Here is a 56,893-nt window from a genome sequence, read left to right on the forward strand (position 1 = left end):
CTCCGGACGCGCGGCCGGCACACCCGCGCGGGCGGCGAGGGTGAGGGAGAGCCGGGCGGCGACGGCCGAGACCACCGCGGCCAGCGCGCCCCGGGCCCAGGAGCCGTCGTAGAGCTGAGCGAGCGCGGCGGTCTGGGCGAACAGCACGAGGACCAGCGTGATGACGCCGAACGGCCCGACGTCCGACTGCTTCATGATCCGCAGGGCGTCCTCGGCAGGCTTGCCGCTGCCGAGTCCGTCCGCGGTGTCGGCGAGCCCGTCGAGATGGAGTCCGCGGGTGAGCACGGCGCCCGCGGCGGTGCCCGCGACGGCCGCGAGCAGCGAACCGGCGCCCAGGAACAGCAGCGTCAGCGAGACGGCGGCGGCGGCGCAGCCCAGCACCAGCCCCACCAGCGGGGCGCACAGCATCCCGCCGCGCGCCGCCTCCCGGTCCCAGCGGCTCACCCCGACGGGCAGCACGCTCAGGGTCCCGAAGGCGAAGCGCAGACCGTGCGGGGACGGCGAGGTCGTGGACACGCCCGCACCCTAGCCCGGACGCGGGTCCCGCCGGGCAGCCCGCCCCGCTCCCGGACACACTGGGAACATGGGTGACTGGTGGCAGCGCAACATCATCGAACCGGGCAAACTGCCCCTGCTGCTCGCCCTGACCGCCTTCGTCGTCACCTTCGTGGTGACCCGGGTCATCACCCGTCTCATCCGCGCGGGCAAGGGCCCGTTCCGCAACATCGAGACCGGCTCGGTCCACATCCACCACGTCGTCCCCGGCGTCGTCCTCACCGTCGTCGGCGGCTTCTGCGCGGTAGCCGGCGGGCTGCACGGCTTCGGTTCGTACGCGGCCGCCGTGGTCTTCGGGATCGGCGCGGGACTGGTGATGGACGAGTTCGCGCTGATCCTGCACCTGGACGACGTGTACTGGACCGAGGACGGCCGCAAGAGCGTCGAGGTGGTCGTGCTGACCGTGGCCCTGGCCGGTCTGCTCCTCCTCGGCTTCGCGCCCTTCGGCGTCAACGGCCTGGACTCCCAGGAGGCGCAGAACCGCGGCACGGTGACCAGTACCATCGCGGGGAACCTCGTGCTGGTCCTGATCGCCCTGTTCAAGGGCAAGGCGCGGATCGCGCTGTTCGGGGTGATCGTGCCGTTCGTCGCCCTGTTCGGCGCGGTCCGGCTGGCCCGCCCGGCGTCGCCCTGGGCCAAGCGCTTCTACCGCCGCCGCCCGCGCGCCCGCGCCAGGGCGGCCCTGCGCGCCTACCACCACGACCGGCGCTGGGCGGGCCCCGGCCGGAAGTTTCAGGACTGGATCGGCGGCGCCCCCGACGCCGGACCGGAACGGGCCCTGGAACGCCGCTGACGCACCGCCGCCACCGCGCACAGCGCCACCGCCGCCGCGACGGCCGCCACGTGCTCCCGGCCCGCCAGGTCGTCCTCCAGCGCGACCTCGGGCCGTCGCCGCGATCACCGTGCCCGCCGTGGCGTACGCCCCGTAGCGCCGGCCGACGAACACGGCGAGGCCCACGACCGCCGTTCAGGGCGGGCACGAACAGCGACAGGGCGTGCGCGGGGCCGCTCGCGCGGCGGCGGCTGCGGGCCGTGCCGATGATCAGCAGGTCCGGGTCCGTGCGGGTTCGCGCCGGCGGGTGAGGCGTCCGCCGCGCGCGGGGCCGGGCCGCCCCGCTACCCGGCCGCGGGAGCGTCCGGCTCCTGCGCCCCCTGCGCCCCCTGCGCGTCCTGCGGCTCCCCGGGCTCGGCGGGGTGCTCCGGCAGCTCCGCCGACAGGGCCGCCGCCGCCCGCACCAGCGGCAGGGCCAGCAGGCCGCCCAGGCCCTCGCCCACCCGGACACCCTGGTCGAGCAGGGGTTCCATGGCCATCCGGTCCAGGGCCTTGGCCTGACCGGGCTCCCCGCTGTCGTGCGCGGCCAGCCACCAGTCCGGCGCCCGGAACGCGATCCGCTGGCCCACCAGCGCACAGGCGGCGGCCACCACACCGTCGAGCACGACCGGCATCTTGCGCACCGCGCTCTGCAGCAGGAACCCGGTCATCGCCGCGAGGTCCGCCCCGCCCACCGCCGCCAGCAGCTGCACCTGGTCCCCGAGCACCGGCCGGGCCCGGCGCAGCGCGTCCCGGATCGCCGCGCACTTGCGCATCCACGTCAGGTCGTCGACGGCGAGCCCGCCGCGCCCCGTCACCACGGACGCGTCCGTTCCGCACAGCGCGGCGACCAGCACCCCGGCCGCCGTGGTCCCGCCGACGCTCACGTCGCCCAGCACCACCAGATCCGTCCCGGAGTCGGCCTCCTCGTCGGCCACCGCCACCCCGGCCAGGAAGGCCGCCTCGGCCTCCTGCCGGGTCAGGGCGTCCTCGACGTCGATACGGCCGCTGCCGCGCCGCACCCGGTGGCGGACCACGTCCGCGGGCAGTGTCCCGGGGTCGCAGTCCAGCGCCATGTCGACGACGCGCACCGGCACCCCGAGCCGGCGCGCCAGCACCGACACCGGTCGGCCGCCCGCCAGGACCTCGCGCACCAGCTCCGCGGCGCTGCCCGCCGGCCGCGCCGACACGCCCAGCGCGGCGACCCCGTGGTCCCCGGCGAACAGCACGACCCGCGGCTGTTCGACCGGCCGCACCGGTACCGCGGCCTGCGCCGCCGCCAGCCACTCACCCAGTTCGTCGAGGCGCCCCAGCGCCCCCGGCGGCACGATCTGCCGTTCCCGGCGGGTCTCGGCGTCCCGCCGCACCCCTCCGTCGGGGCGCTCGATCAGATCGGAGAAGTCGTCGACATCAAGCGAGCTCATTCGCCGAACAGTACTCACCGGCACCGGTCCGGCGGCACGCGCCCCGGCGCCGCCCCCGGCCCGCCACGTCCCCTCGGTACCGACGTGCCGTCGTTGCACCCGGCACCCTCATCCCATACGTTCCGTTTTGCAGTGGATTGTCAGGGCATGCTCGCACCGTTCCCCGTCCGTTCCCGCACCCCGCCCACCCCCGCCGCCGTACGACCCCGCCGTACGACCCCCACGCACGGGAGCCGCCATGACCGCGACCGCACCGCCCGAACCCCCGGACACCGGCTGCGCGTTCACCCTCGCCGCCTGCCGCGAGCACACCTACGTCCCCCTGCATCTGCGGCTCACCCGGCGCGGCCCGCGCCGCCTGAGAGCCGCGGCCCGCGCCGCGCTCTCCATCCCGGAAACCCCAGGACTCCCAGGACTCCCAGGACTCCCCGAACCGGAGAGCTGGCTGGACGTCGGGACCGGCTACGGCCGCTTCCCCGAGTCCGCCAAGGACGTCTTCCCGTACACCTCCTTCGACGGGCTGGACCTCACCCACCGGGTGCTGCACGCGCGCGTGGCCGAGCGGGTGGAGGAGGCCCACGTCGGCCCCCTCACCGACCCGCGCGTCGGCGCGCGGCTGCGCGGCCGGTACGACGTCGTCAGCATGTTCCGGCATCTGGAGCACACCCCCGACCCGCGCGGGGAACTGCGGGCCGCCCTCGCGGCACTGCGGCCCGGCGGCCACCTCGTCCTCGAACTGCCCAACCCGCGCTGCGTGTTCGCCGCCCTGCTCGGCGGACTGTGGGTGCCGCACAGCCGGCCGGGCCATCTGCACCTGCTGCCCGTGGACGTCCTGTGCGCCGAACTCGCCGCCCTGGGCTGCACGGTCCTCTCCACCGACCACCGCGCCGCGCACATCCCCTACGACCTCGCCGCCGCGGTGTCCCTGACGCTCACCCGGCTGCTGCCCGCCCCGCTGGCCCGCGCCGGCGCCCCCCTGGTGGCCGCGGCCTGGGCGCTGGACCACCTGCTGGCCCCCCTCCTCGGCCGCACCCCCTTCTCCAACGCCTACCGCGTCGTCGCCCGCAAGGAGCCGGCCGGCCCGCCCTCAGCCGCGTAGCACCAGCGCCTGCCCCGCCACCAGCAGCAGCACGTGCTCGCACTGCTCGGCGAACGCGGCGTTCAGCCGCCCCAGTTCGTCGCGGTAGCGCCGCCCCGACGCCGTCGCCGGCACGATCCCCGACCCCACCTCGTTGGAGACGGCGACCACGGTCCGCCGGGTCTCGCGCACCGCCCGCGTCAGCTCCGCCACCCGCGTGCGCAGCGCCCGCTCCCCGCCGTCCGCCCACACCGCGTCGTCCCACGCGCCGACCGCGTCCATGGCGTCCGTCAGCCACAGCGACAGACAGTCGACGAGCAGCGGCGCCCCCTCGCCGGCCAGCAGCGGCACCAGGTCGCAGCTCTCCGTGGTGCGCCACGAACCGGGCCGCCGGTCCCGGTGCGCGGCGACCCGCGCCGCCCACTCGGTGTCCCCGCCGCGGGTACCGCCCGTCGCCACGTACAGCACGTCCGGGAAGGACTCCAGGCGCCGCTCCGCCTCCACCGACTTCCCCGACCGGGCGCCGCCCAGCACCAGGGTCCGCCGCGGCACGTCCGGCACGTCCTCGTACGCGCCGACCTCCAGGGTGCTCCCGTCGGGCACCGCCCGCGCGCCCGCCGCGGCCAGCCGCCGCCGCAACTCCGGTCCGGGCGGGGCGTCATGGTCCAGATGGACGGCGATCACCTCGGTCGCCGGACCGGCGGCCCCCACCGCCCGCAGCCTGGCCACGGCGTCCGGCCGCCCCACGACGTCGGCGACCACCATGTCGTACATCCCGGCGGTCCCCTCCGCCAGCCCGGCCGGCGCCCCGCCCGGCGGCAGGTACAGCAGCCGCTGCCCGTCCGGGCCGGTCACCGCGTACCCGGTGCCCGGCGCGTCCATCGCCACCGCCCGCACCCGGTGCCCCGTCAGCAGCGCCAACTCCCGCCCGTCCGGCACCCGGCCGGGCTGCGGCACACCCGCCGGCACCTCCACGGCCGGGCCGTTGTGCGGATGGGTCAGCAGCACCTGGCGCACGCCCCCCAGCGAACGGCCCGCGCGGGCCGCCGCGAACGCCGCCCCCGGGGTCAGGTCGAGCAGCAGCGCGCCGTCCACGAGCAACGAGGTCGCGGCGCGCGCCCCGTCCCCGAGCGCGCCGGCGCACACCGCGCAGGGACAGGCGGGGCGGGGAAGTCCCGCGGGGGCACCGGTGCCGAGCAGAGTCAGTTCCACGGAACCGATTTTCCCGTGTCCGCGCAGCTCTCGCCCTCCCCCACCCCCCACTTCGCTCATGCGGGGGCACCCGTCGGCACTAGGCTCAGGTCGGGAGCCGGACCTTGATCCGGACCTTGCTCTGCACGTGCTGACATCTGGGAGGCGTACATGGCGGCATGGACGTGGCGGTTCGAGAAGGCCGACGGGGCGGAGACCCCGCCCGCGGTGCAGCCCGAGGAGTTCACCACCCAGGGGGACGCCGAGTCCTGGATCGGGGAGCACTGGAAGGCCCTTCAGGAGGGCGGCGCGGACCAGGTGCGGCTCTTCGAGGACGCCACCGAGATCTACGGCCCGATGAGCCTGCACGCCGAGGGCTGAGCCGCGCGGGGGGCGAGGGCACCGCGCCCTCGCCCCGCCTCACTGCTCGCCGAGCGTCACATCGGCCTTCTTCTCGTCGCCGCCGCGGGTGTACGTCACCGTCGTGCGGTCGCCCGGCTGCTCACCGGCCAGCGCCTCGGCCAGCGAGGTGACGGTGGTGACGTCCGCGTCGCCCAGCCGGGTGATGATGTCGCCGGGCCGCAGTCCGCCCCTGTCGGCGGCCCCGCCGGCCTCCACCTTGACGACCGCCACGCCCACGGGCCGGGAAGCGTCGTCCACGACGGTCCGGCCGGTGATGCCGAGCGCCGCCCGGCCCGAGTCGGTGACCCGGCCGTCCCGCACGATCTGGTCGGCGATCCTGCGCACCGTCGACGCCGGGATCGCGAACCCGATGCCCGGCGCCGCCCCGCCGCCCACCTGCGGATCGACCGCGGCGAGCGTCGGGATGCCGATCACCGTGCCCTCCAGGTTCACCAGGGCGCCGCCGCTGTTGCCCGGGTTGATGGCCGCCGAGGTCTGCACCATGTTGGCGATCGTCGCGCCCGTGCCGCCGTCGCCCTCGGTGACGGTCCGTCCGGTCGCCGAGACGATGCCCTGCGTCACGCTGGAGGACAGCCCGAGCGGCGACCCCATCGCCAGCACGATCTGCCCGACCTCGACCTTCGGCGAGTCCCCGAAGTCCGCCGGCTTCAGCCCGTCCGGCACGTCGTCCAGCCTGACCACCGCGAGGTCCTGCTGCGGGTACGACGAGACGAGCCGCGCGGTGAGCTCCTTCTCGCTGTTCGCCGTCGTCACCCGGAAGGTCCGCTGCTCACCGACCACGTGCGCGTTCGTGACGATGTGTCCCCCGTCGTCGTAGACCACACCTGAGCCGAGGTCGCGCGCGCCCTGGATCTGCACCACCGACGGCAGGACGTCCTTGATCACCTTCAGGTAGTCGGACTGGAGGTCGTCGGCCGCCCGGACCGCCCGCGGCACACCGGCCTGCCGGGTCGCGTCCTGCTCCCCGCGCGCGGAGGAGCCTGCCGAACAGGCCGCCAGCGGTGCGGCGCACACGAGGGCGGCGAGAGCCGGGAGAACGGCGGAACGGCGAGCATCCATGCCCCGAGTCTCACCGCGGCGCGCGCCCGCGGCGCGCGCTGTTCACCCGAACGTAGTCGTCGCGCGCCCCGGCGGGCTCAGCCGCGCACACCGCACAGATGCAGCAGGGCGGCCACGCCGCGGTAGGGGTCCGCCTTCCCGGCGCGCTCCTCGGCGGCCAGCAGCGGCTCCGGATCGGCCGGGACCTCCGCGTCGTCGGCCGCGGTGTCGGTGAACACCCGCACCCCGTACCAGGCGTGCAGCGGCGCCCCGATCCCGGCGAGCGTCGCGGTCAGGTCCGCGAGCCGGTCCGCGCGGACGTCGAGCCCCAGCCGGTTGCGGTACGCGGTGGAGTCGAAGGCGGCCAGCGCCCCCGCCCAGTCACCGCCCAGCCCCGGCCGCAGCGCCAGCGCGTCGGCGTTGCGCACGAGCAGGGAGAGCAGCCCGCCCGGCGCGATCATCCGGGCCAGCCCGGCCAGCAGCGGATCGGGCTCCTCGACGTACATCAGCACACCGTGGCACAGCACCACGTCGAAGCTGCCCGGCAGGAAGTGCACGCCGGTGTCGCGGCCGTCGCTCTCGACGAGCCGCACCCGCTCGCGGATGCCCTCCGGCTCACCGGCCAGCCGCTCACGCGCCGCGGCGATCATCGTCGCGTCCTGCTCGACACCGGTGACCTGGTGTCCGGCCCGAGCCAGGCGCAGCGCCTGGGTGCCCTGGCCCATCCCCACGTCGAGCACGCGAAGCCGCCGCCCGACCGGGAACCGCCCGGCTATCTGCTCGTCGAGCTGCCGGGCCACCAGCTCCTGCCGTACGACCTCACGCAGCCCGCCCAGCCTGTTCAGCCAGACCTCGGCCGCGCCCCCGGAGAACGCGGCTGCGCTCAGGGCCGCTCTCCGCGCTTGACCTGCGGCTTGGGCAGCCGGAGCCGGCGCATCTGGAGCGAGCGCATCAGGGAGTACGCGACGGCACCGCGGCGGTTGTCGTCGGGGAAGCGCTCGGCGAGCCGCTTCTTCAGCCGGAAGGCCGTGACGAACGAGTCCAGCACGATCAGCACGATCACGACCAGCCACAGCAGCAGAGCGATGTTCTGCAGGGCGGGGACCTGCACCATGCTCAGCACGAGGATGACCACGGCCATCGGCAGGAAGAACTCCGCGATGTTGAAGCGCGAGTCGATGAAGTCGCGCGCGAACCTGCGGACCGGGCCCTTGTCGCGGGCGGGCAGGTAGCGCTCGTCGCCGCTGGCCAGCGCCTGGCGCTGCCGCTCCATGGCGGCGCGGCGGTCCGCGCGCTGCCGCTTGGCGGCGTCCTTGCGCGTCATCGTGGTGTTGGCCACACTGCGGCGCTGCGACTGGGCCGCACTGCGCTTGGGCGTGGGGCGGCCCTTCGGGGCCTCGGGATGGCGGGTCTGAGTGGAGTCGGTCACCGGCGCCTTGTCGGCGTCCTGGGCCTTCTCGTCCTTGGCACGGCTACGGAACACAAAACCCAAGGGTACGGGGTGCCGGGGGTTGGACCCCAGCCCCATGGGGAACGATCCGGCAACGCCAGTCGTCAGAGGGGGACAGAGGGGACGTCACGGACGTCCGCTCCGGCGGCCACGGGGGAGTCATGGGGGCGGCAGCGGGTGGACACCCGGGGGTCACCTACTCCTCACGCCGGAGCGGAAGCGTGCGCAGTCGTCCTTGGGGATGACCGCATCCGTCCCCGAACAGTGCGGTAATGGATGCAGGGCCCGTACTGTGGGTTCTGTCGCAGCAGCTGGAGCTGGAGTCCGTCAGAAGGGGGCGCGCGAAGCCCATGAGCGGTGTCATGAAGCGTATGGGGATGATCTTCCGCGCGAAGGCGAACAAGGCCCTTGACCGGGCCGAGGACCCGCGCGAGACCCTCGACTACTCGTATCAGAAGCAGCTTGAGCTGCTGCAGAAGGTGCGCCGCGGGGTGGCCGACGTGGCCACGTCCCGCAAGCGCCTGGAACTCCAGCTCAACCAGCTCCAGCAGCAGTCCTCGAAGCTGGAGGACCAGGGCCGCAAGGCGCTCGCGCTGGGCCGCGAGGACCTGGCCCGCGAGGCGCTCTCGCGCCGCGCCGCCCTCCAGCAGCAGGTGACGGACCTGGAGACACAGCACGCGACGCTCCAGGGTGAGGAGGAGAAGCTCACCCTCGCGGCCCAGCGCCTGCAGGCCAAGGTCGACGCCTTCCGCACCAAGAAGGAGACGATCAAGGCCACGTACACCGCGGCCCAGGCCCAGACCCGCATCGGCGAGGCGTTCTCCGGCATCTCCGAGGAGATGGGCGACGTCGGCCTCGCGATCCAGCGGGCCGAGGACAAGACCGCCCAGCTCCAGGCCCGCGCGGGAGCCATCGACGAACTGCTCGCCTCCGGCGCCCTGGACGACCAGTCCGGTATGCACAAGGACGACATCCAGGCCGAGCTGGACCGGCTCTCCGGTGGTACGGATGTAGAGCTGGAACTGCAGCGCATGAAGGCGGAGCTGGCGGGCGGCCCGTCGGCCGGCCAGCAGGCCATCGAGGGCGGTGAGCCCTCGCAGCAGCAGTCCCGGCAGCAGCCGCAGGACACCCCGCGCTTCGACAAGCAGTAGCCGAGGGCCGGGGCCCACGCCGAGGAGGCCGAGATGGGCGACATGATCGTCCGGATCATGGGTGAGGGGCAGGTGAAGCTGTCCGACAGCCACCTGCCCGTGCTGAACAGGCTCGACGACGAACTCCTCGCGGAGATGGAGAACGGCGACGGCCCCGGCTTCCGCGGCACCCTCGCCGCCCTCCTCGCCAAGGTGCGCGAGCTGGGCGCCCCGCTGCCCGACGACTCCCTGGAACCGTCCGAGCTGATCCTGCCGTCCCCGGACGCGACCCTGGAGGAGGTCCGGGAACTGCTCAGCGACGACGGGCTGATCCCGGGCTGAACGCGACGCCCCGGCCGCGGGACGGCACCGCCCCGGCCACGGACGCGAGTCCCTCCGGCCGCGGCACGGCAGGCGCCGTCCGCTGTTCGCAGGTGCCCGCCCGTGGGTGCGCCGGCCGTCGTACGGCGTCGGCGGCCCCGGCCGCGGGGCGGCGCGCGTTCCCGGCCCCGCGCCGACGCCGTACCGTACTCAGACGTGAGCACCACCCTGCAACGCGCCCGGCACCACCTCAAGGCGCACCCCCTGGCACTGGACACGGCGCTGGCCGTCGGCGTCCTCGTCTGCATGGTCGCCGGCTCGTTCGTGGACCCGCACGGCGAGGACGGCGTGACGTGGGGGCTGCGCACCCCGGACGCCCTCAGCCTGGTGCTGATGACGCTCGGCGCCGCCGCCCTGGCCTTCCGCCGGCTCGCCCCCCTGAAGGTGCTGGCCCTCACCGGCACCGTCTCCCTGGCCGAGTTCGTCACCGGCGAACCGCGCGCCCCCGTCGCGATGTCGGCGGTCATCGCCCTGTACACCGTCGCCGCCACCACCGACCGCACCACCACCCTGCGCGTCGGGCTGCTCACCGTCACCGTGCTGACCGGCGCCGCGATGCTCGCCGGCCCCCTGCCCTGGTACGCCCAGGAGAACCTGGCCGTCCTCGCCTGGACCGGCATCGGCGCCACGGCCGGCGACGCGGTCCGCAGCAGGCGCGCCTTCGTCGCCGCCATCCGCGAGCGCGCCGACCGCGCGGAGCGCACCCACGAGCAGGAGGCCCGCCGCCGCGTCGCCGAGGAGCGCCTGCGGATCGCCCGGGACCTGCACGACGTCGTCGCCCACCACATCGCCCTGGTCAACGTGCAGGCCGGCGTCGCCGCCCATGTCATGGACAAGCGCCCCGACCAGGCCAAGGAGGCCCTCGCCCACGTACGCGAGGCGGGCCGTTCGGCGCTGAACGAACTGCGCGCCACCGTCGGCCTGCTCCGCCAGTCCGGCGACCCCGAGGCGCCCACCGAACCCGCCCCCGGCCTCCACCGCCTCGACGAACTCGTCGGCACCTTCCACAGCGCCGGCCTGCCGGTCGAGGTCGCCCGCGCCGACCAGGACACCCCGCTCCCCGCCGCCGTGGACCTCGCCGCCTACCGGATCGTCCAGGAGGCCCTGACCAATGTGCGCAAGCACGCGGGCACCGCGGCAAGGGCCGAGGTCAGCGTCGTGCGGGTGGGCCCGAACATCGAGATCACCGTCCTGGACGACGGCTCCGGGGAGGACGCGGCGCTCGACGGCGGCGGCCACGGACTGGTCGGCATGCGCGAGCGGGTCACCGCGCTGAGCGGCACCCTCACCACCGGCCCCCGCTACGGCGGCGGCTTCCGCGTCCATGCGATCCTGCCGCTCAAGAGCGTTCCCCGCGCCGCCGGGGACGCCGTATGACCACGCCGGGGAACCCGGGCGGCCCCCGCGGCCGTTCCCACCTCACCGAGCCGTCCGCCCCGCGCTCCACCGAGGACCCCTCATGACCATCCGCGTCCTGCTCGCCGACGACCAGGCCCTGCTGCGCAGCGCGTTCCGCGTGCTGGTCGACTCCGAGCCCGACATGGAGGTCGTGGGCGAGGCGTCCGACGGCGCCGAGGCGGTCCGCCTCGCCCGCCAGGAGCGCGCCGACGTCGTCCTCATGGACATCCGCATGCCCGGCACCGACGGCCTCGCCGCCACCCGCATGATCAGCGCCGACCCCGCCCTCGCCCATGTGCGCGTGGTCATCCTGACCACCTTCGAGGTCGACGACTACGTGGTGCGCTCGCTGCACGCCGGGGCCTGCGGCTTCCTCGGCAAGGGCTCCGAACCCGACGAACTGCTCCACGCCATCAGGATCGCGGCCGGCGGCGAGGCCCTGCTGTCCCCGGCCGCCACCAAGGGTCTCATCGCCCGCTTCCTCGCCCAGGGCGGCAGCGGGGAGGACGCCGACCCGGCCCGCCCCGACCGGCTCGACGCCCTCACCGTCCGCGAACGCGAGGTCCTGGTGCAGGTCGCCCGCGGGTATTCCAACGACGAGATCGCCGAGCGGCTGGAGGTCAGCCCGCTCACCGTGAAGACCCACGTCAACCGGGCCATGTCCAAGCTCGGCGCCCGCGACCGCGCCCAACTCGTGGTCATCGCGTACGAGTCCGGGGTGGTACGTCCGAGGGTGGAGTGAGACCGCGGCGCGTACTGCGGCCGGAGTATGCGACGGATAAGGAAATGGACCTGGGGCCTAGGAAACGGGCCTCCGCCATGGCCCAAGGTGTAAGGGCGGACGCCGACCCGGTTGCCACACGGGCCCTGCCCCGTCCGCCGCCCATTTCTGCCGCTCAGGGAGAGACCCTCACCCATGTCCTGGCTGTCCAGATTCAGCCTCGCCCAGCGTGCCTTGATCGGCCTTGTCTCGATCATCGCGCTGGTCTTCGGGGCGATCGCGATACCCCAGCTCAAGCAGCAACTGCTGCCCACCATCGAACTGCCCATGGTGTCCGTGCTCGCCCCCTACCCGGGCGCCGCGCCCGACGTGGTGGAGAAGCAGGTCGTCCAGCCCATCGAGGACAACCTCCGGGCCGTCGACGCGATCACCGGCGTCACCTCCACGGCCAGCGAGGGCAACGCCCTGATCATGGCGTCCTTCGACTTCGGCACGGACTCCCAGCAGCTCGTCGCCGACGTCCAGCAGGCCGTCAACCGGGCGCGCGTGCAGCTCCCGGAAACCGTCGAACCGCAGGTCGTCGCCGGTTCCACGGACGACATCCCGACCGTCGTCCTCGCCGTCACCTCCGGCCAGGACCAGCAGGCCCTCTCCGCCCGGATCGACCGGACGCTGGTGCCGTCCCTCAAGGAGATCGACGGCGTCGGCCAGGTCACCGTCAGCGGCGTGCGCGACCTCCAGGTCACCGTCACGCCCGACGACACCGCGCTGGCCAAGGCCGGTCTGACCGCGGCCGACCTGTCCCGGGCCCTCCAGGCGGGCGGCGCCACCGTCCCGGCCGGCTCCTTCGACGAGGGCGGCAGCAACCGCACGGTCCAGGTCGGCGGCGGCTACACCTCGCTGCGGCAGATCCAGGACCTGATGGTCGCCGGACAGACACCCGGCAAGAAGGCGGCCCGCCTCGGGGACGTCGCCGAGGTCCGGCAGGAGCAGGCCGCGGCCGACTCCCTGACCCGCACCGGCGGCAAGCCGTCCCTCGCGGTCGAGGTCACCATGGACCGCGAGGGCAGCGCGGTCACCATCTCCGACGCCGTGCAGGACAAGCTCAGCGGGCTGCGCGAGGACCTCGGCTCCGGCGCGACGCTCACCGTGGTCAGCGACCAGGGCCCGGCGGTCAAGCAGTCCATCGACGGCCTCACCACCGAGGGCGCGCTCGGCCTGGTCTTCGCGGTCCTGGTCATCCTCGTGTTCCTCGCGTCGATCCGCTCGACGCTGGTCACCGCGGTCTCCATCCCGCTGTCGGTCGTCCTCGCCCTGATCGTCCTGTGGACGCGCGACCTCTCCCTCAACATGCTGACGCTCGGCGCGCTCACCATCGCCATCGGCCGGGTCGTCGACGACTCGATCGTGGTCCTGGAGAACATCAAGCGCCATCTCGGCTACGGCGAGGAGCGCCACGACGCGATCCTCAAGGCGGTCCGCGAGGTCGCCGGGGCGGTGACGTCGTCCACACTCACCACGGTCGCCGTCTTCCTGCCGATCGGCCTGGTCGGCGGCATGGTGGGCCAGCTGTTCGGCTCCTTCAGCCTGACGGTGACGGCGGCGCTGCTCGCCTCGCTCATCGTCTCGCTGACGGTCGTGCCGGTGCTGTCCTTCTGGTTCCTGCGCCCCCCGAAGGGCACCCCCGAGGACGCCGAGGAGGCCCGCCGCGCCGCCGAGGAGAAGGAGGCGAAGAGCAGGCTCCAGCGCCTCTACGTGCCCGTTCTGCGGTTCGCCACGCGGCGCAGGCTGACCAGCGTGCTGCTGGCCGCCGTGATCCTGCTCGGCACGTTCGGCATGGCCCCGCTGCTGAAGACGAACTTCTTCGACCAGGGCGAGCAGAAGGTCCTCAGCGTCAAGCAGGAGCTGGCACCCGGCACCAGCCTGACGGCCACGGACGAACAGGCCCGGCGCGTCGAGCGGCTGCTCGCCGGCACCGACGGTGTCAAGGACTACCAGGTCACCATCGGCTCGTCCGGCTTCATGGCGGCCTTCGGCGGCGGCACCGACACCAACCAGGCGTCGTACCAGGTGATGCTGGAGGACTCCGCGTCCTTCACGGACGTGCAGGACCGCATCAAGGCCGGGCTGAAGAAGCTCGACGGCATCGGCACCACCACGATCGCCGGCGGCGACGGATTCGGCTCCCAGGACCTCAGCGTCGTCGTGAAGGCGGCCGACAGCGAGGTGCTGCGCACCGCCGCCGAGCAGGTCCGCGGCGCGGTGGCGGGTCTGAACGACGTCTCCGACGTCACCAGCGACCTCGCGCAGAGCGTGCCGCGGATCTCGGTGAAGGCCAACGACAAGGCGGCCGCGGCCGGCTTCGACCAGCAGACGCTCGGCATGGCGGTGGCCCAGGCCGTCCGCGGCAACACCGCGGCCAAGGCGATCCTCGGCGACACCGAGCGGGACGTCGTCATCAAGGCGGCCGAGCCGGCGAAGACCCTCAAGCAGCTGCGCGACCTGGCCTTCGGCCCGGTGAAGCTCGGTGACATCGCCGACGTGAAGCTGGTGGACGGCCCGGTCTCCATGACCCGTATCGACGGCCAGCGCGCCGCCACGATCACGGCGAAGCCGACCGGTGACAACACCGGCGCGGTCAGCGCCGACCTCCAGTCCAAGATCGACGCGCTGAAGCTCCCGGCGGGTGCGACGGCCGAGATCGGCGGAGTCTCGCAGGACCAGGACGACGCGTTCGCCAGCCTGGGACTCGCGATGCTCGCGGCGATCGCGATCGTCTTCATGCTGCTGGTCGCGACCTTCCGCTCGCTGGTCCAGCCGCTGATCCTGCTCGTGTCGATCCCGTTCGCGGCGACCGGCGCGATCGGCCTCCTGCTGGCCACCGGCACCCCGATGGGCGTCCCGGCGATGATCGGCATGCTGATGCTGATCGGCATCGTGGTGACCAACGCGATCGTGCTGATCGACCTGATCAACCAGTACCGCTCGCAGGGGTACGGCGTCGTGGAGGCCGTCATCGAGGGCGGCCGGCACCGGCTGCGCCCGATCCTCATGACGGCACTGGCGACGATCTTCGCCCTGCTCCCGATGGCGCTCGGCGTCACCGGCGAGGGCGGCTTCATCGCCCAGCCGCTGGCCGTGGTCGTGATCGGCGGTCTGATCACCTCGACGCTGCTCACCCTGCTCCTGGTGCCGACGCTCTACTCGATGCTGGAACTCCGCAAGGAGCGCCGGGCCGAGAAGCGCGCGGCGAAGCGGGACGCGAAGGAGGGGCCGGCCGGGGAGTCCTCGGACACCTCGGCGGACGAGACGCACCCCGCCTCCGTCTGACCGCACACCCCGGCCCGGCCGGTTCCCGCACCGCGCCCAGCGGTGCGGGAACCGGCCGGGCCCGTTGCGTCGTCAGCTGTCCTGGAGCCGCCGAGGGCTCGCGGGGAAAGGACACGGGGCGGGCCGCCGAGCAAGGCACCCCGCAGCCGGCCGGCGGGAACGGACCGCTCGACCGTCCCGGAGCCGGCGGCACGGGCGCCGTCCACCGGGGCGGAGCGCGCTCCGGGCGCGAGGCCGCCGTCAAGGGACCCGTTCACCCTCGACCCCGCCCGCCCCGACCGGAAGCCCGTGCCGGGGTGAGCGAAGGGGGTGAGTGAGCGCGGGCGCGGGCGCGCGCCGTGCCCTACGCAGTGGCCGCGCGCCGTGCCCTACGGCAGCGCCAGCATCCGCTCCAGCGCGAGCTTCGCGAACGCCTCGGTCTCCTTGTCGACCTCGATCCGGTTGACCAGGGTGCCCTCGGCCAGGGACTCCAGGGTCCACACCAGGTGGGGCAGGTCGATGCGGTTCATGGTTGAGCAGAAGCAGACCGTCTTGTCGAGGAAGACGATCTCCTTGCCCTCCGGCGCGAAACGGTTCGCCAGCCGGCGGACCAGGTTCAGCTCGGTGCCGACGGCCCACTTGGAGCCGGCCGGGGCGGCCTCCAGGGCCTTGATGATGTACTCCGTCGAGCCGACCTGGTCGGCGGCGGCCACGACCTCGTGCCGGCACTCCGGGTGGACCAGGACGTTGACCCCCGGGATGCGCGCGCGCACGTCGTTCACCGAGTCCAGGCTGAAGCGGCCGTGCACGGAGCAGTGGCCGCGCCACAGGATCATCTTCGCCGCGCGCAGCTCGTCGGCGCTCAGCCCGCCGTTCGGCTTGTGCGGGTTGTAGACGACGCAGTCGTCGAGGGACATCCCCATGTCCCGGACCGCGGTGTTGCGCCCGAGGTGCTGGTCGGGCAGGAACAGCACCTTCTCGCCCTGTTCGAAGGCCCAGTCCAGGGCTCGCCGGGCGTTGGACGAGGTGCAGATGGTGCCGCCGTGCCTGCCGGTGAACGCCTTGATGTCGGCCGACGAGTTCATGTACGAGACGGGCACGACCTGCTCGGCCACCCCGGCCTCGGTCAGCACGTCCCAGCACTCGGCGACCTGCTCGGCCGTCGCCATGTCCGCCATCGAGCAGCCGGCGGCGAGGTCGGGCAGGACGACCTTCTGGTCGTCGGAGGTCAGGATGTCCGCGGACTCGGCCATGAAGTGCACACCGCAGAACACGATGTACTCGGCCTCCGGGCGCGCGGCCGCGTCGCGGGCGAGCTTGAAGGAGTCACCGGTCACGTCCGCGAACTGGATGACCTCGTCGCGCTGGTAGTGGTGGCCGAGCACGAAGACCCTGCTGCCCAGCTTCTCCTTGGCCGCGCGGGCGCGCTCGACCAGGTCCGGGTCGGACGGCGAGGGCAGGTCGCCGGGGCACTCGACGCCGCGCTCGCTCCTCGGGTCGGCCTCACGGCCGAGGAGCAGCAGGGCGAGGGGCGTCGGCTGTACGTCGAGCTCCTGGGTCTGGGCGGTGGTCACGACACGCACCCTTTCTGTTCTGCGGCTCGCCGGTCCCGGGGCACCGGGTCCGGCGGGTCAAGCGGGACACCTTCACCGACTTCTCGTCGGATTGACGTTATCTATCATAACCGGTTCACGTCACTTTGACGACGGCCATCGTGTCCATGTGACGTGAATCCCGTGGCGCCGGTCCGTCCACAGGGCGCTGTCCGCTCCGCCGGGCATGTGCGAGCATGAAGAGGACGAGCACGAGATGAGGACAGCGCGCCCGGTCCGGAATGAATCCGCGGCCTCGCCGGTTGCACTCGTCGGCAAGCAGTCTCCGTACAACCCGGGAGAGATGTAGATGTCCGTATCGGACGAGACCAGCACGGCCACCGACGGCATCGTCCTCAGTGAAGCCGCCGCGGCCAAGGTCAAGGCCCTGCTCGACCAGGAAGGCCGCGACGACCTGGCTCTTCGTGTGGCCGTTCAGCCCGGTGGCTGCTCCGGCCTGCGCTACCAGCTCTTCTTCGACGAGCGCTCGCTCGACGGCGACGTCGTGAAGGACTTCGGCGGCGTCAAGGTCGTCACCGACCGCATGAGCGCCCCGTACCTGGGCGGCGCGTCCATCGACTTCGTGGACACGATCGAGAAGCAGGGCTTCACGATCGACAACCCGAACGCGACGGGTTCCTGCGCCTGCGGCGACTCCTTCAACTGAGCTGCGGCGGAGCGCGCCGCCCGGCGCGGCCGGCACACCCGAAGGCGGCGGCCCCCTCCGACGGGGGCCGCCGCCTTCGCACGCGTACGGCGCCGACCGCGCCTACCGCGCCCCGGACGTCTGCGGTCCGTCCGGGAGCTTCACCCCGGGCCTGAGCAGCGGAAGGGTCCGGCCGTCGGTGCCCACGACCTTCCGGTCCCCGAGCGGCTCCTCCAGCCGCACGGTCTTGCGGAACACCTTGGCGATCATGATGCAGACCTTCTCCGGTCGCGTGGTCTCCGTCACCCGCACCGTCACCCGGCCGCCGTCCTCGGCCGCCGTGACCTTGTAGTCCGCGCAGACGCCGCCCGTGAAGGCGACCGTCAGCTCCGAGCCGTCGACCGTGTAGCCGTCCACCGTCACGTTCCGGGTGACCGGTGCCGGCTCGTCCTTCGGCCCCGACGGACGCGGGGCCGGCTCCTCGCCCGGCGCCGCCGGAGCCAGGAACGCGGGATCGACCGCCGGGTGGGTCACCGTGACGGCGGACGCGTCCGCGCCCCGCACCGCGAACAGCCAGGACGGCACCAGCGCCTGGCGTCCGTCCACGGTCCGCGCGGCCAGTCCGAACACCGCCTTCTCCACCGTCACGGTGTCCTTGCCGGTGCCCCGCGCCGACGGCCGCGCGCTCCCCGGCGCCCCCGTGCCGCACTCCGTCCCCGGGCTCCGGTCCAGCGGGACCGCGCTCGCGCAGCCGCCGACGCCGGTCCGCCCGGTGGCCTCCGGCGCCCGGTTCAGCAGGGCGAGCGTCTTGCGCGCGCTCAGCACCGGGTAGCCGTCGCCCTTCACCGGTGCCTTCAGCCGGCCGCTGCCGGCCACCACGTCACCCCGCCCGTCCACCGTCACGCCGGTGCTCCAGCCGTAGGTGGGCAGCCCGCCCACCACCGGGTCGGCGTTGACGACCCGCCGGGCGCCCACGACCTGGCTCGCGTCCAGCCGCGCATCGCCCTGGCCCACCGCCCTCAGCACCGGCCCGGCCGCCTTCTTCGCGGCCTCCTCGCTCACCGGCTCGCCCGAGGGACCGCCCGGCCCCTTCGCGCACACGGTCGTGCCGCGGCAGTCGTCGGCCCCGGGGGCGTACCGGGAGAACGTCCAGTCCGCGGGCGCCGTCCGGGTCACCTGGAGGGTGGGTCCCGCGCCGTCCTTCGCCCCCACCCGCCAGCTCTGCCCCCGCGCCACCGGTGTGCCGTCCACCCCGAGCGCCTCCGCGAGGCGCGCCACCTCGGCCGCGCCCACCTCACCGGAGGCCCGGTACACCGGCGCCGATCCGGGGCCCTCCGGCAGCTTCCCGGCGGCCCGGTAGAGCACGCCGTACGGGTTCGGCTCCCCGGGCGCGACGCCCCGCGTGCCGCCGCCGTCCGCGCCGGAGCCGTCGAGCCGCAGCGGCGGGGGAGTGCCGTCCCCGCGCGCCCCCGCGGACGTACCGGCGTCCGGGCCTCCCGTCAGGTCCGCGGCGAGGTAGGCCCCGCCGCCCCCGGCGAGCAGCACGGCGGCGGCGACCGAGGCGATGAGCACGGGTGAACGGCGCCGCGACGGAACGGCGTCGCCGCCCTCACCGGGCCCGGCTGGCTCCCCTGGGGCGACCGGCCCGGCGGACTCCCCGGAGCCGGCCCCGGCGGTGTCGGGCCCCCCGGGCCCGGCCGTGTCCGGCCCTCCGGCCCCGGCGGTGTCCTGCTGCTCGCGGGCGTCCCGCTCCTCGGCGGAGCCGTCGGCGCCCGTGTCGTCGTTCTCGGGTCGCTCGGTGTTCACCGCATCGCTCCTTCGGCTGCGCATGTCCCGCGACCCTGACCCGGCCCTGTCAAAAGGCCGTCGTACGGGGTCGTGTCCCGCGTCCCCTGCACGGGGGACAGCGATGGGACGCGGCGGGAGAGCGCACGGTTCCCCACGACGCGCCGACCGCGCCGAACGACGCGCCGACCGCGCGCCGCGGAACCCGGGCGGCCCCGAACCCGGTCGGCCCGGAACCCGGCCGGTCGGGCGCGTCAGTCGCCGTAGTCCGGCATGGCGTCCACGAGCCGCGCCGACGTCGGCGGGACCGTCACGCCGTGGATGCGCGAGGGGGAGACCGGACGGGAGTGCGCCCGGTCGGGGACGGACCAGTGCGGCACCATCCGCGCGCAGTCGCCGAGCAGCGACGCCAGGTCGGCCTCCGGATCGGCCGGGGCGGGCGCGCGGACCTCGAATTTCGTCATAGCGGCACCGTAGGCACGCTCGGCCTCGCGAAGAAAGATCTACTATCGGGTAGTTTCCACTGCTTCAGAGTCCCGGTCGCGAACGGTAGCGTGGACTGTCAATCCCACCTCCCCGCAGGAGACCTCAGCCGTGCGCATCGCAGTCACCGGCTCCATCGCCACCGACCACCTCATGACCTTCCCCGGCCGTTTCGCCGACCAGTTCGTCGCGGACCAGCTGCACACGGTCTCGCTGTCGTTCCTGGTCGACAACCTCGACGTACGCCGGGGCGGAGTGGGCGCGAACATCGCCTTCGGCATGGGCCAGCTGGGCACGAACCCGGTCCTCGTCGGCGCCGCGGGCTTCGACTTCGACGAGTACCGGGCCTGGCTGGACCGGCACGGCGTCGACACCGAGTCCGTCCGCATCTCCGAGACCCTGCACACCGCCCGCTTCGTCTGCACCACCGACGCCGACCACAACCAGATCGGCTCCTTCTACACCGGTGCGATGAGCGAGGCCCGCCTGATCGAGCTGAAGACCGTCGCGGACCGCGTCGGCGGCCTCGACCTGGTCCTCATCGGCGCCGACGACCCCGAGGGGATGCTCCGCCACACCGAGGAGTGCCGCACGCGCGCCATCCCCTTCGCCGCCGACTTCTCCCAGCAGATCGCCCGCATGGACGGCGACGAGATCCGCACCCTGCTGGACGGCGCGACGTACCTCTTCTCCAACGAGTACGAGAAGGGCCTCATCGAGTCCAAGACCGGCTGGACGGACGAGGAGATCCTCGCCCGGGTCGGCCACCGCGTCACGACCCTCGGCGCCCGCGGCGTGCGCATCGAGCGCACCGGCGCCGACCCGATCGAGGTCGGCTGCGCCGAGGAGGAGCGCAAGGCCGACCCCACCGGCGTCGGCGACGCCTTCCGGGCCGGCTTCCTGTCCGGACTGGTCTGGGGCGTCTCCCTGGAGCGCGCCGCCCAGGTCGGCTGCATGCTCGCGACCCTCGTCATCGAGACCGTCGGCACCCAGGAGTACCAGCTGCGCCGGGCCCACTTCATGGACCGCTTCACCAAGGCGTACGGCCATGACGCCGCCGCCGAGGTCCGCGTCCACCTCGGCTGAGCGGGCGCCCCGCGCGCGGGGCGTCAGCCGAGCCGGCGGACCAGGTGGGCCGTCCCCCGTTCCGCCGGCTCCTCGCCCACGTACTCCTGGCCCCGCATCTCGCACCACGCCGGGATGTCCAGCCGGGCCGCCTCGTCGTCCGACAGCACCCGCACCAGACCGCCCACCGGTACGTCCCCGATGACCCTGGCCAGCTCGATGACGGGGATCGGGCACCGCTTGCCGAGCGAGTCCACCACCAGCACGTCGTCCCGGACGGCCGCCCGCGGCTCCGGCGCCCCGAGCGTGCGCCGCACCGCCGCCACCGCGCCCGGCAGGGCCCCGAGGAACCGCTCGACATCCTCCTCGGCCGCCCCGAACGGCAGCGACACCCGCACGTTCCCCTCGCTCAGCACGCCCATCGCCTTCAGCACATGGCTGGGCGTCAGCGTGCTGCTCGTGCACGAGGACCCCGAGGAGACCGAGAACCCGGCCCGGTCCAGCTCGTGCAGCAGGCTCTCCCCGTCGACATAGAGACAGGAGAAGGTGACGATCCCCGGCAGCCGCCGCCGCGGATCCCCGACCACTTCCACGTCCGCCACCTCCCGCGGCACCCGCGCCCGGATCCGCTCCGTCAACTCCCGCAGCCGTACGGCCTCTTGGGCCGCCTCCGCGCGCACGGCCCGCAGCGAGGCCGCGGCCGCGACGATCGCCGGGACGTTCTCGAAGCCGGCCGCCCGCCCCGACTCCCGCTCGTCCGCGGGCCCTTGGGCCGCGAACCGCACCCCCTTGCGCACCACCAGCAGACCGACCCCCGGGGGCCCGCCCCACTTGTGGGCGCTGCCGGTCAGCACCGACCAGCCGCCCTCGACGCGGCCCCACCCGAGCGACTGGGCCGCGTCCACCAGCAGCGGCACCCCGGCCGCCCGGCACACGTCGGCCACCTCGGCCACCGGCTGCTCCGTGCCCACCTCGTGGTTGGCCGACTGCAGACAGGCGAGCGCGGTGTCCGGCCGCAGGGCGTCCCCGTACCCGGCCGCGTCCACCGACCCCCCGCGGTCCACCGTCACCTGAGTGACCGTCCCGCCCGCCGCCTCGTGCGCATCAGCCGAATGGAGCACAGAGGAGTGTTCGACGGCGGACACGATCAGGTGACGTCCGACCCGGCGGCGACCCGCCAACACGCCCGCGGCACCCGCGTGCACGGCCCGGGTCCCCGACGAGGTGAAGACCAGCTCGTCCGCCCGGCATCCCACGGCCTCGGCGGCCGCCTCCCGCGCCGCGTCCAGCAGCATCCGGGCACGCCGCCCCTCCCGGTACAGCCGGGCGGGATCGGCCCAGCCCTCGTCGAGGGAGGCCAGCAGCGCCTGCCGGGCGACGGGATGCAGCGGAGCACTGGATGCAGCGTCGAAGTAGCCCACACGGCAACGCTAATCGCCCCCGCGCCGCCATGCCGCCGAAGGGGTGCGCTCCGGGGCGCGACGGGCCCGAACGAGGCCCCCGCCGCCAAACAAGCGAACCACCCCGCCCGCTAGGCACCCCTCCCCGCGAACCCCCGGAAGGCGTCGGCTAGGGTTTGGTCCGCATAAACATCCAAACCCCTGCCCGACGAGGGGCGGCGACCGACCAGCGAGAAGGCCAGGCCGCAGCCGACCCGCGCGGGCGAGACTCTCGGGAAGGCGCTACGTGAGTCCCAACGGCTCCGACCGCTCGCCGCGGCGCCCGATGCGGCGGAAGCTGCTGCAGGCAATGACCGCGGGCCTGGTCCTGGCGACAGCCACCGGTTGCTCGTACAACTGGGAAGACTTCCCCCGCCTTGGTATGCCCACCCCGACCACGGAAGAGGCTCCGATCATCCTCTCCCTGTGGCAGGGGTCGTGGGCGGCTGCGCTCGCCGTCGGCGTGCTGGTGTGGGGTCTGATCCTGTGGAGCACCATGTTCCACCGGCGCAGCCGCACCAAGGTCGAAGTCCCCCCGCAGACCCGGTACAACATGCCCATCGAGGCGCTGTACACCGTGGTCCCGCTCATCATCGTCTCGGTGCTGTTCTACTTCACGGCCCGTGACGAGTCCAAGCTCCTCAGCCTCAAGGACAAGCCCGACGTCACCGTCAACGTCGTCGGCTTCCAGTGGAGCTGGTGCTTCAACATGGTGGCCGACGTCGAAGGTTCGACCGGCGACGCGAAGACCGCCAAGGAACTGGACGCCGTACCGGACAAGTACCGCAAGGACTTCCCGGCCAACGCCGGAGGCGTCTACGACTGCGGTACGCCGGGAACGCGCAACCCGCAGAACGGCAACCCGGGACCGACCCTGTGGCTGCCCGAGGGCAAGACGGTCCGCTTCGTCCTCACCTCACGCGACGTCATCCACTCCTTCTGGGTGGTGCCGTTCCTGATGAAGCAGGACGTGATCCCGGGCAAGACCAACGCCTTCGAGGTGACCCCCAACCGGCAGGGCACCTTCATGGGCAAGTGCGCCGAGCTGTGCGGCGTCGACCACTCCCGGATGCTTTTCAACGTGAAGGTCGTCTCCCCCGAGCGCTACGCCCAGCACCTCAAGGACCTCGCGAAGAAGGGGCAGACCGGTTACGTTCCCGCCGGCATCGCGCAGACGAGCCACGAGAAGAACCGGGAGACGAACAACCTGTGAGCATCCTCAATGAACCCCAGGGTGCCGCGGCAGCCGAGGACTCGTACGAGAACGAGCTGCCGGTCCGGCGCAGGAAACCCGGCAATGTCGTGGTCAAGTGGCTCACCACCACCGACCACAAGACGATCGGGACGCTGTACCTCGTCACGTCGTTCGCGTTCTTCGTGATCGGTGGTGTGCTGGCGCTGTTCATGCGTGCCGAGCTCGCCCGGCCGGGCACGCAGATCATGTCGAACGAGCAGTTCAACCAGGCGTTCACGATGCACGGCACGATCATGCTGCTGATGTTCGCGACGCCGCTGTTCGCGGGCTTCGCGAACTGGATCATGCCGCTCCAGATCGGCGCGCCCGACGTGGCGTTCCCGCGGCTGAACATGTTCGCCTACTGGCTGTACCTGTTCGGCTCGCTCATCGCCGTTGGCGGCTTCCTCACCCCCAACGGCGCGGCCGACTTCGGCTGGTTCGCCTACTCCCCGCTCTCGGACGCCGTCCGCAGTCCGGGCGTCGGCGCCGACATGTGGATCATGGGCCTGGCCTTCTCCGGCTTCGGCACCATTCTCGGCTCCGTCAACTTCATCACCACCATCATCTGCATGCGCGCCCCCGGCATGACCATGTTCCGCATGCCGATCTTCGTGTGGAACGTGCTGCTGACCGCCGTCCTGGTCCTGCTCGCCTTCCCGGTCCTCGCGGCAGCGCTGTTCGCCCTGGAGGCGGACCGCAAGTTCGGCGCGCAGATCTTCAACCCCGCCAACGGCGGCGCACTGCTCTGGCAACACCTCTTCTGGTTCTTCGGCCATCCAGAGGTGTACATCATCGCCCTGCCGTTCTTCGGCATCATCTCCGAGGTCATCCCGGTCTTCTCCCGCAAGCCGATGTTCGGCTACATGGGCCTGATCGCCGCGACCATCGCCATCGCCGGCCTCTCCGTGACCGTGTGGGCCCACCACATGTACGTCACCGGCGGAGTCCTCCTGCCGTTCTTCTCCTTCATGACGTTCCTCATCGCCGTCCCCACCGGCGTGAAGTTCTTCAACTGGATCGGCACGATGTGGAAGGGCTCGCTGTCCTTCGAGACACCGATGCTGTGGGCCACCGGCTTCCTGATCACCTTCACCTTCGGTGGTCTGACGGGCGTCATCCTCGCGTCGCCGCCGATGGACTTCCAGGTCTCCGACTCGTACTTCGTGGTCGCGCACTTCCACTACGTCGTCTTCGGCACGGTGGTGTTCGCGATGTTCTCCGGCTTCCACTTCTGGTGGCCGAAGTTCACCGGAAAGATGCTCGACGAGCGCCTGGGCAAGATGACGTTCTGGACGCTGTTCATCGGCTTCCACGGCACCTTCCTGGTCCAGCACTGGCTGGGCGCGGAGGGCATGCCGCGCCGGTACGCCGACTATCTGGCGGCCGACGGCTTCACCGCCCTGAACACGATCTCGACGATCAGCTCGTTCGTGCTCGGCGCCTCGCTGCTGCCGTTCTTCTACAACGTCTGGAAGACGGCGAAGTACGGCAAGAAGGTCGAGGTCGACGACCCGTGGGGCTACGGCCGCTCGCTGGAGTGGGCGACCTCCTGCCCGCCCCCGCGGCACAACTTCCTCACCCTGCCGCGTATCCGCTCCGAATCCCCGGCCTTCGACCTGCACCACCCTGAGATCGCCGCGATCGACCAGCTTGAGAACGCCCCTCACGGTGACAAGGCCGTCGCTGGTGCCAAGGAGGCCGGCAAGTGAAGATCCAGGGCAGGATGTTCATGTGGCTGGGAGTCTTCATCCTGGTCATGGCGATCGTCTACGGCGTGTGGTCCAAGGAGCCGGTCGGCACGACCGCCCTCTTCCTGGCCTTCGGGCTGTCCGTGATGATCGGCTTCTACCTGGGCTTCACCGCCCGCCGGCTCGACGCGGGCGCCCAGGACGACAAGGACGCCGACGTCGCGGACGAGGCCGGCGAGGTCGGGTTCTTCAGCCCGCACAGCTGGCAGCCGCTCTCCCTGGCGATCGGCGGCGCGCTCGCCTTCCTGTCGATCGCGATCGGCTGGTGGCTGCTGTACTTCTCCATGCCGGTGATCCTGATCGGCATCTGGGGCTGGGTCTTCGAGTACTACCGCGGTGAGAACCGCACCCAGTAGCACGAGCCGAGCCCACGGGAGCCCGGACACTCCGTCAGGAGGGTCCGGGCTCCCGCGTTTGCCGCAACGAACTTCACCCGTACGAGTCACCCGACGCGCCGCCGCCGACCCGGCTTCCTAGCGTGAGGCCATGAGCCAAACACCGCGCACGCGCACCGTCATAGGCTGCACGCTCCTGCTGGCCGCGCTCGGCGCGACCGCCTCCGGGTGCAGCAGCGACGGCAACCCGCTGTCCTCCGACCCGTACGACGCGGCGGACCAGATCGCCTTCAACGGCCCCAGGGACGAGGGCACGAAGGCGGACCCGGACAAGCCGCTGGTGATCACCGCGGAGAAGTCGGACGGCCGGATCACGGACGTCACCGCCAAGGACGCCACAGGACGCTTCGTGGCGGGCGAACTCTCCGCCGACGGCACCCGTTGGCACAGCACCTCCCCGCTCGCCGCCAACGCCCGCTACACGGTGCGCGTGAGCACGGAGGACGAGGACGGCGCCCCCGGCCGCAAGGTCCTCGCCTTCGACACCAGCAGGCCCACCTCCAAGAAGCCGCTCACGGTGACCTTCGGCCCCAAGGCGGGCAAGTACGGCGTGGGCCAGCCCGTCACGGCGGAACTCAGCCGTCCGGTCAAGGACAAGAAGCAGCGCGCGATCGTCGAACGGGGCCTCAGGGTCACCTCGACCCCCGCCGTCCAGGGCACCTGGTACTGGGTGGACGACAAGCAGCTGCACTTCCGCCCCAAGGAGTACTGGCCGACGGGCGCCACCATCCGGGTCCGCAGCGACCTGGAGGGCGTACGGATCAGCGACCGCATGCGGGGTGGCAGGGCCAAGCCGCTCACCCTCACCACCGGCGACAAGGTCGTCGCGGTCACCGACGCCTCCGCCCACCAGCTGACGCTCTACCGCAACGGCGAGGAGGTCAGGTCCGTGCCGGTCACCACCGGCAAGACCGGCTTCGAGACCCGCAACGGCGTCAAGGTCGTGCTGGGCAAGGAGTACTTCGTACGTATGCGCAGTACCAGCATCGGGATAGCCGCGGGCTCCTCGGAGTCCTACGACCTGCCCGTCTACTACGCCACCCGGGTGACCTGGAGCGGTGAATACGTCCACGCCGCCCCCTGGTCGGTGGGCTCGCAGGGCGCCGCCAACGTCAGCCACGGCTGCGTCGGGATGAGCACCGCCAACGCCCAGTGGTTCTTCGACACCGTCCGGGAGGGCGACGTCGTCAAGGTCGTCAACTCCGAGGGCGACACGATGGATCCGTTCGGCAACGGCTTCGGCGACTGGAACCTGTCCTGGAAGAAGTGGCGCGAGGGCAGCGCCCTGGTGGCCGGCACCCCGGACGGCCCCGGCCCGGCGGAACGCGCGAGGCTGCGGCCGCAGAACGTGTGAAAGCCCCCGGGACGGTGTCCCGGGGGCGAGGAGCAGCTCCGGTGCTCAGTGCCGCACTACGCGCTCTGGAGCCGCTTCGTGCGCAACAGGGACGCCAGGGCCTGGGCGAACTCCACCGGCTCCACAGGCAGCGTCACGGCCGCCTCGGCCCGGCTCCAGGTCGCGAGCCACGCGTCCTGCGGACGCCCGATCAGCAGCAGTACGGGCGGGCAGTCGAACACCTCGTCCTTGATCTGCCGGCAGACGCCCATGCCGCCCACGGGCACGGCCTCGCCGTCCAGGACGCAGACGTCGATCCCGCCCTTGTCCAGCTCGCGCACCACCGCGGCCGGGGTCGCGCACTCGACGAACTCCACCACGGGCACGTCCGGTGCGGGCCGCCGGCCCGTCGCCAGGCGTACCTGCTCGCGGGTGTGGGAGTCGTCGCTGTAGACCAGCACGGTGGCGGTCGGCTGCATGCTTCCTCCGAGACGTCAGCGTCGTACGAAAGACCCGATGCGGCGGATGCTACTCCCTTGAACACCACGTCAACACCGGTACGGACGAGCGAGACACTCCGAACGGCACCCCCCGGAGTGAGGGCGGGATAAGCGACCGACATAATGTCGGTCGTGGCGACAGCAACGACAGTAGAAACCGGGCACGCGCACCCGTCGGTCAACCGGCCGAACCTCACCAGCGTCGGAACCATCATCTGGTTGAGTTCCGAGCTGATGTTCTTCGCGGCCCTCTTCGCGATGTACTTCACCCTGCGATCGGTGACCGGTCCCGAGTTCTGGAGCGAAAAGGCCTCGGCCTTGAACTTCCCGTTCGCGGCGACGAACACCACGATCCTGGTGCTCTCCTCCCTCACCTGCCAGCTCGGCGTGTTCGCCGCCGAGCGCGGTGACGTGAAGAAGCTCCGGATGTGGTTCATCGTCACCTTCGTGATGGGTGCGATCTTCATCGGCGGTCAGGTGTACGAGTACACCGAGCTGGTCAAGAAGGACGGGCTCTCGCTCTCCTCCGACCCGTACGGCTCGGTCTTCTACCTGACCACCGGCTTCCACGGCCTGCACGTGCTGGGCGGTCTCATCGCCTTCCTCTTCGTCCTCGGCCGTACGTACGCGGCCAAGAGGTTCACCCACGAGCAGGCGACGGCCGCCATCGTCGTGTCCTACTACTGGCACTTCGTCGACGTCGTCTGGATCGGCCTGTTCGCGACGATCTACCTGATCAAGTAGCAGGACCCGATCACGCGCGCGTTCGCACGAACGCACCTACCAGAAGCACCGACGCCGAAGATCCTGACACCGGGGTAATCCGTGAAAAAGCTCTCCGCACGACGACGCCATCCGCTGGCGGCGCTCGTCGTCCTACTCCTCGCGCTGGCGTGCACGGGGGGGCTGTACGCCGTGTTCGCCCCCGCGGACAAGGCGAAGGCCGAGGCAACCGCCCAGTCCCTCACCATCGACGAGGGCAAGAAGCTCTACACCGTCGGCTGCGCCAGCTGCCACGGAACCGGCGGTCAGGGCACCTCCGACGGCCCCAGCCTGGTGGGCGTGGGTGCCGCAGCCGTCGACTTCCAGGTGGCCACGGGCCGTATGCCGGCCGCCACTTCGCAGGGTGCCCAGCTCCCGCGGAAGAAGGCCATCTACTCGCAGGCCGAGGTCGACCAGCTCGCGGCGTACATCGCCTCGCTGGGCGCAGGCCCGTCCATCCCGACCGCGGACCAGTACGGTCCCGAGGGCGCGGACATCGGCAAGGGCGGCGACCTCTTCCGCAACAACTGCGCGCAATGCCACAACTTCACCGGCAAGGGCGGCGCACTGACCGGGGGCAAGTACGCGCCACCCCTGAACGACGTCGCCCCGAAGCACATCTACGAGGCCATGCAGACCGGCCCGCAGAACATGCCGTCCTTCCCCGACACCACCATGTCGGAGCAGAACAAGCGGGACATCATCGCGTACCTGGGCGCGGTCAACACCGGTAAGACGGTCAACCCGGGTGGTACGTCGCTGGGCGGCCTCGGCCCGGTCAGCGAGGGCCTCTTCGCCTGGATCTTCGGCCTCGGCGCACTGATCGCGGTCGCCGTCTGGGTCGCCGCTCGGACCGCAAAGGCCAGGAAGTCATGAGTAGCCAAGACATCCCAGAAGAGAACCTGCCCGCCACGCACGGCACCGCCGTCGCGGTGGCGGACGAGAAGAACCCCTTCGCGGACCCCGGACTGCCGCCGCACGAGCACCGGATCCAGGACATCGACGAGCGGGCCGCCAAGCGGTCCGAGCGCACGGTCGCCCTGCTGTTCACGGTGTCGATGCTGGCGACCGTGGCGTTCATCGCGGCCTACGTCGCGATCCCGAAGGAAAAGCCGATCTACGTGTTCCCGCTCGGACACGTCAACGCGCTGAACTTCACGCTCGGCCTCACCCTCGGCACGGCCCTGTTCTGCATCGGCGCGGGCGCGGTCCACTGGGCCCGCACCCTGATGTCCGACGAGGAGGTCGCCGACGACCGCCACCCGATCGCGGCCGAGCCCGAGGTCAGGGCGAAGGTCATGGCCGACTTCCGGCAGGGCGCCAAGGAGTCCGCGCTCGGCCGCCGCAAGCTGATCCGCAACACGATGTTCGGCGCGCTGGCCCTGGTGCCGCTCTCCGGCGTCGTGCTGCTGCGCGACCTCGGCCCGCTGCCCGGCACCAAGCTGCGCAGCACGCTCTGGGCCAAGGGCAAGCTGCTCGTCAACATGAACACCAACGAGCCGCTGCGTCCCTCGGACGTCGCGGTCGGCTCCCTCACCTTCGCCAAGCCGGAGGGCCTGGAGGAGGGCGAGGAGGGGTTCCAGAACGAGATCGCCAAGGCCGCCCTGATGATCGTCCGGCTCCAGCCCGACGACATCAAGGACAAGCGCGAGCTCGAGTGGTCGCACGAGGGCATCGTCGCGTACTCGAAGATCTGCACCCACGTCGGTTGCCCGATCTCCCTGTACGAGCAGCAGACGCACCACGTGCTCTGCCCCTGTCACCAGTCCACCTTCGACCTGTCCGACGGTGCCCGAGTGATCTTCGGCCCGGCCGGTCACGCCCTGCCGCAGTTGCGCATCGGCGTGAACGACGAGGGTTACCTCGAGGCGCTCAGCGACTTCGAGGAGCCCGTCGGTCCTGCATTCTGGGAGCGCGGATGAGCACCACAGAGACCACCGAGTCCCGCTCGCGCGGGAAGGCACCGGCCGGCGAGCGCGTCGCCGACTGGGCGGACGGCCGGCTGGGGATCTACTCCCTGGCCAAGGCCAACATGCGCAAGATCTTCCCCGACCACTGGTCGTTCATGCTGGGTGAGGTCTGCCTCTACAGCTTCATCATCATCATCCTCACCGGTGTGTACCTGACGCTGTTCTTCCAGCCGTCGATGGCCGAGGTCGAGTACCACGGCTCGTACATCCCGCTCCAGGGCCAGATGATGAGCCAGGCCTTCAGCTCGACGATGGAGATCTCCTTCGACGTGCGCGGCGGTCTGCTCGTCCGGCAGATCCACCACTGGGCCGCGCTGATCTTCCTCGCCGCCATGTTCGTGCACATGATGCGCGTGTTCTTCACGGGCGCGTTCCGCAAGCCGCGTGAGATCAACTGGCTGTTCGGCTTCCTGCTGTTCGTCCTCGGCATGTTCACCGGCTTCACCGGCTACTCGCTACCGGACGACCTGTTGTCAGGAACAGGTGTGCGCTTCACCGAGGGCGCGATCCTGTCCATGCCGATCGTCGGCACGTACATCTCGTTCTTCCTCTTCGGCGGGGAGTTCCCGGGCACCGACTTCGTGGCCCGGTTCTACTCGATCCACATCCTGCTGCTGCCGGGCATCATGCTCGGTCTGGTCGTCGCCCACCTGATCCTGGTCTTCTACCACAAGCACACGCAGTTCGCGGGCCCCGGAAAGACCAACAAGAACGTCGTCGGCATGCCGCTGCTGCCGGTCTACATGGCCAAGGCCGGAGGCTTCTTCTTCCTGGTCTTCGGTGTCATCGCGGCCGTCGCGGCGATCGCGCAGATCAACCCGATCTGGGCCATCGGCCCCTACCGGCCGGACCAGGTGTCCACCGGCGCCCAGCCCGACTGGTACATGGGCTTCGCCGAGGGACTGGTCCGGTACTTCCCGGGCTGGGAGGTCAACTTCTGGGGTCACACGCTGGTCCTCGGCGTGTTCATCCCGCTGGTCCTCTTCGGTGTGGTCCTGGGCGCGATCGCGCTCTACCCGTTCATCGAGTCCTGGGTCACCGGCGACAAGCGCGAGCACCACATCCTGGACCGCCCGCGCAACGCCCCGACCCGCACCGGCTTCGGCGTCGCCTGGATCACGGTCTACATGATCGGTCTGGTCGGCGGTGGCAACGACCTGTGGGCCACCCACTTCAACCTGTCGATCAACGCGGTCACCTGGTTCGTCCGGATCGGCTTCTTCGTCGGCCCGGTCGTCGCGTTCATCGTCACCAAGCGCATCTGCCTGGGGCTCCAGCGCCGGGACAAGGACAAGGTGCTGCACGGCCGCGAGTCGGGCATCATCAAGCGCCTGCCGCACGGTGAGTTCATCGAGGTGCACGAGCCGCTCAGCCAGGACGCGCTGTACACGCTCACCGCGCACGAGCAGTACAAGCCGGCCGAGATCGGCCCCGCGGTCGACGAGAACGGCGTCGAGCGCAAGGTGAAGGGCGTCCAGAAGCTGCGCGCCAAGCTCAGCAAGTCCTACTACGGCGAGGACGGCCAGATCCCCAAGCCGTCCGTCGAGGAGTACAAGGAGATCACCAGCGGCCACGGCCAGCACTGATCACCGCGCACGCCACGGCAGAGGGGCCCCGTCCGAAGACCGGACGGGGCCCCTCTCCGTGTCCCGCGGCTGGATAGGGTGGACCTCGTCGAGACGCGTGTCCCGAAGTGCGGGACACCTGACCCTGGAGCGGCTTATGAGCGCTGTGACCCCCGCAGGAGGCGACACCGCGGCGGCCCGCTCCTGGCCCGGGGTGCTGAGCGCCCTGCTCGCCGGGCAGGACCTGAGCGCCGGGGACACCGCCTGGGCGATGGACCGCTTCATGAGCGGCGAGGCGTCGGACGCCCAGATCGCCGGGTTCATGGTGGCCCTGCGCGCCAAGGGCGAGACCGTCGAGGAGATCAACGGCCTGGTCGAGGCCATGTACGCGCACGCCGAGCCGCTGGACATCCCCGGCCCGGCCGTGGACATCGTCGGCACGGGGGGCGACCGGGCCAGGACGGTCAACATCTCCACCATGTCCGCCGTCGTGATCGCCGGGACCGGCGCGAAGGTCGTCAAGCACGGCAACCGGGCCTCGTCCTCCGCGAGCGGCTCCTCCGACGTGCTGGAGAAGCTCGGGATCAACCTGGACCTCTCGCCGCGGCGGGTGGCCGAGGTGGTGGACGCCGCCGGGATCACCTTCTGCTTCGCCGCCAAGTTCCACCCGTCGATGCGCTTCGTCGGCGGGGTGCGGCGCGACCTCGGCATCCCCACCTCGTTCAACCTCCTCGGTCCGCTGACCAACCCGGCCCGCGTCACCGCCTCGGCCGTCGGCTGCTTCGACACCCGTATGGCGGGGCTCATCGCCGGGGTGCTCGCCGAGCGGGGCTCCTCCGCGCTGGTCTTCCGCGGTGACGACGGCCTGGACGAGCTGACGACGACCGCGACCTCGCGGGTCTGGACCGTCCGGGACGGCAAGGTGGCCGAGGAGCCCTTCGACCCGCGGGACGTCGGCATCGAGCTGGTGCCGGTGGAGGCGCTGCGCGGCGCGGACGCCTCCTACAACGCCGAGGTCGCGCGGCGCCTGCTGGAGGGCGAGCCGGGCCCGGTGCGCGACGCCGTCCTGCTCAACTCGGCCGCGGCGCTGGTGGCGCTGCGGCCCTCGGACGCGCCCCTCACCGAGCAGCTGCGGCTCGGCATGGCGAAGGCGGCGGAGTCGATCGACTCGGGCGCGGCCAAGCGGACCCTGGAGCTCTGGGTGGCCGCGAGCAACGCCTGAGGGACGTCTGAGGCACGTCTGAGGGACGCCCCCTCGCGCGCGGACACCGTTCCGAGGACCGTGTGAAGCCCGTCCTCGGCGTCCACGCTCTCGCGCGCGGACGCCGTCCCGCGATCCGGACACGGGTTGCGGGACGGCGATCTCTTCCCGTACGTTCCCGTACCAGGTCATGAGTGACAGTCATGAGGCCCCGGCCGACTGTCCGGCAACCCTCCGTCCGTGGCGGGGTGCCCCGGGTGAAGACCAGGCCGTGGTCATCGAGGTCCACGGCAAGCGCGGACCCCTCGCGAAACCAGGGGTCCTGGTCGTCGAGGAGTCTTCCGTGAGCCAGCGAATGCGATAGGGCCGCCGAGCCCCGCCTCCGCACACCCACCTTCACTCTGCGCCGTTTCCTCACGGGAGTTCCGCCATGTCCGTCTCCAGCGCTGCCCTCGACCGGTCCGTCTGCTCCCCCCTGCCCGTCCTGGGACGGGATGTCACCGTGCCGCTGGTGACCGGCGGCGAGGTCTCCTACGCCGCGCTCGACTACGCCGCCAGCGCCCCCGCCCTCCAGCGGGTCTGGGACGACGTGGCCGCCTACGCCCCGTACTACGGCAGCGTCCACCGCGGTGCCGGGTACCTCTCCCAGCTGTCCACCGACCTGTTCGAGAACGCCCGCCGCACGGTCGCCGGGTTCCTCGACTGCCGGGACGGCGACCAGGTCGTGTTCACCCGGTCCACCACCGACTCGCTCAACCTCCTCGCCGCCGCCCTCCCGGCCGGCTGCGAGGTCTTCGTCTTCGAGACCGAGCACCACGCCTCCCTGCTGCCCTGGCGCGACGCCCGCGTCACCGTTCTCAACGCCCCGCGCACCCCCGGCGAGGCCGTCGCGACGCTGGAGCACGCCCTCGCCGCCCGCGACCCCCGCGGCCCGGCCTTGGTCTGCGTCACCGGCGCCTCCAACGTGACCGGCGAGCTGTGGCCGGTGCGGGAACTGGCCGCCGCCGCCCGTGCGCACGGCGCCCGCACCGTCCTGGACGCCGCCCAGCTCGCGCCGCACCACCCGGTCTCCGTCCGCGACCTGGACGTCGACTGGGTCGCCTTCTCCGGCCACAAGCTCTACGCCCCCTTCGGCTCCGGCGTCCTCGCCGGCCGCGCCGACTGGCTCACCGCGGCGGAGCCCTACCTCGCCGGGGGAGGCGCCAGCCGCAGGGTGAGCCGGCGTGAGGACGGCGGGGTGGACGTCGAGTGGCACGAGAGCGCCGCCCGGCACGAGGCGGGCTCCCCGAACGTGATCGGCGCCTACTCCATCGCCTCCGCCTGCAAGGCCCTCACCGAGGCGGGGTTCGACACCCTGGTCGCCCGGGAGCGGTATCTGATCGGGAAGGTGCGCTCCGGCCTCGCCGAGGTGCCCGAGGTGCGGATCCTCTCCCTGTTCGGGGACGACGCCCCCCGCGTCGGGGTGATCTCCTTCGTCGTCGAGGGCTGGAACAGCTCCCACTTCGCCGCCGCCCTGTCCGCCGAGTACGGCATCGGTGTGCGCGACGGTCTGTTCTGCGCCCACCCGCTGGTGCGCACGCTGCTCGGCAGCGACCCGCAGGCCCAGGGGGAGTGCGGCGCCCCGGAGGCCGGCCCCGGGGAGAAGTCGCTCAACGCGATCCGGGTGAGCTTCGGGGCCGGGACGCCCGACGAGCACGTCGAGCGGTTCGTGACGGCCGTCCGGGAGCTGGTGGCGGACGGGGCCCGCTGGAACTACCGCACCGAGGACGGGCGTTGCGTGCCCGACACCTCCGCCTGAGCGGACGGCCGGGCGCCGCGCCGCGGGGAACTCCCCGGCGCCGCCGGGCGCCGCCGCTCAGCTGTCCAGGCCGATGGCGAAGGCGGCCTCCAGGTCGTGCTGGGAGTAGGTGCGGAAGGCGACGTGGGTGTCCGTGCCCTCGACGCCGGGGATCTTGCTGATCCGGCCCGGGATCACCTCGGCGAGGTCCTCGTGCCGCTTCACCCGGACCATGGCGATCAGGTCGTAGGTGCCGGTGACCGAGAAGACCTCGCTGACGCTCTCCAGCGAAGCGATCCGCTCCGCGATCTCGGGGATCCGGTCCACGCTGGTCTTGATGAGGACGATCGCGGTGATCACGGCTGGTTCTCTCCCTCGGGGGCCGGAGCTGGGGCGGGTTTCACTCTAGTCGGCCGCCCGGAGCACACCCACGCGCAGCCGAACCCCAGCCCGAAGCCCACCACGTGGGCGAGGTACGCCACCCCGGTCCCCTGTCCGGCCCGGGTGGCCGCCACCCACTGCACGCCCGCCCAGAACGGCAGTACGACCCAGGCGGGGAAGCGCAGCGGCAGGAACAGCAGGAACGGCAGCAGGCTTGTCACCCGGGCCCCGGGGAAGAGGAACAGGAACGCGCCGAGGACCCCGGAGACGGCTCCCGACGCGCCGACCAGGGACTGGGTCGAGCCGTCGTTGGCGACGGCGTAGCCCAGCAGCGCCAGACAGCCGCAGCCGAGGTAGAACAGCGTGAACCGGATCCGGCCAATACGCTCCTCGGTCATCGCGCCGAAGACGTAGAGGAAGAGCATGTTGCCGAGCAGGTGCACCCAGCTGCCGTGGACGAACAGGGCCGTCAGCGGGGTCAGGGCCGACCGGGGCGCACCCTCGAACAGCTGTGCGGGAACCACGCCCCAGCGGTGGAAGTAGGCGCGCTGGGCCGCCACCAGCTCCTCGCCCGTGCCGTACGCCGGATTCAGTCCCGCGGCCGGGCTGACCAGGAAGAGCGCGGAGCACAACGCGATCAGCGCGTACGTCACCGGCGCCGCCGGCCTGCGGGCCGTACCGCCGGACCGGGCCGGGAAGCGCAGCGCGCGCCAGTTGCCGATCATGGCTACAGAGCATGGCGTAACGGGACGCACCCGCGCAGACCGCCTCGCCGCCGCGGACGGGCGGGCGGCGAGTACCCGCCAGGCCGTAGGGTTACGAGCCACACGCACCGGGGACCCCGGCGCGTCACGGACACTAGTAAGGAAGCGAACAGTCACGATGACGGTTCCCCTGCCCACCGCCGCGACGCGGTGGCGCTGCACCCTCTGCGGCAACCTCACGCGTTTCGACGTGACGCGCTCGTCCAAGGTCGTGGAGTACGTCCATCTCGACCTCGCCGGCGAGCCGAAGGTCGAGGAGCGCGAGGTGCTCAGTGAGACGATCGAGTCGGTGCGCTGCCGCTGGTGCAACGCCGTGGACAAGGTGGAGCTCGTCGACAGGCCGGGCGCCGGCTCCTGACGGGAGCGGGCCCGCACAGGCAAGGGGGTGAGGGATGGTGGAGACACGAGGCGGGGCGCCGGACGACGGCACCGCCGAGGTGCTCGACCGTCCGCTGCCCGACGGCGTGCGGCGCAGGGTGGTGCAGATCGTCTCCGACGGCTTCGGCGGACTGACGGTCGGTGAACTGCCCGCCCAGCTGCGGCAGTACGCGCGGTTCGCGCCGAACCGGCGGACCAAGTTCGCCGGCAACGCCATGGCCGCCGCGCTGGAGAGCGACGCGCTGTTCCGCCAGCGCATCGGGGAGAAGTTCAGAGAGGCCCAGCCGGAACTGGCCGGTGCCCTCGACGCCGGCACGGCGCCCCCGGCCGCGGATCCGCTCGACGTGGCGGCCGCGGCCTATGTGCTGCGGCCCCCCGGCTGGGTCAAGCTGGTCACCGCCGCGGGCGAGGAGGCCCAGCGGGCCGACGCCGAGCGCGCCGACGAGGAGAGCCGCGCCGAACTGGAGCGGCTGCGCGACGAACTGGCGCACGCCCGCGAGCACACCCGGCACGAGACCGAGCGGCTGCGCGGCGATCTGGAGGCGGCCAGGAAGGAGGCGGAGGCACTGCACCGCAAGCTGCGCTCCGCCCACAGCGACGTCAAGCGCGGCGAGGCCGCCCTGCGCAAGATCCAGGCCGAGACGGAGACCGTACGGGCCGAGGGACAGGCCCAGGTCTCCGCGGCCGAGAGCGAGACCCGGCGCCTGAAGGCACGCCTCGGGGAGGCCGAGGCCGCCCTGGAGGCCACCCGGCGCGCGGCCCGCGAGGGGCGCAGCGTGGAGGACATGCGCGTCCGGCTGCTGCTGGACACCCTGCTCGACTCCGCCCAGGGGCTGCGCCGCGAGCTGGCGCTGCCGCCGGTCTCGGTGCGGCCCGCCGAGACCGTGGACGCCGTCGAGCCCGGCCGTATGACCCCGAAGGACATCGCCGCCCGCGCGCTGTCCGAGCACGACCCCGCGATCCTCGACCAGCTGCTCGCGCTGCCGCAGGCCCATCTGGTGGTCGACGGCTACAACGTCACCAAGACCGGCTATCCCCAGATGCCGCTGGAGAAGCAGCGGCTGCGGCTGCTCGGGCAGCTCTCCCAGCTCGCCGCGCAGACCGGGGCCGAGGTGACCTGTGTCTTCGACGGGGCCGAGCTGGCCGCGCCGGTGCTGCTGGCGCCGCCGCGCGGGGTGCGGGTGCTCTTCTCCAAGCCCGGCGTGACCGCCGACGAGCTGATCCGCCAGCTGGTGCGCGCCGAGCCGCCCGGCCGCCCCGTCATCGTGGCCTCCACCGACCGCGAGGTGGCCGACGGGGTGGCCCGCGCCGGGGCGCGTCCCGTGGCCTCCGCGGTGCTCCTCAAGCGACTGACCTGACCGGCCGGCGCGGGGGACCGTGCCCGAATCGGCCCAGGCCAGGGTCTCCCCGCCGCCCCAGGTCCGACGGTCCGCCCCCGCCCGCCCCGGGATCAACACGAGGTGCCGCCCGAAAGAGGGAACCGCCGCTCCCCGCCCGGCCCCCCGGCCCGCCCATGACCTGCGTCGGAGGCGCGGCGCCACGACGCGTGCCCGGGGCGGCCGTTCGCCGCCGTCCCCGCGCGGAGCTACTGTCTGCCGCGTTTCCCCCGCAGCGGGGGAGCAGTCCCCGACCGCCAGCGGAAGGAGAGCGGCATCCCGTGGGGTCCCACCGACGCCGAGCAGCGACCGGCTCCGCCCGGGGCGCGAGCGCGGCCCTGTGCGTCATGTCGGCCGCGGCGGCCGCCCTCGGCGCCGTACCGGCCGCGGCCGCGCCGGCCGACGACACCCGCGCCGAGGTGGACCGCCTCTACGCGCAGGCCGAGAAGGCCACCGAGGCGTACAACAGGGCCGGCGAGCGGGCCGACGGGCTCCGCCGGGAGGTGCGCGTCGCCCAGGACCGCGTCGCCCGCCAGCAGCAGGAGATCAACTCCATGCGCGGCGCCCTCGGTTCGCTGGCGGGGGCGCAGTACCGCTCCGGCGGCCTCGACCCCTCCCTCGCGCTGCTGCTCTCCGACGACCCGGCCGACTACCTGGACAAGGCCGGCACGCTCGCCCGGATCAGCGCCCACCAGGCCGGCGCGCTGAAGGACCTCCAGGAGGCCATGCGCGAGCTCTCCCAGGACCGCACCGAGGCGGCCGGGAAACTCACCGAGCTGGAGAAGAGCCGCCGGGCCGTCGCCGCCCACAAGCGGACGGTCGAGCAGAAGCTCGGGCGGGCCCGCCGCCTGCTGAACTCCCTCACCGCGGCCGACCGCGCCGCCTACGACCGGGCCTCGCGCGCGGAACGCGCCGCCCTGCCCGGCCCCGACGGCGCCGTCACGGTCCCGGGCCGCGCCGCCGCCGCCGTCGCCGCCGCCCGCTCCGCGCTCGGCCGCCCGTACGTCTGGGGTGCCAACGGGCCCGGCGGCTTCGACTGCTCGGGCCTGGTCCAGTGGTCCTACGCGCAGGCCGGCGTCGCCATGCCGCGCACCTCGCAGGGCCAGCGCGGCGCCGGCCGCCGGGTGCCCCTGTCCGAGGCCCGGCCCGGCGACGTGGTCACCTACCGCTCGGACGCCAGCCACGTCGGGATGTACACGGGCGACGGCCAGGTGATCCACGCGCCCTACCCCGGCGCGGCCGTGCGCTACGACCCGGTGGACATGATGCCGGGCGCCACGGTCACCCGCGTCTGACGCCCGCCCTGCTCCGCCGCGGGCCTCACCTCCGCGCCCCCGCCGCCGTACGATCGGGAAATGGCTGGTCGACGGCGGGTTCCGGGAACGCGGGTCGTGCTCGCGCTGTGCCTGCTGACCGCCGGCCTGGTGGGCTGCGGCGGCGGGCCAGCCCCCGACGGGACCCGGGCGCAGGTGCAGGGCCTCCTCGACCGGCGCGCGGCGGCGATCCTGGACGGCGACGAGACGGCGTACCTGCGCACCGGCGCCCTGGACCGGTTCCGCAATCTGCGCGCGGTGCCCCTCGCCGACTGGTCCTACCGCGTCACCGCCGTGCGCCGCACCGGGGACCGCGCCGTCGCGCAGGCCGAACTGCGCTACCGCGTCGAGGGCTACGACAGGGCCCCGGTCCGGGTCGGCCGCTCCCTGGACCTGGCCCGGGACGGCCGGGACGGCTGGTACGTCGCCTCCGAGCGGCCCGCGAAGGGCAGCGCGCAGCAGCTGTGGGACCAGGGCGAGGTGGGCGCCGTCCGCGGCACGGACAGCCTCGTCCTCGGGGTGGGGCAGCCCCCCGCGCGGCTGCGCGCCTTCGCGCGGCTGGCCGACAGCGCGGTACCGGCGGTGTCGGGGGCCTGGGGCACGGACTGGCCCCGGCACCTGGTCCTGCTGGTGCCGGGCAGCCTGACCGGCATGGCGGGCCTGCTCGGCGCGCCCGAGTCGTCCTACCGGGGGATCGCCGCGGTCACCACGGGCGAGACCGACGCCCCCGCGAACGCGCCCGCGGACCGCATCATCGTCAACCCGGAGGCGTACGGCGTCCTGGGTTCCGTCGGCAAGCAGGTGGTCCTCAGCCACGAGGCCACGCACGTCGCCACCCGCGCCGCGACCACGCCCGCCACCCCCCTGTGGCTCTCCGAGGGCTACGCCGACTGGGCGGGCTACCGCGGCAGCGGCCGCACGCCCGCGGAGGCCGCCCCGGAACTGGGCCGGGAGCTCGCGGACGGCCGGGTGCCGCAGGCCCTGCCCACCGACGCCGACTTCGGCTTCGGCGGCGACGCGAACCGGCTGGCGCGGGCCTACGAGAGCGGCTGGATGGCCTGCCGGATGATCGCGGAGCGCTGGGGCGAGGCCCGGCTCACCGCGTTCTACCGGGCCGTGGGCGCGCACGAGGGCCGCGAGGGGGCGGTCGAGGACGCCCTGAAGGACGTCCTCGGCGTCTCGCTGGCGGACTTCACCGCCGACTGGCGCGACTACCTGCGCGACCGGCTCGGCTGACGGGGGCACGGCCCGCCGTCAGGACGGCGGCGACGTCTCCTTGGCACGGGCGGCCGGGGGCGCCGCCGGGACCGCGGCGGGCGGGGTGACCGTCGAGCGCCACAGGGCGCGGGCGGCCAGGACGGTGGCGCACACCAGCAGGCCGTTGCGCACGAACAGCAGGGTCACGCCCAGCGCGTCGCTGGCCACGACGTGCGCGAACCACACGGGGAACTCCAGGACCGTCACGAACGACGCCACCAGCACCAGGGCGACCGGGACCCGCATCACGCTGTCCCGGAAGCACAGGCACACCGCCGCGAGGCCCACCAGCCACAGCATGTACTGCGGACTGATGACCCGGCTGGTCGTCACGAACATCAGCACCGCCACCAGGGAGGCGTCCGCGAGCGTGTGCGGCGGGAACCGCCGTGCCCGCAGCCGCCACAGCAGCAGCCAGCCGAAGGCGAGGCCGCTGAGCACCAGCGCCCCGGTGCTGACGGCGTCGACGTACGGGCCGAGGAACTCCACCGAGCCGTAGTTCAGCAGCACCTGGCCGTCCCAGCCGTACTGCCGGGCCACGTGCAGGACCAGCCCGCCCAGCGACTCCACCTCGGTGCCGCGCTCGCGCTGGAAGGTGAGGAACGCGAACGCCCCCGGCATCGCCAGGGCGAACACCGCCGCCAGCGCCCCGGCCGTCACCGCGGCCCACAGCCAGGCGGCGCGGGCGCGGACCGCGACCAGCAGCAGCACCGGCCACACCTTCAGCATCGCCCCGAACGCCGTCAGCGCCCCCATCAGCCGCGGATGCCGGGCACCCGCGAGCAGGGCGGCCACCGCGACGGCGGTGACCATCACGTCGTAGCGCGCGTACACGGTGGGGCCCAGCAGGGGGACGCCCGCCACCCAGACCCAGGCGCCGCGCAGCGTGCGCCCGCGGGGCCGGGCGGCGTCCAGCAGGAGCAGCAGCACGGCAAGGTCGGCGGTGAAGGCGAGGACGAGGAAGGCCGAGAGGTAGTCCAGCCACCACACCAGCCCCGGCGCGAGGACCGGCAGCGCCGCGGCCGGCGGGTACTGCCAGGTGACGTCCTCCGCCGGGAACGTCCCGGTGCGCAGGACGTCGTACCAGCCCTGGTAGATCACCGACACGTCGGTGGTGACGTCGGGGCCCGGGAAGACGTACACCTTGAACACGAACAGGAGCAGGACCACCCGGGTCAGGCCCCAGACGCCCACGAGCAGTGCCAGGGGCCGCCGCGCGCCCGTCGTCTCCACCGGTTCCCCTGCCGTTCGTCACTCGCCTTCGCGGGGACCATGATGTCCCCTCCGGCCGGGCGCCTGCCACACGCGCGGCCGGGCACCGGCGGCGAACCGCCGCTTCGGTAAGGTCTGCGGCGTGCACAAGACCCTGATCGTGACCAACGACTTCCCGCCGCGTCCCGGCGGCATCCAGGCCTTCCTGCACAACATGGCGCTGCGCCTGGACCCCGAGCGGGTGGTCGTGCACGCCTCCACCTGGAAGCGCGGCCGCGAGGGCGCCGAGGCCACCGCCGCCTTCGACGCCGAGCAGCCCTTCACCGTCGTACGGGAGCCTACGACGATGATGCTGCCGACGCCGGGAGTGACCCGGCGGGCGGCCGCGCTGCTGCGCGAGCACGGCTGCACGTCGGTGTGGTTCGGGGCGGCGGCGCCGCTCGGCCTGATGGCGCCCGCGCTGCGCAGGGCCGGCGCCGAGCGGCTGGTCGCCACCACCCACGGCCACGAGGCGGGGTGGGCCCAGCTGCCCGCCGCCCGGCAGCTGCTCGGGCGGATCGGGGAGGCGACCGACACGCTCACCTACCTCGGCGAGTACACGCGCGCGCGGATCGCCGCCGCCCTCACTCCCGAGGCCGCCGCGCGGATGGTGCAGCTGCCGCCGGGGGTGGACGAGAAGACCTTCCACCCGGGCTCGGGCGGCGACGAGGTGCGGGCCCGGCTCGGGCTGACGGACCGGCCGGTCGTGGTGTGCGTGTCCCGGCTCGTGCCGCGCAAGGGGCAGGACACCCTGATCCGGGCCCTGCCGGCGATCCTCGCCGCGGAACCGGACGCGGTGCTGCTGATCGTCGGGGGCGGCCCCTACGAGAACGACCTGCGCCGGCTCGCCCGGGACACCGGTGTCGCCGCCTCGGTCCGCTTCACGGGGGCGGTGCCCTGGCCGGAGCTGCCCGCGCACTACGGCGCCGGGGACGTCTTCGCCATGCCGTGCCGGACCCGGCGCGGCGGCCTCGACGTCGAGGGGCTGGGCATCGTGTACCTGGAGGCGTCGGCGACCGGGCTGCCGGTGGTGGCCGGGGACTCGGGAGGGGCGCCGGACGCGGTGCTCGACGGGGAGACGGGCTGGGTGGTGCGCGGCGGCTCCGCCGAGGACACCGCCGAGCGGGTCGTCGCGCTCCTCGGCGACGCGGCGCTGCGGCGCGCGATGGGGGAGCGGGGCCGCGCCTGGGTCGAGGAGAAGTGGCGCTGGGACCTGCTGGCGGAGCGGCTCAGGACCCTGCTGTGAGGGCGGCGGCGGGCGGCCGGACCCGGGGGACCGGCCGGGCACGCTACTTCTGGTAGATCGCCTCGATCTCGTCCGCGAAGTCCTTCGCGACGACGTTGCGCTTGAGCTTCAGCGACGGCGTCAGATGGCCCGAGTCCTCCGTGAACTGCGAGGGCAGCACGCGGAACCTGCGCACCGACTCGGCCTTGGAGACCGCCGCGTTGCCGTCGTCGACCGCCGACTGGATCGCGGCCAGCAGATCGGCGTCCTCGCGCAGCGAGGCCGCGGTCGACCCCGCCGGCTTGCCGTTGTCGGCGCACCAGCGGCCCAGGAACTCCTCGTCGAGGGTGACCAGCGCGCCGATGAACGGCCGCCCGTCGCCGACCACCATGCACTCCGCGACCAGCGCGTGCGCCCGGATCCGGTCCTCGATCACGGCCGGCGCGACGTTCTTGCCGCCCGCCGTGACGATGATCTCCTTCTTGCGGCCGGTGATGCGGAGGTAGCCGTCCTCGTCGAGGGTGCCGATGTCACCGGTGTGGAACCAGCCGTCGGCCAGGGCCTCCTCGGTGGCGCCGGGGTTGTTCCAGTACTCCTTGAACAGGTGCTCGCCGTGCAGCAGCACCTCCCCGTCGTCCGCGATCCGCACGACCGAGCCGGGCAGCGGCTGGCCGACCGTGCCGATCTTCTGCCGGTCCCACGGGTTGAAGGCGGTGGCGGCGCAGGACTCGGTCAGGCCGTAGCCCTCCAGGACCGTGAAGCCGATGCCGCGGAAGAAGTGCCCGAGCCGCTCGCCCAGCGGGGCGCCGCCGGAGATGGCGTACTCGCCGCGGCCGCCGAGCACCGCGCGCAGCTTGCCGTAGACCAGCCGGTCGAAGAGCTTGTGCTTGACGCGCAGGCCGAGGGCCGGGCCGGAGGGGGTGTCCAGCGCCCTGCTGTAGGCGATCGCCGTGTCCGCCGCCCGGTCGAAGATCCGGCCCTTGCCGTCCGCCTGCGCCTTGGCGCGCGCGGAGTTGTAGACCTTCTCGAAGACCCGCGGGACGCCGAGGATCAGCGTCGGGCGGAAGGAGGCCAGCTCGTCGGTGAGGTTCCTGACGTCCGGGACGGTGCCCAGCTTGATCGGCGCCATCATCGGCGCGACCTGCACCAGGCGCCCGAAGACGTGCGCCAGCGGCAGGAAGAGCAGGACCGAGCACTCGCCGGTGCGGAACAGCGGGCGCAGCCGTTCCACGATGTTGCCGCACTCGGCGAAGAAGCTGCGGTGGGTGAGGACGCAGCCCTTGGGGCGGCCCGTGGTGCCGGAGGTGTAGACGATCGTCGCCGGGTCGTCGGCCTTCGCCAGCGAGCTGCGCTCCTCGACCGCCGCGTCGCTGACGTCCTGCCCCAGCCGGCCCAGCTCCTCGACGCCGCCGACCTCGATCTGCCAGACGTGCTTGAGGGCGGGCAGCGCCTCGCGCACCGACTCCACGGCCGCCGTGTGCGCGTCCAGCTCCGTGATCACGGCGGTCGCGCCCGAGTCGCCGAGGATCCACTGCACCTGCTCCGGCGAACTGGTCTCGTACACCGGGACGGTGACCGCGCCCGCCGACCAGATGGCGAAGTCCAGCAGGGTCCACTCGTAGCGGGTGCGCGACATCAGGGCGACGCGGTCGCCCGGCCGCACCCCGGCCGCGATGAGCCCCTTCGCGGCCGTGCGCACCTCGGCGAGGAAGACCGTGGCCGTCACGTCCTGCCAGGTACCGCCGGCCTTGCGGGCGATGACGGCGACGTCGGGGTGCTGCGCGGCGTTTCTGCGGACGATGTCGGTCAGATTCCCGTCCGCGGGGACCTCGTACAGAGCCGGAAGGCTGAACTCGCGCAAGACTGCTGCTCCTCATAGGGCGCCGGCGCCACGACGTCGTGCGGTGCGACGGTGCGGTCCAAGGCTCGGGCGGTGCTCGGGGATTCACCTGCTGAAATCCTGAGCACGACTGGACTGCCCGGACGTTACCCGTCGGTATGGCCTCTTCGACAGGGGGGTCCCGCGAGATGTTCGCCGCGTCACACGGATTGGTCCTTCTGCGCGCAGAGTAGTCGAGCGCTCGGACGACTGGCCAGTAACCCTCGGTGCGCCCGCCACTGTTCACGGGTGCCCGGCGCGCCTACCCTTGATCGTCATGGCACCGACACCGACCGGACATCGCAGGACGCGCGTCCACGTGGTCAGCGACGTCCACGGCAACGCCCGCGACCTGGCCAGGGCCGGTGAGGGCGCGGACGCCCTGATCTGTCTGGGCGACCTGGTGCTGTTCCTGGACTACGCCGACCACTCGCGCGGCATCTTCCCCGACCTGTTCGGCGTGGAGAACGCCGACCGCATCGTCGAGCTGCGCACCGCCCGGCGCTTCGAGGAGGCCCGCGAGCTCGGCACCCGGCTGTGGGCCGGGATCGGCTCGGACCGGGCGGCGGTGATCGAGAAGGCGGTGCGCAAGCAGTACGCCGAGATGTTCGCGGCGTTCCCCACACCGACGTACGCCACCTACGGCAATGTCGACATGCCGCCCCTGTGGCCGGAATACGCCGGAGCCGGCACCACCGTGCTGGACGGCGAGCGGGTGGAGATCGGCGGCCGGGTCTTCGGCTTCGTCGGCGGCGGACTGCGCACCCCCATGCGCACGCCGTACGAGATCGGCGACGAGGAGTACGCCGCGAAGATCGAGGCCGTCGGCGAGGTCGACGTGCTGTGCACGCACATCCCGCCGGAGGTGCCGGAACTGGTCTACGACACCGTCGCGCGGCGCTTCGAGCGGGGCAGCCGGGCGCTGCTGGACGCGATCCGCCGCACCCGCCCCCGCTACGCGCTCTTCGGCCATGTCCACCAGCCGCTCGTGCGCAGGATGCGGATCGGCGCGACCGAGTGCGTGAACGTCGGGCACTTCGCCGGGTCCGGGAAGCCGTGGGCACTGGAGTGGTGAGCCGGCGGGTCCGCGCGGCGAAGCCCCCGCCGCCGCGGCGGCGGGCCGATCCGGGCCCGCGCGGCGCCTGCGCGCCGTCGGCCCAGGTGGGGTGAGCCCGGCGGGCCGGGCGCGCGGTAGCCTTCACGCTGCGCAGGCGTGCGCACCACGACTTCTTACCGGCCCGCTTCTGAGGAGCCACGGCGATGGCGGAACACACCAGCTCGAGCATCACGATCGAGGCGGCACCGGCCGACGTCATGGGGGTGATCTCCGACTTCGCCCGCTACCCCGACTGGACCGGCGAGGTGAAGGAGGCGAAGGTCCTCCAGACCGACGACGCGGGCCGCGCCGAGCAGGTCCATCTCGTCATGGACGCCGGGGCGATCAAGGACGACCAGGTGCTCGCGTACACCTGGACCGGTGAGCACGAGGTGTCCTGGACGCTGGTGAAGTCCCAGATGCTCCGCTCGCTCGACGGGTCGTACGTCCTCGCCCCGGCGGGCGCCGCCACCGAGGTCACCTACCGGCTGACGGTGGACGTCAAGATCCCGATGCTCGGGATGATCAAGCGCAAGGCGGAGAAGGTCATCATCGACCGGGCGCTCGCGGGCCTGAAGAAGCGGGTCGAGTCGGACAGGTAGCGGGCAGGCGGCCCCGCCCGCTCCCGCGGGGCCGGGCCGCGGCGCCGCGTCCGTTACGGTTCACCCCTATGCGCACCATCCTGATCACAGGCCCCGGCGGCGCCGGCCGGACGACCGTCGCGGCGGCCACCGCGCTCGCGGCGGCCACCGCAGGCACCAGGACCCTCGTGCTGAGTGCCGACCGCACCGACACCCTGGGCGCGGCGCTCGGCGTGCGCACCGGACCGGCCCCCGCCGAGGCCGCCCCCGGGCTGACCGCCTGGCGCCCCGACGCCGCCACCGGCTTCCGCGACGACCTCGCCGCCTTCCAGGAGCGCGCCGCCACCGCCCTCGACCTCCTCGGCGCCTCCCGGCTCGACCCCGAGGAGGTCACCCCGCTGCCCGGCGCCGACGAGCTCGCGCTGCTGCGCGCCCTGCGCGACGCCGCCCTCGCCGAGGCGCACGACCTGCTCGTCGTCGACCTCCCCGCCGCCCCGCAGGCCCTCGCCCTGCTCGCCCTCCCCGAGGAACTGCGCCGCTATCTGCGCCGGCTGCTGCCGCCCGAGCGCCAGGCCGCCCGCGCGCTGCGGCCCGTGCTGGGCCGGCTGGCCGGCGTGCCGCTGCCCGCGGAGGGCCTGTACGAGACCACTGCCCGCTGGGACACGGAACTCGCCGCCGTGCAGGCCGTCCTCGCCGACCGGGGCACCGTCGTACGGCTGGTCGCCGAGCCCGGACCGGCCGGCGCCGACGCCGTGCGCGCCGCCCGGCTCGCCCTCGCCCTGCGCGGCCTGCGCCCCGACCTGCTGATCGCGAGCCGTGTCCTGCCGGAGGCGGAGGCCGGCGCGGGCAGCTGGCTCGGCGGCCCCGTCGCCCAGCAGCGCAAGGTCCTGGAGGAGTGGGCGGAGAGCCACGACGTGCACGGCGTGGCCCACCTCGGCCGGGACCCGCGCGGCGCCGACGACCTCGCCGCGCTGGACGCCCCCCTGGGCGAGGGCACCTCGTCAGCCGTCGAGTGGCCCGTCACCGAGGAGTCCGACGCCGACGGCGGCGGCCGGGTGCTCGTCTGGCGCATCCCGCTGCCCGGCGCGGCGCGCGACGCACTCGACCTCGTGCGGCGCGGCGACGAACTCGTCCTCACAGCCGGACAGTTCCGGCGTATCGTGCCCCTGCCGTCCGTGCTGCGCCGGTGCACCGTCGCCGGGGCCGCGCTGCGCGAGGCGGAGCTGCGCATCCGGTTCACGCCGGACCCCGGTCTGTGGCCGCACGGCCGGTGAAGCAGGTACGCCCGTTCGGGTAACGTCGTAGGGACGAACCGTAGTCAGGAGTCCGTCATGAGCGAAGAGCTCCCCCCGTCCGACGCCACGGGGCGCCCGGCCGGCGACGAGGCACGGGCGACCGACGCCGACGCCTGGGCGACGGCGTGCGCCGAGGACCTCGCCGAGGAGAAGGCCCGCCGCCGCGCCGCGTACGGAACGCCCCCCGGCTCGGCCGCCGAGGAACTGCGCAAGTTCGTCGACGCCGTCGCGGACAAGCTGTCCACCCTCCAGTCCCCGCTGCTCGGCGCGGTCGCGGGACCCGCCGCCCAGCAGGTCGTCAAACAGGTCGTGGAGCAGGCCAGGGCCGCCGTCGAACCCGTCATCGAGCGCAACCCCGGCGTCTTCGACCACCTGGCGGCGGCCGGCGGCGAACTCCTCGCCGCCTACCGCTCCGCCGTCCAGGACCAGGAGCGCCGCTGGACCACCGGCGAGAGCACCGGACCGCGGGACCCGGGCCGGCGCCGCGACGGCGACGACGGCGACGGGCCGGGCGAGCGCATCGACCTCGACTGAGGGCCCGTGCCCGCCCGCGTCCGCCGGACGGACGACGGGAACCCGCGGTCAGGGCCTCGGGTACGGTTGGCCGTAGCGGGGCTCGACCGAAACTGAGGGATTCATGGGACTCACCATCGGCGTCGACATCGGCGGCACGAAGATCGCGGCCGGTGTGGTCGACGAGGAAGGCAACATCCTCTCGACCCACACGGTGCCGACCCCGGGCACGCCCGAGGGCATCGTGGACGCGATCGCCTCCGCGGTGGACGGGGCGCACGCCGGCCATGAGATCGTCGGCGTGGGCATCGGTGCGGCCGGTTACGTCAACCGCCAGCGCTCCGAGGTCTACTTCGCGCCCAACATCGACTGGCGCAACGAGCCGTTGAAGGAGAAGGTCGAGGCCCGCGTGGGCCTCCCCGTCGTCGTGGAGAACGACGCCAACGCGGCGGCGTGGGGCGAGTACAGGTTCGGCGCGGGCAAGGGCCACCGCAACGTCATCTGCATCACCCTGGGCACCGGCCTCGGCGGCGGCATCATCATCGGCAACAAGCTGCGCCGCGGGCACTACGGCGTGGCCGCCGAGTTCGGCCACATCCGCATGGTGCCGGACGGCCTGCTGTGCGGCTGCGGCAGCCAGGGCTGCTGGGAGCAGTACGCCTCGGGGCGCGCCCTCGTGCGCTACGCCAAGCAGCGCGCCAACGCCACCCCGGAGAACGCCGAGATCCTGCTCGCCCTCGGCGACGGCAGCCCCGAGGGCATCGAGGGCAAGCACATCTCCGTGGCGGCCCGGCAGGGCGACCCGGTCGCGGTCGACTCCTACCGTGAGCTCGCCCGCTGGGCCGGCGCCGGTCTCGCCGACCTGGCCTCCCTGTTCGACCCGTCCGCGTTCATCGTCGGCGGCGGGCTCTCGGACGAGGGCGAGCTGGTCCTCGACCCGATCCGCAAGTCCTACAAGCGCTGGCTGGTCGGCGGCAACTGGCGGCCGGTCGCCGAGGTGATCGCCGCCCAACTCGGCAACAAGGCGGGCCTGGTGGGCGCGGCGGACCTGGCCCGGGAGCCCGACCCGATCATGTGACGGCGACCGCCGGGTGACCCCGGAGGGGCGCGGGACTGCGCGACGAGCCACGAGCAACCGGCGGTCGCGCCAGCCCTCGCGCCCCGTGCCGCGCGGCGTACATTGATCCACATGGCGCCGCTCCCTGAGTCCCGCACCGACCCCGACGGTTCAGCCCTCGTACGCGTCCTGAGCTACAACGTCCGCTCCCTGCGCGACGACACCGACGCCCTCGCCCGCGTGATCTCCGCCTGCGAGCCCGACCTGGTCCTCATCCAGGAAGCCCCCCGCTTCTTCCGCTGGCGCAAGAAACTCGCCCGGCTGGCCCGCGCCGCCGACCTCGTGATCCTCACGGGCGGCGCCCCGGCCGCCGGGCCCGCGATCCTGTGCGGGCTCAGGGCGAGGGTGGAGCGGACCGAGGACGTCCTGCTGCCGCTCACCCCGGGGCTGCACCGGCGCGGTTTCGCCACGGCGGTGGTCCGCTTCGGCGGCGCCCGGCTCGGCGTGCTGAGCTGTCATCTCTCCCTGGACCGCGAAGAACGGTACGCGCAGGCGGGCATGTTGCTCGACCGGCTCGCCGGGCTCGGCGTTCCGCACGCCGTCGCGGGCGGCGACCTCAACGAACGTCCCGAGGGGCGGGCCTTCGGCCGTCTCACCGAGACCCTCCAGGACTGCTGGGCCGTGGCCCCCTGGGGCGCGGAGGACACCTGGATCGGCGACGCGCCCCACCGCCGTATCGACGCGGTCCTCGCGACCGAGGGCGTCGAGGTGCTGGGCTGCGGCGTCCCGGCGGGCCTGCCCGGGGTGAGCGAGGCGGACCTGAGCGCGGGCACGGACCACCTCCCGGTGCTGGCCGCGCTCAAGATCCCCGCGTCCTAGGGCCGCGGTGCAGGCGCACGGTGCCAGGCGGTCCGGCCGTCCGGGCCGCGCGCACCGGGGCGGACGCGGCCTGCCCCGGCACTGGCTAGACGACGGCTCCCCGGCCCGGGTCGCCGTCGTCCTCGTCGTCCGCCTTCATCCGCATCACCAGCGTGGCGAAGCCGCCGATGAAGCCGCCGATGCCGAGCGTGGTGAGCCACCACGTCATCTCCCAGCCGAGCAGGACGGCGATCAGCAGCAGCACCGGCCCGCCGACCACCGCGAGCCAGGCGAACTTGGCGGTCGCGTCGGCGGCGGGCAGCGGGGGCGGCTCCGGCGGGACGAAGTGGCCCTCGTCGTCGGTCTCGAAGTCGTCCTCGGACGGCTCGGCCACGGAGTAGTCGCGCGGCCCGATCCCGGGGGCGAAGGCGACGGACGCGCCCAGCGGCACGGGGGGTTCGCCCGCGCCGGGCTCGTCGTCCTTCGTGCGCGTCTCGCCCGACTCGGTCCGCTCGGCCGCCGGCGCGGCGTCCGGCACTCCGCCCGCCTGGTCGTTCGTACCGGTTTCGAGCAGGGCCAGGTCCTCGACCGACTTGAACGGCTTGGTGCCGGGCGGGTCCGTCGGCTCGGTGCCGTACCCCGCGACGATCGCGGCCCAGGCGGCGTCCTCGTCGAACGGGACATGCTGCTCGTCGGGCTCGCCGTCCTCACGCCTCTCGCGGTCGGAGTCGTGCTCAGCCACCTGTCGTCCCTTCCTCGCCGTCGCCGGTCGCGATCCGGTCGATGAATCCGAGGCTCTCCTCGACGATCCGGTCCGCGTCATGGTCCAACGTCGCCACATGACGGCTGTGTTCCAGGACGACCTCCGTCACGTCCGTGGACGACACCCGGCTCAGGACGCGGGCCGAGTCCGCGGCGGGCACCGTGCGGTCCTGCCGGCTGCGCATCAGCAGCAGCGGCTGGGTGACCTGGGGCAGATCGCCGTCGACCTGGCGCAAGAACGTCCGCAGCGAGTGGGCCGCGTGCAGCGGCACCCGGTCGTAACCGACCTCGACCGCGCCCTCCTTGGCGATGTCACCGGTGATCCCCGGCACCGTGCGCACGAGGTGCCGGGAGACCGGGAGGGTGCGCGCGAGCAGGCCGTGCACCTGGTTCGCCGGGTTGACGACCAGTACGCCGGCCACCTCCTGCCCGTGCTTGGCGGCGAGCCGCAGGGCCAGGGCGCCGCCCATCGACAGTCCGGCCGCGAACACCTGGTCGCAGCGCTCGCGCAGGGCGCGCAGCTCGCGGTCCACCTCCGCGTACCAGTCCTGCCAGCCGGTGATCTGCAGGTCCTGCCAGCGGGTGCCGTGACCGGGCAGCAGCGGGAGCGCGACGGTCAGCCCGCGCTCGGCCAGCCGCTGTGCCCAGGGGCGCAGCGACTGCGGGGAACCGGTGAAGCCGTGGCAGAGCAGGACCCCGACCCCTCCGCCCTCGCGGCGGTACGGCTCGGCTCCAGGAAGGACCGGCACCTTACGGGCTCCCGTCAGGAGAGGGACGACGTGGATGACGTGGATGACGCGGATGACGCGGACGACGCAGACGACGCGGACGGCCCGGAGTGCAGCCGGGTGTGCTTCACCGTACGCGACCGCACTGACACCGACCAGGGCCGCAGGGTCCTTCGACAGCGCCCCGGGTTAAGGTCTGACCGACAGACACAGGAGGCACTCGGTTGTTGTACGGCGCGATGAAGGTGGCCATCGGGGGACCGCTCAAGGTCGCTTTCCGGCCCTGGGTGGAGGGTCTGGAGAACGTGCCCGACGAGGGTGCGGCGATCCTGGCGAGCAATCACCTCTCCTTCTCCGACTCGTTCTTCCTGCCCGCGGTCCTCGACCGCAAGGTGACCTTCATCGCGAAGGCCGAGTACTTCACCACCCCGGGGGTCAAGGGCAGGCTGACGGCGGCCTTCTTCAAGGGGGTCGGCCAGCTGCCCGTGGACCGCTCGGGAGGGCGCGGCGCGGGGGAGGCCGCGATCAGGAGCGGGATAGAGGTGCTGGAGCGCGGCGAGTTGTTCGGCATCTACCCGGAGGGCACGCGCTCGCCCGACGGCCGGCTCTACCGGGGCAAGCCCGGCGGCCTCGCGCGCGTGGCGCTCGCCACCGGGGCGCCGGTCCTCCCCGTCGCCATGATCGACACGGAGAAGATCCAGCCGCCCGGCCAGGTCGTGCCCAAGCTCATGCGGCCCGGCATCCGGATCGGGAAGCCGCTGGACTTCACCCGCTACCAGGGCATGGAGCACGACCGCTTCGTGCTGCGGGCGGTGACCGACGAGGTCATGTACGAGATCATGAAGCTCTCCGGCCAGGAGTACGTCGACATGTACGCGACCGCCGCCAAGCGGCAGCTCGCGGAGGCGGCCAAGGCGGAGAAGGAACAGGCCAAGAAGACGAGGAAGGCCGACGAGGAGCGCGGCGGCGCCTAGAGCTGTGCACCTCTCCGGTCACGGGACCGGACAGGGCGGTCCGGGCCGGTGAAGGCCCGGCCGGACAAAGGGGGGTGGGGGCATGGCCGGGCGTGAGCGGGTCATGAGGATGTCCGTCGAGCAGCCGCTGTGGCGCGCGCTCGCCGGGTACCGGGTGCTGACCATGGTGTACGCGACCGGGCTCTTCGCCAGCGCCCACGACCAGTTCGCCCGCCCCTGGGTGGCCGTCTCCTACTACGCGCTCCTGGGCGTGTGGACCCTGGCCACGCTCCGCAAGGTGTCCGGCGCGGCCCACTGCACCAAGCGCTTCCTCGCGGTGGACCTCACCATCGCGCTGACCGGCATCCTGCTCACCCCGCTCGCCGACACCGCCGCGCGCATCGAGGACGGCGCCCCCACCCTGCCGTCGATCTGGACCGCGGGCGCCGTGCTGGCCTTCGCGATCAAGGGCGGCTGGCGCTGGGCCGCCTTCGCCTCCACGCTGGTCGCCGCGGCCAACCTGGTCGAGCGCTCCGGGGTGCCGACCCGCGACACCGTCCACGCGGTGCTGCTGGTCTGGATCGCCTCCATCGCCATCGGCTACGTCGTCGAGGTCGCCCGCGCCTCCGAGCGCACCCTGGCCCGCGCCCTGGAGATCGAGGCGGCCACCCGCGAACGCGAGCGGCTCGCCCGGGACATCCACGACGGCGTCCTGCAGGTACTGGCGATGGTCCAGCGGCGCGGCACCGTCCTCGGCGGTGAGGCCGCCGCACTGGGCCGGATGGCGGGCGAGCAGGAGGTGGCGCTGCGCACCCTGGTCTCCGGCGGCCTCGTCCCGCCCTCCCGGGTGTCCGAGGACAGCGCGCGGGGGGCCGCCGTACGGGCCGTGGACGAGCCGGAGGACGCCTCCGGGCCCGTCGACCTGCGCGCCCTGCTCGCCCCGTACGCCGGGGCGCGGGTCGGCTTCGCCGAGCCCGGCGCCCCGGTGACGCTGGCGGAGCCGGCCGCCCGGGAGCTGGCGGCCGCCGTGGGCGCCGCCCTGGACAACGTCCGCGCGCACGCGGGGGCGGACGCGCGCGCGTGGATCCTCGTCGAGGACGAGCCCGGCCAGGTGATCGTCACCGTCCGGGACGACGGCCCCGGCATCCCCGAGGGCCGCCTCGCGCAGGCCGAGGGCGAGGGCCGGCTCGGCGTCGCGCTGTCGATCCGGGGACGGCTGCGCGACCTCGGCGGCAGCGCCGAGCTGATCTCGGTGCCGGGGCAGGGCACCGAAGTGGAACTGAAGGTACCGAAGGCGGACAGCGCCCCACGGGGGAAGGCGGAGCGGCGATGACGGACACCGAGGGCGGGGCGATCACCGAGGGCGGGGCGATCAGGGTCATGGTGGTCGACGACCACCCGATGTGGCGCGACGCGGTCGCGCGCGACCTGGCCGAGTCCGGCTTCGAGGTGGTCGCCACGGCCGGCGACGGCGAGCAGGCCGTGCGCCGCGCCCGCGCCGCCGCCCCCGACGTCCTGGTCCTCGACCTCAACCTGCCCGCCAAGCCCGGCGTCCAGGTCTGCAAGGAACTCGTCGGCCACAACCCGGCGCTGCGCGTCCTGGTGCTGTCCGCGAGCGGCGAGCACGCCGACGTCCTGGAGGCGGTGAAGTCCGGGGCGACCGGCTATCTGCTGAAGTCTGCCTCCACGGAGGAACTGCTGGACGCGGTGCGCAGGACCGCCGTCGGCGACCCGGTGTTCACCCCGGGCCTGGCCGGCCTGGTCCTCGGCGAGTACCGCCGCCTCGCCGCCGAGCCGGTGCCGGCGGCCCCGGAGGCCGGCCGGCCGAGGGCCCCGCAGCTCACCGACCGCGAGACCGAGGTGCTGCGGCTGGTCGCCAAGGGCCTGAGCTACAAGCAGATCGCCGAACGCCTGGTCATCTCCCACCGCACGGTCCAGAACCACGTCCAGAACACCCTGGGCAAGCTCCAGCTGCACAACCGCGTGGAGCTGGTGCGCTACGCGATCGAGCGCGGCCTCGACGACGAGTGATGCCCCGCGCCGCATTGACGGCGCGTCAACCGCAGACCCCGGCCGTTCACCGGAATTGCCGGTCCGACCCATCGCTGTGTGACATGGCTCACCATTAGCGTGGCCTCGACCAGGCAACCGCGGCGAAGGGACTTTTCCATGCGGGTCGGAGTACTGACCGGAGGCGGCGACTGCCCCGGTCTCAACGCCGTCATCCGGGCCGTCGTCCGCAAGGGCGTACAGGAGTACGGCTACGACTTCGTGGGCTTCCGGGACGGCTGGCGGGGTCCGCTCGAGAACGACACCGTCCGTCTCGACATCCCCGCCGTGCGCGGCATCCTGCCGCGCGGCGGCACCATCCTCGGCTCCTCGCGCACCAACCCGCTCAAGCAGGAGGACGGCATCCGCCGCATCAAGGACAACCTCGCCAAGCAGGAGGTCGAGGCGCTCATCGCCATCGGCGGCGAGGACACCCTCGGTGTGGCCACCCGGCTGTCCGACGAGTACGGCGTGCCCTGCGTGGGCGTGCCGAAGACCATCGACAACGACCTGTCCGCCACCGACTACACCTTCGGCTTCGACACCGCCGTCGGCATCGCGACGGAGGCCATCGACCGGCTGCACACCACCGCCGAGTCCCACATGCGGGTCCTCGTCGTCGAGGTGATGGGCCGTCACGCGGGCTGGATCGCCATCCACTCGGGCCTCGCCGGCGGCGCCAACGCCATCCTCATCCCCGAACAGCGCTTCGACGTCGACCGGGTGTGCGCCTGGGTGACCTCGCGTTTCAAGGCGTCCTACGCCCCCATCGTGGTCGTCGCCGAGGGCGCCATGCCGAGCGACGGCGACATGGTCCTCAAGGACGAGTCGCTCGACTCCTTCGGGCACGTCCGGCTCTCCGGCGTCGGCGAGTGGCTGGCCAAGGAGATCGAGCGGCGCACCGGCAAGGAGGCCCGTACGACCGTCCTCGGCCATGTCCAGCGCGGCGGCACCCCGAGCGCCTTCGACCGCTGGCTCGCCACCCGCTTCGGGCTGCACGCCATCGAGGCCGTCCGGGACGGCGACTTCGGCAAGATGGTCGCCCTGCGCGGCACCGACATCGTCCGCGTGCCCATCGCGGACGCCACCGCCAGGCTGAAGACGGTCGATCCGAAGCTGTACGAGGAGGTGGGGGTCTTCTTCGGCTGAGCCCGCCCGCCGCCCGCCGCCGGACACCCGCCGCCGGACGCCGCGCCGTCCGGCGGCCCGTGGGCACGGACCGTGCCCACGGCCCGTGCCCACGCGAGCGGACGCGGCCCCCGCCGCCGGGACCACGCCGAGCCCTGCCTCGGCTACCGGGCGGGCCGCCGCTGCGCGTACGCGCTCGTGTCGCGCGCGTGCGCGATCAGCTCCCGCACCACGCCGGCGCCGTTCAGGGACAGCACCGACTCCGGATGGAACTGCACCCCGGCGAACCCGGGCCCGCGCAGGGCGTGCACCTCCCCGTTCGCCGCCCGGCCGACCTCGACGCCGTGCGCGGCGAGTTCCCGGTCCGCCTCGTCGTCGCAGCGCGCCACGAAGCTGTTGTAGAAGCCGACCGTCTCGGCCCGCCCGAACAGGTCGACCGTGCTCTGCGCGCCCTGGAACGGCACCTCCTTGCGCACGATGTCCAGCCCCAGCTCGGCCGCGATCAGCTCGTGCCCGAGGCAGACACCCAGGACGCCGTGCCGGTGGCCGCGCAGCACGTCGGCCGTCAGCCCGCGCAGGAAGCGCATCCTGGGGTCGGTGAGGTCGCCCGGGTCACCGGGCCCGGGGCCCAGCACGAGCGGCCCCTCGTGCGCGCGCACCGCCCGGCGCAGCCCCGGATCGTCGTGGCGCCGCACGCTCACCTCCAGGCCGCCCGAGCGCAGCATGTGCGCCAGCATCGCGGTGAAGGTGTCCTCGGCGTCGACGACCAGGGCGTGCCCGGTGAGGCGGGCGGCCCGCTCCTGCATCCGCAGCCAGAAGGGCGCCAGCGCGCCGCGCCGGCCGTCGAGCGCGGCACGCACACGCGGGTCGTCGGCGAGACGCACGCGCGTGTGCTCCGCGCGGGGCCGCCCCGGCCGCACCCCCAGGGCCGCGAGCACGCCCGCCGCCTTCGCGTGGGTCTCGGCGACCTCGCCCGCCGGGTCCGACCCGCGTACGAGCGTGGCGCCCACCGGCACCCGCAGCCCGCCGTCGGCGTCGATGTCGGCGGTGCGGATGAGGATGGGGGAGTCGAGGGTCGGTGCCCCGCCGGAGTCCCGCCCGAGCAGTGCCAGGGCACCGGCGTAGTAGCCGCGCCCGCCGCTCTCGTGCCGCTCGACGACCCGGCAGGCGTTCTGCACGGGCGAGCCGGTGACCGTCGCCGCGAACATGGTCTCCCGCAGCACCTCCCGCACGTCCAGGGAGGACCTGCCGCGCAGCTCGTACTCGGTGTGCGCGAGGTGGGCCATCTCCTTCAGCCGGGGCCCCACCACCACCCCGCCCCTGTCGCCGACCGTGCACATCATCTTGAGCTCCTCGTCGACGACCATCGACAGCTCCTCGATCTCCTTGCCGTCGGCGAGGAAGCCGAGCAGATGCTCCGGCGTCGGCCCGTCCTCGGGGTAGCGGTACGTCCCGCTGATCGGGTTCATCACGACCGTGCCGCCGGACATCCGCACATGGGCCTCCGGGCTCGCCCCGACCAGCGTCCGCTCCCCGGTGTGCACGACGAACGTCCAGTACGCGCCCCGCTCGCCCTCCAGCAGCCGGCGGAACAGCGCCAGCGCGTCGGCCCGCGAGAACCCCTCCACCGATCCCTCGTACG

At 73.0% G+C, this 56,893-nt stretch carries 53 protein-coding genes and 1 riboswitch (1 of these 54 cut by a window edge); of the genes, 35 read left to right on the plus strand and 18 right to left on the minus strand.

All coding sequences use genetic code 11. The annotated features are described in order from the left end of the window. Positions 1-516, minus strand: a 516-nt coding sequence (locus SZN_RS07655) for an adenosylcobinamide-GDP ribazoletransferase (protein ID WP_007493016.1), incomplete at its 3' end; no start/stop codon positions are given. A 67-nt stretch (positions 517-583) separates the two neighbouring features. On the opposite strand from SZN_RS07655, the gene SZN_RS07660 reads away from it, so the two are divergent. Continuing rightward, a complete protein-coding gene (locus SZN_RS07660) occupies positions 584-1,348 on the plus strand; it encodes a hypothetical protein (protein WP_007493017.1) in 765 nt (254 codons plus the stop codon). 323 nt (positions 1,349-1,671) lie between these two features. Here SZN_RS07660 and cobT read toward each other — a convergent pair whose 3' ends face one another. After that, complete coding sequence (cobT, locus tag SZN_RS07665) at positions 1,672-2,790, minus strand: nicotinate-nucleotide--dimethylbenzimidazole phosphoribosyltransferase (protein ID WP_007493018.1); 1,119 nt, start codon at positions 2,788-2,790, stop codon at positions 1,672-1,674. 238 nt (positions 2,791-3,028) lie between these two features. Between cobT and SZN_RS07670 the strand changes: the two genes are divergently transcribed. Beyond that, positions 3,029-3,889 carry a class I SAM-dependent methyltransferase gene (locus SZN_RS07670; protein ID WP_007493020.1) on the plus strand — a complete coding sequence of 287 codons (861 nt, stop codon included), beginning with the start codon at positions 3,029-3,031 and terminating at the stop codon, positions 3,887-3,889. Here SZN_RS07670 and SZN_RS07675 read toward each other — a convergent pair. Next, on the minus strand, positions 3,878-5,080 hold the full coding sequence (locus SZN_RS07675; RefSeq protein WP_007493022.1) for a bifunctional adenosylcobinamide kinase/adenosylcobinamide-phosphate guanylyltransferase: 1,203 nt from the start codon (positions 5,078-5,080) through the stop codon (positions 3,878-3,880). The two genes, SZN_RS07670 and SZN_RS07675, sit on opposite strands and share 12 nt — an antisense overlap. Positions 5,081-5,230: 150 nt before the next feature. Between SZN_RS07675 and SZN_RS07680 the strand changes: the two genes are divergently transcribed. Beyond that, a complete protein-coding gene (locus SZN_RS07680) occupies positions 5,231-5,440 on the plus strand; it encodes a hypothetical protein (protein ID WP_007493024.1) in 210 nt (69 codons plus the stop codon). A 39-nt stretch (positions 5,441-5,479) separates the two neighbouring features. On the opposite strand, the gene SZN_RS07685 is transcribed toward SZN_RS07680, so the two are convergent. The 3 genes from SZN_RS07685 to SZN_RS07695 all read right to left on the minus strand — a co-directional run bounded on the left by SZN_RS07685 (position 5,480) and on the right by SZN_RS07695 (position 8,003). Next, positions 5,480-6,541, minus strand: coding sequence for a S1C family serine protease (locus SZN_RS07685; protein ID WP_007493025.1), 1,062 nt, complete (start codon positions 6,539-6,541; stop codon positions 5,480-5,482). Between the two features lie 77 nt (positions 6,542-6,618). Next, positions 6,619-7,320 carry a class I SAM-dependent methyltransferase gene (locus SZN_RS07690; protein WP_007493027.1) on the minus strand — a complete coding sequence of 234 codons (702 nt, stop codon included), beginning with the start codon at positions 7,318-7,320 and terminating at the stop codon, positions 6,619-6,621. Between the two features lie 83 nt (positions 7,321-7,403). Further along, complete coding sequence (locus tag SZN_RS07695) at positions 7,404-8,003, minus strand: DUF3043 domain-containing protein (RefSeq protein ID WP_007493029.1); 600 nt, start codon at positions 8,001-8,003, stop codon at positions 7,404-7,406. Positions 8,004-8,320: 317 nt separating this feature from the next. Here SZN_RS07695 and SZN_RS07700 point away from each other — a divergent pair, with 317 nt between their 5' ends. The 5 genes from SZN_RS07700 to SZN_RS07720 all read left to right on the plus strand — a co-directional run bounded on the left by SZN_RS07700 (position 8,321) and on the right by SZN_RS07720 (position 14,930). After that, a complete protein-coding gene (locus SZN_RS07700; protein ID WP_007493031.1) occupies positions 8,321-9,121 on the plus strand; it encodes a PspA/IM30 family protein in 801 nt (266 codons plus the stop codon). Between the two features lie 42 nt (positions 9,122-9,163). Continuing rightward, positions 9,164-9,442 carry a PspA-associated protein PspAA gene (gene pspAA / locus SZN_RS07705; protein ID WP_043729208.1) on the plus strand — a complete coding sequence of 93 codons (279 nt, stop codon included), beginning with the start codon at positions 9,164-9,166 and terminating at the stop codon, positions 9,440-9,442. 195 nt (positions 9,443-9,637) lie between these two features. Beyond that, a complete protein-coding gene (locus tag SZN_RS07710; RefSeq protein ID WP_043729211.1) occupies positions 9,638-10,858 on the plus strand; it encodes a sensor histidine kinase in 1,221 nt (406 codons plus the stop codon). 82 nt (positions 10,859-10,940) lie between these two features. After that, positions 10,941-11,621 (plus strand): response regulator, encoded by a 681-nt coding sequence (locus SZN_RS07715; protein ID WP_007493037.1) that lies wholly within the window; start codon positions 10,941-10,943, stop codon positions 11,619-11,621. 174 nt (positions 11,622-11,795) lie between these two features. Then, complete coding sequence (locus SZN_RS07720; RefSeq protein ID WP_007493039.1) at positions 11,796-14,930, plus strand: efflux RND transporter permease subunit; 3,135 nt, start codon at positions 11,796-11,798, stop codon at positions 14,928-14,930. A gap of 368 nt (positions 14,931-15,298) precedes the next feature. Here the strand turns inward: SZN_RS07720 and nadA are convergent, their stop codons facing one another. Then, the gene (gene nadA / locus SZN_RS07725) at positions 15,299-16,483 is read right to left on the minus strand and encodes a quinolinate synthase NadA (RefSeq protein WP_043729175.1); all 1,185 of its coding nucleotides are present in this window, start codon (positions 16,481-16,483) and stop codon (positions 15,299-15,301) included. 328 nt (positions 16,484-16,811) lie between these two features. Between nadA and SZN_RS07730 the strand changes: the two genes are divergently transcribed. After that, entirely contained in the window at positions 16,812-17,168 is a 357-nt protein-coding gene (locus SZN_RS07730) for an iron-sulfur cluster assembly accessory protein (RefSeq protein WP_007493043.1), read from the plus strand. A 102-nt stretch (positions 17,169-17,270) separates the two neighbouring features. Here SZN_RS07730 and SZN_RS07735 read toward each other — a convergent pair whose 3' ends face one another. Next, positions 17,271-18,953, minus strand: coding sequence for a hypothetical protein (locus SZN_RS07735; protein ID WP_007493044.1), 1,683 nt, complete (start codon positions 18,951-18,953; stop codon positions 17,271-17,273). 233 nt (positions 18,954-19,186) lie between these two features. After that, positions 19,187-19,396, minus strand: a complete 210-nt coding sequence (locus SZN_RS07740; RefSeq protein WP_007493045.1) for a hypothetical protein — start codon at positions 19,394-19,396, stop codon at positions 19,187-19,189. 130 nt (positions 19,397-19,526) lie between these two features. On the opposite strand from SZN_RS07740, the gene SZN_RS07745 reads away from it, so the two are divergent. Next, on the plus strand, positions 19,527-20,501 hold the full coding sequence (locus SZN_RS07745) for a carbohydrate kinase family protein (RefSeq protein ID WP_007493046.1): 975 nt from the start codon (positions 19,527-19,529) through the stop codon (positions 20,499-20,501). Between the two features lie 23 nt (positions 20,502-20,524). Here the strand turns inward: SZN_RS07745 and SZN_RS07750 are convergent, their stop codons facing one another. Further along, entirely contained in the window at positions 20,525-21,901 is a 1,377-nt protein-coding gene (locus SZN_RS07750) for a cysteine desulfurase/sulfurtransferase TusA family protein (protein ID WP_007493047.1), read from the minus strand. A 265-nt stretch (positions 21,902-22,166) separates the two neighbouring features. Between SZN_RS07750 and ctaC the strand changes: the two genes are divergently transcribed. The 4 genes from ctaC to SZN_RS07770 all read left to right on the plus strand — a co-directional run bounded on the left by ctaC (position 22,167) and on the right by SZN_RS07770 (position 26,653). After that, positions 22,167-23,132, plus strand: a complete 966-nt coding sequence (ctaC, locus tag SZN_RS07755) for an aa3-type cytochrome oxidase subunit II (RefSeq protein WP_007493048.1) — start codon at positions 22,167-22,169, stop codon at positions 23,130-23,132. Continuing rightward, on the plus strand, positions 23,129-24,865 hold the full coding sequence (gene ctaD / locus SZN_RS07760; RefSeq protein ID WP_007493049.1) for an aa3-type cytochrome oxidase subunit I: 1,737 nt from the start codon (positions 23,129-23,131) through the stop codon (positions 24,863-24,865). Before ctaC ends, ctaD begins: the two co-directional genes overlap by 4 nt. After that, positions 24,862-25,260: a cytochrome c oxidase subunit 4 gene (locus SZN_RS07765; RefSeq protein ID WP_007493050.1), complete on the plus strand. Its 399-nt coding sequence runs from the start codon at positions 24,862-24,864 to the stop codon at positions 25,258-25,260. Before ctaD ends, SZN_RS07765 begins: the two co-directional genes overlap by 4 nt. Before the next feature lie 130 nt (positions 25,261-25,390). Next, positions 25,391-26,653, plus strand: a complete 1,263-nt coding sequence (locus SZN_RS07770; protein ID WP_007493051.1) for a L,D-transpeptidase — start codon at positions 25,391-25,393, stop codon at positions 26,651-26,653. Between the two features lie 56 nt (positions 26,654-26,709). Here SZN_RS07770 and SZN_RS07775 read toward each other — a convergent pair whose 3' ends face one another. Further along, positions 26,710-27,111, minus strand: a complete 402-nt coding sequence (locus SZN_RS07775) for a DNA-binding transcriptional response regulator (protein ID WP_007493053.1) — start codon at positions 27,109-27,111, stop codon at positions 26,710-26,712. A 144-nt stretch (positions 27,112-27,255) separates the two neighbouring features. On the opposite strand from SZN_RS07775, the gene ctaE reads away from it, so the two are divergent. From ctaE to SZN_RS07805, 6 genes are all read left to right on the plus strand, one after another. Next, positions 27,256-27,876: an aa3-type cytochrome oxidase subunit III gene (gene ctaE / locus SZN_RS07780; protein ID WP_007493056.1), complete on the plus strand. Its 621-nt coding sequence runs from the start codon at positions 27,256-27,258 to the stop codon at positions 27,874-27,876. Positions 27,877-27,957: 81 nt separating this feature from the next. Further along, the gene (gene qcrC / locus SZN_RS07785; protein ID WP_007493058.1) at positions 27,958-28,770 is read left to right on the plus strand and encodes a cytochrome bc1 complex diheme cytochrome c subunit; all 813 of its coding nucleotides are present in this window, start codon (positions 27,958-27,960) and stop codon (positions 28,768-28,770) included. Next, positions 28,767-29,816, plus strand: a complete 1,050-nt coding sequence (qcrA, locus tag SZN_RS07790; protein ID WP_007493060.1) for a cytochrome bc1 complex Rieske iron-sulfur subunit — start codon at positions 28,767-28,769, stop codon at positions 29,814-29,816. Before qcrC ends, qcrA begins: the two co-directional genes overlap by 4 nt. Further along, positions 29,813-31,450 carry a cytochrome bc1 complex cytochrome b subunit gene (gene qcrB / locus SZN_RS07795; protein ID WP_007493062.1) on the plus strand — a complete coding sequence of 546 codons (1,638 nt, stop codon included), beginning with the start codon at positions 29,813-29,815 and terminating at the stop codon, positions 31,448-31,450. The genes qcrA and qcrB overlap by 4 nt, the downstream gene beginning before the upstream one ends. Before the next feature lie 136 nt (positions 31,451-31,586). Further along, the gene (gene trpD, locus SZN_RS07800) at positions 31,587-32,651 is read left to right on the plus strand and encodes an anthranilate phosphoribosyltransferase (RefSeq protein ID WP_043729181.1); all 1,065 of its coding nucleotides are present in this window, start codon (positions 31,587-31,589) and stop codon (positions 32,649-32,651) included. A 165-nt stretch (positions 32,652-32,816) separates the two neighbouring features. Further along, positions 32,817-32,933, plus strand: a riboswitch (SAM riboswitch). Between the two features lie 127 nt (positions 32,934-33,060). Next, positions 33,061-34,428, plus strand: a complete 1,368-nt coding sequence (locus tag SZN_RS07805; RefSeq protein WP_007493066.1) for an aminotransferase class V-fold PLP-dependent enzyme — start codon at positions 33,061-33,063, stop codon at positions 34,426-34,428. Between the two features lie 57 nt (positions 34,429-34,485). Here SZN_RS07805 and SZN_RS07810 read toward each other — a convergent pair whose 3' ends face one another. After that, positions 34,486-34,767 carry an Lrp/AsnC family transcriptional regulator gene (locus SZN_RS07810; protein WP_007493067.1) on the minus strand — a complete coding sequence of 94 codons (282 nt, stop codon included), beginning with the start codon at positions 34,765-34,767 and terminating at the stop codon, positions 34,486-34,488. Then, entirely contained in the window at positions 34,764-35,513 is a 750-nt protein-coding gene (locus SZN_RS07815; protein WP_007493069.1) for a rhomboid family intramembrane serine protease, read from the minus strand. The genes SZN_RS07810 and SZN_RS07815 overlap by 4 nt, the downstream gene beginning before the upstream one ends. A gap of 157 nt (positions 35,514-35,670) precedes the next feature. Here SZN_RS07815 and SZN_RS07820 point away from each other — a divergent pair, with 157 nt between their 5' ends. The 4 genes from SZN_RS07820 to SZN_RS07835 all read left to right on the plus strand — a co-directional run bounded on the left by SZN_RS07820 (position 35,671) and on the right by SZN_RS07835 (position 39,855). Next, positions 35,671-35,910, plus strand: a complete 240-nt coding sequence (locus tag SZN_RS07820) for a hypothetical protein (RefSeq protein WP_007493071.1) — start codon at positions 35,671-35,673, stop codon at positions 35,908-35,910. A 34-nt stretch (positions 35,911-35,944) separates the two neighbouring features. Beyond that, positions 35,945-37,288, plus strand: coding sequence for an NYN domain-containing protein (locus SZN_RS07825; protein ID WP_007493073.1), 1,344 nt, complete (start codon positions 35,945-35,947; stop codon positions 37,286-37,288). A 299-nt stretch (positions 37,289-37,587) separates the two neighbouring features. Then, on the plus strand, positions 37,588-38,601 hold the full coding sequence (locus SZN_RS07830; protein WP_078508488.1) for a C40 family peptidase: 1,014 nt from the start codon (positions 37,588-37,590) through the stop codon (positions 38,599-38,601). 60 nt (positions 38,602-38,661) lie between these two features. Beyond that, entirely contained in the window at positions 38,662-39,855 is a 1,194-nt protein-coding gene (locus SZN_RS07835; protein WP_050815028.1) for a hypothetical protein, read from the plus strand. Positions 39,856-39,873: 18 nt separating this feature from the next. Here the strand turns inward: SZN_RS07835 and SZN_RS07840 are convergent, their stop codons facing one another. Next, on the minus strand, positions 39,874-41,109 hold the full coding sequence (locus tag SZN_RS07840) for a glycosyltransferase 87 family protein (protein ID WP_007493078.1): 1,236 nt from the start codon (positions 41,107-41,109) through the stop codon (positions 39,874-39,876). 121 nt (positions 41,110-41,230) lie between these two features. On the opposite strand from SZN_RS07840, the gene SZN_RS07845 reads away from it, so the two are divergent. Beyond that, a complete protein-coding gene (locus SZN_RS07845; RefSeq protein ID WP_007493080.1) occupies positions 41,231-42,373 on the plus strand; it encodes a glycosyltransferase family 4 protein in 1,143 nt (380 codons plus the stop codon). A gap of 43 nt (positions 42,374-42,416) precedes the next feature. Here the strand turns inward: SZN_RS07845 and SZN_RS07850 are convergent, their stop codons facing one another. Beyond that, a complete protein-coding gene (locus tag SZN_RS07850) occupies positions 42,417-44,213 on the minus strand; it encodes an AMP-dependent synthetase/ligase (RefSeq protein WP_007493082.1) in 1,797 nt (598 codons plus the stop codon). 337 nt (positions 44,214-44,550) lie between these two features. Here SZN_RS07850 and SZN_RS07855 point away from each other — a divergent pair, with 337 nt between their 5' ends. From SZN_RS07855 to SZN_RS07880, 6 genes are all read left to right on the plus strand, one after another. Beyond that, the gene (locus SZN_RS07855; protein WP_007493084.1) at positions 44,551-45,306 is read left to right on the plus strand and encodes a metallophosphoesterase family protein; all 756 of its coding nucleotides are present in this window, start codon (positions 44,551-44,553) and stop codon (positions 45,304-45,306) included. 185 nt (positions 45,307-45,491) lie between these two features. After that, a complete protein-coding gene (locus SZN_RS07860) occupies positions 45,492-45,929 on the plus strand; it encodes an SRPBCC family protein (protein ID WP_007493086.1) in 438 nt (145 codons plus the stop codon). Positions 45,930-45,997: 68 nt separating this feature from the next. Continuing rightward, on the plus strand, positions 45,998-47,182 hold the full coding sequence (locus SZN_RS07865; RefSeq protein ID WP_007493088.1) for an ArsA family ATPase: 1,185 nt from the start codon (positions 45,998-46,000) through the stop codon (positions 47,180-47,182). A gap of 57 nt (positions 47,183-47,239) precedes the next feature. Next, positions 47,240-47,737, plus strand: coding sequence for a DUF5304 domain-containing protein (locus tag SZN_RS07870; protein WP_007493090.1), 498 nt, complete (start codon positions 47,240-47,242; stop codon positions 47,735-47,737). 103 nt (positions 47,738-47,840) lie between these two features. Then, entirely contained in the window at positions 47,841-48,794 is a 954-nt protein-coding gene (locus SZN_RS07875) for an ROK family glucokinase (protein WP_007493092.1), read from the plus strand. Positions 48,795-48,905: 111 nt separating this feature from the next. Continuing rightward, entirely contained in the window at positions 48,906-49,652 is a 747-nt protein-coding gene (locus tag SZN_RS07880; RefSeq protein ID WP_007493094.1) for an endonuclease/exonuclease/phosphatase family protein, read from the plus strand. A gap of 85 nt (positions 49,653-49,737) precedes the next feature. Here SZN_RS07880 and SZN_RS07885 read toward each other — a convergent pair whose 3' ends face one another. Further along, a complete protein-coding gene (locus SZN_RS07885; protein WP_007493096.1) occupies positions 49,738-50,373 on the minus strand; it encodes a hypothetical protein in 636 nt (211 codons plus the stop codon). Further along, positions 50,366-51,142, minus strand: a complete 777-nt coding sequence (locus SZN_RS07890; protein WP_007493098.1) for an alpha/beta hydrolase — start codon at positions 51,140-51,142, stop codon at positions 50,366-50,368. Before SZN_RS07890 ends, SZN_RS07885 begins: the two co-directional genes overlap by 8 nt. A 206-nt stretch (positions 51,143-51,348) precedes the next feature. Between SZN_RS07890 and SZN_RS07900 the strand changes: the two genes are divergently transcribed. The 4 genes from SZN_RS07900 to SZN_RS07915 all read left to right on the plus strand — a co-directional run bounded on the left by SZN_RS07900 (position 51,349) and on the right by SZN_RS07915 (position 55,272). Further along, positions 51,349-52,095, plus strand: a complete 747-nt coding sequence (locus SZN_RS07900) for a lysophospholipid acyltransferase family protein (RefSeq protein WP_078508489.1) — start codon at positions 51,349-51,351, stop codon at positions 52,093-52,095. Between the two features lie 82 nt (positions 52,096-52,177). Then, on the plus strand, positions 52,178-53,407 hold the full coding sequence (gene macS / locus SZN_RS07905; RefSeq protein WP_007493102.1) for a MacS family sensor histidine kinase: 1,230 nt from the start codon (positions 52,178-52,180) through the stop codon (positions 53,405-53,407). Continuing rightward, the gene (locus SZN_RS07910; RefSeq protein ID WP_007493104.1) at positions 53,404-54,105 is read left to right on the plus strand and encodes a response regulator; all 702 of its coding nucleotides are present in this window, start codon (positions 53,404-53,406) and stop codon (positions 54,103-54,105) included. The genes macS and SZN_RS07910 overlap by 4 nt, the downstream gene beginning before the upstream one ends. Positions 54,106-54,243: 138 nt before the next feature. Beyond that, positions 54,244-55,272, plus strand: coding sequence for a 6-phosphofructokinase (locus SZN_RS07915; RefSeq protein ID WP_007493107.1), 1,029 nt, complete (start codon positions 54,244-54,246; stop codon positions 55,270-55,272). Positions 55,273-55,415: 143 nt separating this feature from the next. Here SZN_RS07915 and SZN_RS07920 read toward each other — a convergent pair whose 3' ends face one another. Further along, positions 55,416-56,893, minus strand: partial view of a phenazine-specific anthranilate synthase component I gene (locus SZN_RS07920; protein WP_007493109.1) — the 3' portion only. The gene runs 403 nt beyond the window's last position; 1,478 of the gene's 1,881 nt are visible here — the last part of the coding sequence; the start codon falls outside the window, past its right edge; the stop codon is at positions 55,416-55,418.

Source organism: Streptomyces zinciresistens K42 (genome assembly GCF_000225525.1).
Taxonomy (GTDB): Bacteria; Actinomycetota; Actinomycetes; order Streptomycetales; family Streptomycetaceae; genus Streptomyces; species Streptomyces zinciresistens.

Coding starts and splice junctions, on each gene's coding strand:
- SZN_RS07865 (WP_007493088.1), top strand. CDS start 45,998: ATGCGCACCATCCTGATCACAGGCCCCGGCGGCGCCGGCCGGACGACC.
- SZN_RS07775 (WP_007493053.1), bottom strand. CDS start 27,111: ATGCAGCCGACCGCCACCGTGCTGGTCTACAGCGACGACTCCCACACC.
- SZN_RS07720 (WP_007493039.1), top strand. CDS start 11,796: ATGTCCTGGCTGTCCAGATTCAGCCTCGCCCAGCGTGCCTTGATCGGC.
- SZN_RS07910 (WP_007493104.1), top strand. CDS start 53,404: ATGACGGACACCGAGGGCGGGGCGATCACCGAGGGCGGGGCGATCAGG.
- SZN_RS07820 (WP_007493071.1), top strand. CDS start 35,671: ATGACGGTTCCCCTGCCCACCGCCGCGACGCGGTGGCGCTGCACCCTC.
- SZN_RS07880 (WP_007493094.1), top strand. CDS start 48,906: ATGGCGCCGCTCCCTGAGTCCCGCACCGACCCCGACGGTTCAGCCCTC.
- macS (WP_007493102.1), top strand. CDS start 52,178: ATGGCCGGGCGTGAGCGGGTCATGAGGATGTCCGTCGAGCAGCCGCTG.
- SZN_RS07860 (WP_007493086.1), top strand. CDS start 45,492: ATGGCGGAACACACCAGCTCGAGCATCACGATCGAGGCGGCACCGGCC.
- ctaE (WP_007493056.1), top strand. CDS start 27,256: ATGTCGGTCGTGGCGACAGCAACGACAGTAGAAACCGGGCACGCGCAC.
- SZN_RS07915 (WP_007493107.1), top strand. CDS start 54,244: ATGCGGGTCGGAGTACTGACCGGAGGCGGCGACTGCCCCGGTCTCAAC.
- qcrB (WP_007493062.1), top strand. CDS start 29,813: ATGAGCACCACAGAGACCACCGAGTCCCGCTCGCGCGGGAAGGCACCG.
- SZN_RS07875 (WP_007493092.1), top strand. CDS start 47,841: ATGGGACTCACCATCGGCGTCGACATCGGCGGCACGAAGATCGCGGCC.
- SZN_RS07805 (WP_007493066.1), top strand. CDS start 33,061: ATGTCCGTCTCCAGCGCTGCCCTCGACCGGTCCGTCTGCTCCCCCCTG.
- SZN_RS07715 (WP_007493037.1), top strand. CDS start 10,941: ATGACCATCCGCGTCCTGCTCGCCGACGACCAGGCCCTGCTGCGCAGC.
- SZN_RS07660 (WP_007493017.1), top strand. CDS start 584: ATGGGTGACTGGTGGCAGCGCAACATCATCGAACCGGGCAAACTGCCC.
- SZN_RS07700 (WP_007493031.1), top strand. CDS start 8,321: ATGAGCGGTGTCATGAAGCGTATGGGGATGATCTTCCGCGCGAAGGCG.
- SZN_RS07870 (WP_007493090.1), top strand. CDS start 47,240: ATGAGCGAAGAGCTCCCCCCGTCCGACGCCACGGGGCGCCCGGCCGGC.
- SZN_RS07740 (WP_007493045.1), bottom strand. CDS start 19,396: ATGACGAAATTCGAGGTCCGCGCGCCCGCCCCGGCCGATCCGGAGGCC.
- SZN_RS07835 (WP_050815028.1), top strand. CDS start 38,662: ATGGCTGGTCGACGGCGGGTTCCGGGAACGCGGGTCGTGCTCGCGCTG.
- SZN_RS07730 (WP_007493043.1), top strand. CDS start 16,812: ATGTCCGTATCGGACGAGACCAGCACGGCCACCGACGGCATCGTCCTC.
- SZN_RS07825 (WP_007493073.1), top strand. CDS start 35,945: ATGGTGGAGACACGAGGCGGGGCGCCGGACGACGGCACCGCCGAGGTG.
- SZN_RS07670 (WP_007493020.1), top strand. CDS start 3,029: ATGACCGCGACCGCACCGCCCGAACCCCCGGACACCGGCTGCGCGTTC.
- cobT (WP_007493018.1), bottom strand. CDS start 2,790: ATGAGCTCGCTTGATGTCGACGACTTCTCCGATCTGATCGAGCGCCCC.
- SZN_RS07770 (WP_007493051.1), top strand. CDS start 25,391: ATGAGCCAAACACCGCGCACGCGCACCGTCATAGGCTGCACGCTCCTG.
- SZN_RS07685 (WP_007493025.1), bottom strand. CDS start 6,541: ATGGATGCTCGCCGTTCCGCCGTTCTCCCGGCTCTCGCCGCCCTCGTG.
- trpD (WP_043729181.1), top strand. CDS start 31,587: ATGAGCGCTGTGACCCCCGCAGGAGGCGACACCGCGGCGGCCCGCTCC.
- SZN_RS07680 (WP_007493024.1), top strand. CDS start 5,231: ATGGCGGCATGGACGTGGCGGTTCGAGAAGGCCGACGGGGCGGAGACC.
- SZN_RS07815 (WP_007493069.1), bottom strand. CDS start 35,513: ATGATCGGCAACTGGCGCGCGCTGCGCTTCCCGGCCCGGTCCGGCGGT.
- qcrA (WP_007493060.1), top strand. CDS start 28,767: ATGAGTAGCCAAGACATCCCAGAAGAGAACCTGCCCGCCACGCACGGC.
- pspAA (WP_043729208.1), top strand. CDS start 9,164: ATGATCGTCCGGATCATGGGTGAGGGGCAGGTGAAGCTGTCCGACAGC.